Genomic DNA, 56,445 nt, shown 5'->3' on the forward strand with positions numbered 1-56,445 from the left:
ACTCAAAATCTATTACACTAACAATAACTTAATCGATTCATCATCCTAAGATCACAAACCAACATAAAGCGAATTGATGTGTTAGACGTTTCGCAAGACTTCAATTTTTTTGATCGCTTACAACCTACTCAGTAAACTAAGCAAACCGTGTCGATCTTCTGAAGCCTCTAGCGAGCGCCCACACAAATTATCTGATTATCTATTTTAAAGAGCGTGCTGACTGAATAATCAAACCAGACGTTAATCTAGTGAGTTGAACTTGGTCTTCGTTGCTCTGAAGCCTTGTCCGTGTCAGCGAGGGCGTATATTAAGGATCTACAGATTTAGTGCAAGCTCTTTTTAATATTTTTTCGAAATTCTTTAGTTTTAATCGTTGAGGAATATCTAATACAAAAAGAGGACTGCCGTTTTGGAGAGTAACTATGGCTCTCGTAGGTTGACAGCGATTTAAACATGTTGATGAATCGGCCACTTCAGACTCTGCACAATCTCAACGATTTACATTCATTATGAGCATGACATGCCCCCCTATGTACAGTTAAGAACATTGATAGGGACACACGCCACGACATCAACATAGCTCTACTAGAACTACCTGATTACTACCATTTTCGCTTTTATTAACGTAATTGCTTGAAGAAAATACCTAATATTCCCCAAAGGCCGTAAAGACAGAACATGCTCATCAGCAGTACGGCAGGTTCTAGTGCTACCAGAGCCAAAACCAATACAGCAATAAGTAACACAATAAAAGGAACACGCCCTTTTAAGTTTAAATCTTTAAAGCTTCGATATTTTACATTACTAACCATAAGCAAGCCGGTAATAGGTACTACTATGGTCATCAAGCTCGCTAAATCCTCCCCCGATACTCCTTTGTCATTAGCAGCCCAAATGATGCCTGCAACAATAGCCGCTGCAGCAGGACTTGGCAGACCGGTAAAGTAACGCTTTTCTTCGACACCAAGCATGGTATTAAAGCGCGCCAAACGAAGCGCGGCACCAACCGCGTAGATAAAGGCAGCAACCCAACCAACCTTACCGAATGGTGCCAACGACCAAGAAAACACAATCAACGCCGGCGCGATACCAAACGACACCATATCAGACAAGGAATCGTACTCGGCACCAAACGCACTTTGCGTATGAGTTAAACGTGCAACACGACCATCTAATCCATCCAGCACCATGGCAATAAAGACTGCCACGGCAGCGTGGGTAAAGTCTCCGTTCATTGCCGCAATAATAGAATAAAAACCCGAAAAAAGAGCCGCTGTAGTAAACAGATTAGGAAGCAAATAGACCCCTCTGTGTGGCTGTTTTTTCTCATCGCCTAAATCGACATCCTCAATTTCATCGACCGGAGACTTTTTTATATCTTCTATAGACATATCAAAGACCTTTTTATTACGTAGATGATTTATACAAGTTTGGCGAATGCTCGTTTCGCAGCCGCAATGGTATGATCAATGTCTTCATCCGTGTGTGCTTGTGAAATAAATCCAGCTTCGAATGCCGCCGGCGCAAGGTACACACCCTCCTCTAACATATGATGAAAAAAGGTCTGGAAAGACGCTAAATTACAACGCTGCACTTCTGCAAAAGTACTTACAACATCGGCGTTGGTGAAAAAGAAACCGAACATTCCACCTACATTTACCACACTAAAAGGCACACCAGCCTCATCCGCAGCTTTTTTCAAACCAGTAACAAGGCGATTGGCCTTTGCTCCCAAGGTTTGATGGAATCCTTCTTCGCTGATTTTATTCAACACCGCCAAACCAGCAACCATAGCAACAGGGTTCCCTGACAAGGTTCCCGCTTGATACACAGGCCCGAGAGGCGAAATACATTCCATAATGGCGCGTTTGCCACCAAATGCCCCTACTGGCATCCCCGCACCAATCACTTTTCCTAGCGTGGTTAAATCTGGCACTATACCAAAGTGCTCTTGCGCACCACCAAGGGCGACTCGAAAACCTGTCATGACTTCATCGAAAATCAACACAGCGCCGGATTCATCACACACCTTGCGCAACGCCTCAAGAAAACCTTTCACCGGCAAAATACAGTTCATGTTGCCAGCAACAGGCTCAACAATGATACAAGCGATTTGGTCGCCTATTTCTTCAAAACAACGCGTCACTTCTTCGATATCGTTATATTGCAGTGTGATGGTATGTTGCGCTAAATCGGCAGGAACACCTGGAGAATTAGGCACCCCCAAAGTCAGTGCGCCAGAGCCAGCTTTTACTAGTAACGAATCAGAATGACCGTGGTAACAGCCTTCAAATTTTACAATCTTATCGCGACCAGTATAACCACGGGCTAAACGAATTGCGCTCATGGTCGCTTCCGTACCAGAGTTCACCATTCTCACCATGTCCATAGAAGGCACCAACTCACAGACTTTTTCGGCCATGGTAATTTCAACTTCTGTTGGCGCACCAAAACTCAGGCCGAAATCCAACTGCTCTCGAACGGCGTCCAATACATCTGGGTGTGAATGCCCTAAAATCATTGGTCCCCAAGAACCAACATAGTCGATGTAACGCTTTTTGTCTTCGTCATAAACATAAGCACCTTCACCACGCTGGAAAAAAATCGGCGTGCCACCTACGCCATTAAATGCTCGAACCGGAGAATTTACGCCTCCAGGAATACGGTGTTGGGCACGTGCATATAGATCTTCTGAACGACTCATACTTTCTAAATCCTATAACTTAATGGTGTAAATCCGTACTGGATGAACTTTGATTCATTACGCTTTAACGCCTGCGCAAGATTAATCACTCTTTAATAAAAACTGATCGAGACGATGTCGAGACACCAAACGAAAAGACGAATTGGGCAGTGGCACAATCACTTCAGACAAGCCCGTCTTTTGAAACCAAGACAGCATATCTTCTAACGATGCCGGCTCTTCAATGACCGAGACAGGGGTTGAATCTGCGGCCCTTGATACATCCATTGCTACACCTTCTTCCAAGACAATAAGCCAAGGCTGTGGACCTGCATCTAATGTCTGAAGCGCATCTAATACGGCAAGTCGTCGCACTAAACGCCACTGACTGTCTTTTTCGTAAACCACATAGTCTATCATATTAGATGCCAAATCTTTTACTCGTTCTATCGGAGTAAAGGTTGGCAGTACCAAAACAGATTCCGCGACTGGCTTGATGGTATGGTGCTTTAAAAAGCGCTGAAAAGGACTCATGTTTGTCATCATTCCCATGAAATGCAAACGCTCAACAAAGACAGACTCCTGATGAAAAAACACCCTTATTAACAAACATGACAGAACGATCACAAACAAGGCAGGCACAATGGTGGCAGAAGAATGGGTCATTTCAATAATAGCGATCAACGCGGTTAGTGGTGCTTGAAAGCAGGTCGCCATCATCGCAGCCATTCCCAACAATGCAAACAAGGTCACATCCGTCATCCCTTCGCCAAACACAAGGCCTACCTGAACACCAGCCAAACCGCCGATAATAAACGTGGGACCTATCATGCCACCCGGAATTCCCATGCCAATCGTAAAAGCCGTTAGTACCGTTTTAACAACGATTAACAAAAACAAAGAATAAACAATCAGGTCCCCAGACAGTAAATGGCTTAAAGGTAAAAAACCACTACCAAGCGATTCAGGCAAATAGACAGCGGCTACGCAAGAGGCCAGCGCAACCAAAGCAAAACGCCACCACACAGACAAACCACTAAAGCGCCATAGTTGTTTTTGTGCCTGCAAAAACACTACCGACAACACTAAAATAAAAACAACCAAAGCAGAACAGGCGACAAATAAGTCCAAAGACAACACTAAAGAAGAAACTGCGTCTATGCTGATAATATCCAAAGGGCCAATAATATTGTGACTGACTAAGGTCGCTGTGACAGACGACAGCAATACTGGCAACACATAACGCTGTTGGTATTCCAAAAAAATCACTTCAAAAACAAACAATACACCGGCTAGTGGTGTTTGAAACACCGCTGAAATAGCGCCGGCTACACCACACGCTAACAGGGTTTCTACACCGTAACGAGGTAATTTTGCCTTCTGCGCTAACACGCTTCCAAGGGTGGCGCCAAGATGAACCGCCGGCCCCTCTTTACCAATAGACAAACCGCCAACCAAACCAATGGCGGCGGTAAAAAATTGCACCACGGCATTCCACACGGGCAAGTTACCATTATGATGGTTTAATCTTTCGACAACAAAGGGAACACCGACCTTATGCAGAGGCTTTGGCAACAAGGTGAAGACTAACGCCAACACAAAACACGCCCCTACCAACAACCCGACTCGCCATTCAACAGGCAACATCTCAAAGGCATCAAAATCCGTTCCCAAAAGGTATCGAGCAGGCAAATACACAACAGCATAAAACACCGCCATCAATAAACCACTAAACAAACCACAAACCGTACCTAACACAGCAAGAATTAACAGGTCATCGTATGTTTTGGCTTTTGAGGCCCATCTCTCTTTAAAATTTAGTCCTTTCAGATCATGGCTCCAATGACAAAAATGCATTCAAGAATGTACATACTGCTTTTATTTTGAGAGTAGTTTATCTCCTGTGAGAGCAAAAAACAGCTTTACCTATACACACTCATGACTTTAACAGATTGTTCTGTATATCAGTAGAATCAAAGAGTGTTCACCTTATTTAAACAATGAATGAATTTCCATTTGGCCTCATCAAAACAGCCAAACTTCCTGTACAATATTGGCCATTCATGTTCTCTATTGAAACACGATTAACAACGACTTTTATAAAAACAACGTCTACGACGTTGAACTCAGCAGGAGAGTTTTTATGCCATTATTAGACAGTTTCCGCGTCGATCACACCCGTATGGACGCCCCCGCCGTGCGTGTTGCAAAATCTATGGCGACACCAAAAGGTGACGACATTACGGTATTTGATTTGCGTTTTTGCGTGCCTAACGAAGAAATTCTTTCCGAACGCGGCATTCATACATTAGAGCATTTATTCGCTGGCTTTATGCGCGAACATTTGAATGGTGACGGTGTCGAGATCATCGACATTTCCCCTATGGGTTGCCGTACCGGTTTCTACATGAGCTTGATTGGTACGCCTTCAGAAGAGAAAGTGGCCGACTCTTGGAAAGCTGCTATGGCCGATGTACTCAACGTTAAGGCAAAATCGGATATTCCAGAATTAAACGAATATCAGTGTGGCACATACGAAATGCATTCTTTGGAAGAAGCGCAAGCTATTGCCAAAATGATCTTAGATCGCGATGTAAAAGTGAACAGCAATGAAGAACTTTACCTAAGCGAAGCTTTTTTGAAAGAGCACAGCTAAGCCTCTTCAAGTAAGGTTTAAAAAGTTCGTTCAAATAAAAGGTGACCCATGGTCACCTTTTTCTATTGTGTTGTTTGAGCATAAAAAAAACCGCGAATAATTCGCGGTTTCGTTTTGCTCATCCAGTCGAAAGAGGCTTATCTTATAAAGATAAGGTTTTCTCGCCACGGGCAATACCAGAAACACCTGTACGGACAACCTCAAGCAAATGAGCGCCGCCCAAAGCTTGCAAGAAACCATCAAGTTTATCTGACTCACCTACAATCTGAATCGTATAAATAGATGGCGTCATGTCCACGATGTTACCGCGGAAAATATCTACCGTACGTTTCACTTCGGCACGCTGTGCACCCGTTGCACGCACTTTAACCAACATCAACTCGCGCTCAATGTGCTGACCTTCGGTCAAATCCACCAACTTCACCACATCAATCAACTTATTCAGTTGCTTAGTGATTTGCTCGACCACTTGATCAGAACCGTATGTTGTCAGTGTAAGACGTGACAAAGTAGGATCGTCCGTGGCTGCTACGTTCAAAGATTCAATGTTGAAATTACGCTGAGAAAACAAACCCACCACTCGCGACAATGCACCTGGCTCATTTTCCATCAATACAGAAATAATGTGTCGCATATTAGGTTCGCTCCGTCTTACTCAAGAACATATCACGCATAGCACCACGAGGTACTTGCATTGGATACACATGCTCTTCTGGGTCCACATAACAGTTGATGAAAACCAACTGATCTGTCATGGCAAACGCTTCTTCCATTTTGGCGTCTAGCTCTTCTTTAGTACGAATTTCAACATACTTGTGACGGTAGGCATCCATAAGCACTTTAAAGTCAGGCAAAGAATCCATGTAGGAATTCGAGTAGCGGCCTTCGTAGTTCATATCTTGCCACTGACGAACCATACCTAAATAGCCGTTGTTAAGGCATAAAATTTTTACTGGTAGACCATATTGCAAACAGGTTGAAAGCTCTTGAATATTCATCTGAATACTGCCCTCGCCTGTCACACAGACAACAGTTTCTTCAGGGAAGCTCATTTTCACACCCATCGCCGCAGGCAAACCAAAGCCCATGGTGCCAAGGCCGCCAGAGTTCACCCAACGATTTGGCTTATCGAACTTGTAGTACTGCGCCGCAAACATCTGGTGCTGACCCACATCTGAAGCAACATAAGCGTCGCCTTTGGTCGCACGCCAACAAGCTTCAACGGCCGCTTGTGGTTTGATCTTATCGCTAGACGTATCGTAACGACCGCCGTGCACAAGGCGCCATTCGTTAATTTGCTTCCACCAACCGACAAGCGCTTCTGTATTAGAGCTTTGGCCTTCGATTAACGACAGCATTTCTTCTAACACTTGCCCGACCGGACCAACAATTGGCACGTCGGAACGAATGGTTTTAGAAATCGCAGCAGGATCGATATCGATGTGAATGATCTTCGCACCTGGACAGAATTTATCAGGGTCATTCGTTACACGGTCGTCAAAACGCGCACCCACTGCCAGAATAACGTCACTATGGTGCATGGTCATGTTGGCTTCATAAGCCCCATGCATTCCCAACATACCGACAAATTGTTTGTCGGTTCCTGGGTAGCCACCTAGCCCCATTAGAGTATTGGTCACTGGAACGTTTAGGTCTTTTGCCAATTTGATCAGAGCATCAGAAGCATTACCCATAATCACACCGCCACCGGCGTAAATAATAGGACGCTTAGCCGCCAACAAAAGCTCAACCGCTTTTTTAATTTGACCGCTGTGACCTTTCGTTGGTGGCGTATAAGAACGAATAGACACAGATTCTGGGTAGCTGTATTCGTATTTATCACCTGGCATGGTCATGTCTTTTGGCACATCAATCACCACAGGACCAGGACGACCTGTTGTGGCAATGTGATACGCTTTCTTCATGACCATTGGAATTTCAGAAGGATGCTTAATTGTGAAACTGTGCTTCACAATAGGGCGAGAGACCCCAACCATGTCGGTTTCTTGAAAGGCATCTTCACCAATTAGGTAGCTCATAACCTGGCCGCAAATAACAACCATTGGAATGGAATCCATATAAGCCGTTGCAATGCCTGTTACTGTGTTGGTTGCACCTGGGCCTGAAGTAACAAGCACTGTGCCTGCCTTGCCCGTCGCACGTGCATAACCATCAGCCATGTGCGTTGCCGCTTGTTCATGCCTAACCAGAATGTGTTTTACATCAGACTGACGATGCAACGCATCGTAAATGTGAAGGGCTGCACCACCTGGATAACCATAGATATACTCAACTCCCTCATCTTTGAGGAAGCGGGCGATCATTTCACCACCGGATAATAACTCCACCTTGTTACCCTCTATCGTATTTTCTGTCTTTTAATTTTAGTGCGACTATTGTAACCGCAGAAGACAAACAGATTAAAGTTGATCGAACGAAGTTTGCTTAACTAATCTGAGATAATTTCTAAAAAAGGAACACTCAAACGCAAGAAATCGCAGTGTTTACACTGCCCGCGTCTTTTCGCGAGAAGAAGCATAAAAAGACAATATTGCGTCGCATTATGCTTGTGTGTATCAGAACATATCTGATGAGATGAGCTAGTGGCTCATAAAAGGGCGTCATCGACAGGGTGTTGTCGAATTTTAGTGCGTTTTATTTTGTCTTCACACTCGGTTCATGTCAACACAAAGCGCGCAAACTGCGCATAAAAACTTGCTCTACAACACACTTCATGGTGTCATAGCGAGATAATTACACTAGGAGTTTTACCATGGCTAACGAGCTTAACCAACAACGTATTATTGATGAATTCACACGTTGTTTCCGCAAAATGTTGATGGACCCAGAACTTGCAGCTGAGTTGGTCCGTATTGCTAAAGAAAACATCAATCAGCCAAACGCTTACCAGCGCATTGCTGAAGAAGTGTCTAACCAGACCACGATTAAAATCCAAGAAGAACACACAGAAGCCGATCGTCGTTTTATTAAGCTACTTATGGACGTCGTAAAAGGCGACTCCCAGCTGTATTAATTTTGTTTCCACGCTAGGCAACACTACACTTGTCTAGCGTCTTACCTTTCGGTGTTCCCTTGCTCCCTTCGTTTTTATCTCATCCAGAACAGCTCGATCAACTTGCTTGCGACATTAAAGCGTGGGCACTCGATTTCGGTTTTGCTGAGGCTCGCATTGTTGATCCTGACTTAGCTCAATACAAAGATGAATACAACCAGTGGCTCGATCAAGACTATCACGCCGGCATGGATTACCTGGCGAACCACGGGGACATGCGCTTTTATCCGGAGCAGCTTCACCCTGGCACACGCCGAGTCATTTCCCTGCGCATGCATTATCTGCCCCAATCGGTTGAAACCGTCGAAAGGCTCAAAACGAAAAACAAGGCGTATATTGCTCGGTATGCGCTGGGGCGGGATTACCATAAACTCATTCGTAAGCGCTTGACTCAATTAGCAAAAAAAATTGAACAGGCCGTCGGTAACCATGGTTATCGTGCTTTTGTTGATAGCGCCCCCATACTAGAAAGACAAATCGCCGAACAAGCGGGCATGGGTTGGATCGGTAAAAACACCCTACTACTAACGCCCAAGGCGGGCAGCTGGTTTTTACTTGGAGAAATTTTCACCAACCTTCCTTTACCCGTTGATAAACCGACAGCCACTCGACACTGCGGCAGTTGCACCGCGTGCCTTACTCAATGCCCGACAGACGCCTTTGTCGAACCTTGGGTATTAGACGCAGGTAAGTGCATTTCCTACCTGACGATTGAGCACAAAGGGCCTATTCCTGTCGAACTTCGTAGCAAAATGGGCAATCGTATTTTTGGCTGTGACGATTGTCAGTTAGTATGCCCGTGGACTAAATTCGCCAAGCACACTAAAGAAGAAGACTTTCAACCTAGGCACAATTTAGACGCTGAAGACCTAATTACCCTATTTGAATGGGACGAAAGCACCTTTTTGAAGAACACCGAGGGGTCGCCGATTCGTCGAACTGGATTTGAAAACTGGCAACGCAATATTGCCGTCGCTCTAGGCAACGCTGCAAGTGATGAAGCGACACTTGCAGCACTAAAAAATGCGCTGCCTCACGCCTCTGAATTAGTCAAAGAACACATTGAATGGGCGTTGCAGCAGCACCTCAGTCACCCGATTTATGAGAAAAGCGCAATAACCCTTCCTGAGCCGTCGACGCCACCAGCTGACCCTGTTGATTGAATATCTGCCCTCGTGCAAACCCACGAGCCGCACTGGCGGAAGGGGAATCGGCCACATACAACAACCATTCATCTAATCGAAACGGACGATGAAACCAGATAGCGTGATCCAAACTGGCAATTTTAAGATAAGGATTGCCGATGGAAATACCATGGGGCATCAACGCGGTTTCAATAAAACCATAGTCCGTAGTGTAAGCCAGCATAGACTGATGGATCAGCGGATCATCAGGCAACGCCGCCACACTGCGAATCCACATATGGCGTTTGGCAATGCCTGGTCGTGGTCGAAAGGGGTTTTGATTTTCCACAATACGGTATTCAATCGGTCGATCTGACACAAACAGATCTCGCACTTTAGACGGAATTTCACTAGCGTGTTCCCGATACAAAGATAATTCAGATTTAAAGGATTCAGGCCCCGGCACATTGGGCATCGCATCTTGATGATCGAACCCTTCTTCCGTCACCTGAAAAGATACCGTCATCGACAAAATAGTCTTACCAAACTGCGACGCCAGTACTCGTCTTAGACTGAAACTGCGCCCATCGCGCACTTTTTCCACTTCATACTCAATAGGATGAGAGGAGTCTCCCGGACGCAAAAAATAGCAATGCAGCGAGTGAGGGAAACGCCCTTCTACCGTTTGCGTTGCTGCGCTTAATCCTTGACCGATCACTTGCCCACCAAAGACTTGTGGAAACCCAATATCTTGGCTTCCACCGATAAATTGAGTGTCTGACACTCGCTCTAACGTCAACAACCCAATCAAATGATTAACGACTGAATTCACCGTGGCTCTCCTTATCAAGTGTAAATGGCTTTATTATGCCGTTTTTTTAACTTAGGGTTTAAGATTTATTCCCAACAAACAAAAAATACCTCACAATTTTTTGCTATCACTTTGCTAAACAGGTGTTTTTTTGCTTTTATGGTGTCCTACGTTTTGAGGTACTTACTGCTTGGTTACGCCCGCATTAATTGATCCATTTGGTCGAAAAATTGATTATTTACGCATCTCTGTCACCGACCGATGTGATTTTCGCTGCACCTATTGCATGGACGAAGAAGTCACCTTTTTATCCAGAGAGCAAATATTGTCTTTGGAAGAAATTGTCTACGTTGCTAAAGCTTTTATCGCCATGGGCACCAAACGCATTCGTATCACCGGTGGTGAACCACTAGTACGCAAAAATATACTCTGGGCGATTGAACAAATCGCCAACACCCCAGGACTGGAAGAGCTCACCATCACCACTAATGGCTCTCAACTTTACAAGATGGCGCACAGCTTATTGGACGCCGGCGTGTCTCGCATCAACATCAGTTTAGACACCTTAAAAGCCGAACGCTTTCACGCCTTAACACGCCGAGATAAATTCCAACAGGTAATCAAGGGCATAGACGCGGTCAGTCAGCTGCCTTTTAAACGCTTAAAAATAAACAGCGTGATGCTCAAACAACACAACGATGACGAGCTATTCGATTTAGCCAAGTTCGCACTAGATCGTAAAATGGACATCAGCTTCATCGAAGAAATGCCGCTGGGCATTATTACTAACCACGATAGAGCAGCGACTTATCTGTCGAGTGACGAAGTCATCAGCACACTTAGCCAACATTACCAACTTACCCCCAGCAGCATGACCACCAGCGGCCCCACAACGTATTATCAAGTAGCAGGCCATGACCATAAAATTGGGGTCATTTCGCCTCACAGTCATAACTTTTGCGACACCTGTAATCGCGTACGCCTCACAGTGGAAGGACGCTTACTACTTTGTTTAGGTAACGAACACTCAAAAGATTTAAAAAGCGTTATTCGACAAACGTCAGGCGATAAAAAGCTCGACCAGACACAGCTGCAAAACGCTATTATCGATGCATTGGCACTCAAACCCCACAAGCATCACTTTGATCTCGATGACACCCCACAAATCTTGCGCTTTATGAGCGCAACCGGAGGCTAAATAAGAAACCCCATGGCTAAAATACCCACTCCTTTTCGTCCATTAAATATTAGCGTACTCACTGTTTCTGATACTCGATCCCTTGCCGAAGACACCTCTGGCGACGCCTTGATCGAATTACTGACTAGCGCGGGTCATCATTTAACAGAACGCACTCTTGTCAGAGACGATGTTTACCAAATGCGTGCGGTGGTTTCTAACTGGATCGCCAGCGACGCTACCCATGTTGTGCTCATTACTGGAGGCACAGGCTTTTATTCTCGCGACAGCACACCCGAAGCCATGACACCCTTATTTGATAAGACCATAGAAGGCTTTGGGGAGTTATTTAGACATATTTCCTATCAAGAGATTGGTACCTCAACCATTCAGTCTCGTGCCATTGCAGGGCTTGCTAATCAAACCTTGATCTTTTGTTTGCCCGGCTCAACTGGCGCATGCAAGACCGCTTGGCATGGTATTTTAAAAGAACAGCTTGATGCGTCTCATCGCCCTTGCAACTTCGTCAGTATGCTCATCGGGCCCTACGTTCCACCACTCAAAGAGGCCTAAAAAGCATGTCGACTTTACTCGCTTTTGAAGACGCGCTGCAGGATATTGCGGACAACGCCAGCATTCGCGTTACTGCTCATCATGTCCCTTTAGAGATAGCAGTTGGCCGTATTCTAGCCGAAGACATACTGGCTCAGATTGCGGTACCACCTCATGATAATAGTGCCATGGACGGTTACGCGCTGGCATTGGCCGACTGGCGAGAAGGTAAGGCGTTTCGTGTCAGCCAACGTATCGCAGCGGGACAGTCGCCTGTCGCACTTGAGCCAGGCACTTGTGCACGACTCTTCACCGGCGCCAATATTCCACCGGGCGCCGACACTGTCATCATGCAAGAGAATGCTCAGATCATTGGTGATACGCTGGCGTTTAACGACAAACCGACGTTGGGTAGTAACATTCGACCCAAAGGGCAGGATATGGATGTCGGTCAAACGGTCATGCGCGCAGGCGACACTATAACTCCTATCCACATGGGTCTGTTATCAAGCCTTGGTATCACCGAAGTAACTGTGTATCACACTTTGCGGGTGGGCATTCTTACCACCGGTGATGAGCTGGTACCAGCAGGAAAAGCGCTAAAAGAGGGGCAGATTTACAACTCAAACGGCCCCATGTTGAGCGCCTTAGTCACTCAAGCAGGTTATGAAGTGAGCCATTGTTTGCATGCCATGGACACTCCCGAAGCGACAGAGGCGGCGCTTAAAACGTTACTGGCATCCTCCGATGTTATCTTATCGTCGGGCGGGGTGTCCGTTGGGGAAGAAGACCATGTGAAAGGCGTGTTGGAAAAATTAGGCACGGTGCATTTATGGAAAATCGCTATAAAACCAGGCAAACCTCTGGTTCAAGCGTCTTTGAATGGCACGCCATTTTTAGGCTTGCCAGGCAACCCCAGTTCAACCCTAGTCACCTACCATTGGTTTGCTCGCCTATTGCTGTCGGTTTGTGCTGGCGCCACAGTACAAAGACCAAGAGCTTACCCAGTTGATGCGGGCTTTACGCGCAGCAAAACGATTCAAAGAGATGAATTTATCCGTGTATCAATTGGCAAAGATGGCCTTGCTTACGCTCATGCTCAGCAAAGTTCTGGAGCGCTTTTAGCGGCCTGCGAAAGCCAAGGCTATTTGCATATAAAGGCGAATACCCCTATCGAATATGGGCATTCTTATCCCTTCTACCCCTTCTCTGGGTTCTAAAACCGCTTAAACAAGCCTTTACACCTCGGTGTCGACAAAGGCTTGTTTAAGTAAACCACGGAACCAGATATGGGCTGCATCTTGTTGAAAGCGTTCGTGCCACATCATGGAATAATCAAAAGACCGGGTGATAAAAGGTAACTCATGAAAAGCAATATCCGCCACCGTTTCCGTCATGTCTTCTGCGAACAAACGCGGCACCGTGAGCAATAAATCACTGTCCATGACCACTCTAGCCGCTGGCACGAAGTTTGGTAAATGCATAGCAACTTGTCGCTTATGGCCCATTTTCTCAAGCTCACGGTCGACCGCGAAATACTCTCGACGCCCCAACACTACCTGAATATGACTAGCGGCTAAATAGCTTTCTAAAGTCAGTATCGGTACTGTATTGGGGTGATCTTTACGAGCTAAGCACACCATATGATCACTTTTCAGACGAGTCGCTCGAATACCAAGCGGTGGTTCTTTCGACAACACAGACACAGCAAGATCAATATCAAGCTGATCCATCTCCGTGACCATATCTTCGTGCCACGCTTTGACATCTAAAGTGGCGTTAGGAGCTTCTTGACGAAACTGATCAAGAATTTTCGGCAACACCGTCAAAGTACCAAAGTCTGTTGTCGACAAAATGAAACGCCGACGACTGGTCAAAGGATTAAATTCACTTGGCTGTATTAGGTTTTCCAGCCCGTTTAATGTCTCGGCTAATATGGGTGCTAAGCTTTGGGTTTTGACGGTAGCGGACAACCCATGAGACGTACGTAAAAACAAGGGATCATCAAACAAATCCCGTAGACGAGACAAAGACCGACTCACTGCAGGTTGAGATACATTAAGACGCGAAGCGGCCTTGGTGACGTTTTGCTCTTCTATTAATACATGAAAAACATACAGCAGGTTTAGATCAACATCAGACAATTTTATTTCTGACAAAACAGCACTCCGGCAAGCTTGTTATAATTAAGAATCATAACAAGCTTTTAAAAGTGACAATAGCTTTCTTATTAAGACCCTATGGCATTAATCTCATTAGTCGTCATACCTAACAGGTATAAAATACCGTTCAAACCGAGATTATTCATCGGACAAGGCGCTTGCTCTCTCACCAAAGGCTTAGCATGTAGGGCTACCCCTAGTGCGGCGTGATTCAACATAAGTAAATCATTTGCACCATCGCCACAGGCAATAGTTTGCGACCAATCCACCTGCTGAGCTTCAACGATCTGCGTGAGCAAATGCTTTTTGCGCGCGCCATCAACAATCTCACCTAAATGCTTGCCCGTTAAGACATTGTTTTGTATTTCCAACACGTTAGCGTGCACTTCCGTCATGCCATATTGCGCCTGTACTCGATCGGCGAAATAGGTAAAACCACCAGACAAAATAGCCGTATGCCAGCCAAAGTGATGTAACACTGGCATTAAGGTGGCAATACCGTCCATGTGCTGAATACGCTCATAGACACCGTCCATCACGGCGCTACTTAGTCCATTCAACAACGCCAAACGCTGCACAAAGCTGTCGACAAAATCAATTTCGCCGCGCATGGCGCTGGCAGTAACCGCAGCAATTTGCTCGCCGATGCCGGCTTCTACGGCTAGTTCGTCCATGACCTCGGCTTTAATTAACGTCGAATCCATATCAAACACAGCCACACCAGGGGTGCGAATATCCAACATGCTGGCCTGATAAATGTGGTCAATCCCCGTATGATTAGATAAAACTAATAGCTCTTTACGCACAGCTGTTTCGTCTAAAGCGCAATCATCTAGTAACAATTGCACGACCGCGACATCATCGTCTTGATTGGTAAGAACTCGCGACGATCCGGACAAACTGTGTTTTGCCAGCCAGTCATTAAATTGATCATGATAACCCGATGTAATTGAACCGATAAGAGTAATACTGGCAGACATAAACGCTCCTCATTCATTAGGGGAGCTACTATAACAAAAGGTTTTCTTTTCGCTAAGTCTCTGATCTGTTTTAAAGAAAACAGAAAATGGCCGTTATGATAGGTATACTTATTATTTTCACCTAAGCGTGACGCGTTACCCAAAGGAAGTGAATGAACATTCAATCGAAAAAGAAGGCAATAACGGCTTACTTACGCAGCAAAATTAGCGCGACGGTCGTCATGGTTGCCACCTTTATTTCTCTGATGATTCTAACCGTCTGCCTTTTTTGGTACACCATGACCCACGCATTGGGCAATTATCTCAATCAGCAAACCGAAGTACTCGGTAGCAGCCTCGCCACACAGGCGGCCTTCAACGCCACTCAATCCATTTTAAACAACGATTTACTCAGTCTAAATGTGCTGCTAAATCGCCTTGTGGTGGATGACAATATTTTAAGTGCTCGGGTTTACAACAAAAAAGACGAACTCTTAGCCGAGGCAGACAGCAGCCAATCTGGCGTTCGTACGGAGCAAAGTTATCGTCCAGACGACAAACGTCGTATTTACAGTTCAAGCATCAAATTTAGAGATGAGATCGTCGGCCATGTTCTCATTACCTTAGACAAAACCCCTGCTCAAGCAACACTGCAGCACTTAAATAATCTGCTGATTGGTCTGGCTATTTTTGTTTGTGCTCTGGCGCTGCTAATTATTATTTTGCTAACAAAGTGGTTATTTACCCCCATTAGTGACGCGACATCTGTGCTTGAAGCTTTTGGCAAAGGTAAATCAGCCTCTCTCTTTTCGCCTGCTCGCTACACAGAAGTAAAAAGCTTATTCAACGCTGTCGAAACCATACAGTCGCTTCCATTGCCCATAGACGAAAGCAAGGTTTCTGCCACGGAAGAAGCCTCTATCGCAGCCACAAAACCCCAGTTTGAAATCAACTTTGACGCTATTTTCGAAGAATCTCGACAACGCAGTTGCGTACTGTATTTTGATATTCTTAACGTTGAAGACTGGCACAAAGACATGACTCCTTTGCAGGTCTCTAATTTGTTGACACCCATCTATCGCGCCATGTTTCAAGCTTCTGAAATCTATTTAGGGCAGGTTCACCAATACAAAAACGACGCTGCTGTCGTATTGTTTAGCGCTCATCATTGCGATGACAATCTCTACCTTAACGCAGTCAGCACGGCACAACTATTTTTGGGTTTAATCGACAAGCTATTAGAAAACGAGCTGTATAAAGACGCGCCCACACTGAATTTTCACTTGGGACTTCATCAAGGCAATGCCCAAATAACCACTATGGTAAAAGAGGAGTATTTCAATGCCGACGAGATTACGCCTCTACTGAAGGAAATTGAACAACTCAGCCATTCTGAAAGTGTCAACAAACTGGTCATCACGGACGATATTTTCACTCTGCCACACATTCAAAACCGGGTTTTTACAGGACTACCAGAATTCATTGAAGACGGCGACAATGAAATTCTTGCTTATGAAGTGAAAGGCATGTCAGATAAATACAAACAACAAATCCATCGACATATCGTAGATATTATTCACCCTGAAGAAGAAGCCGACGCCCTTATATAAAAACACCCGCTTTTAGCGGGTGTTTCAAAGAATAATTTGGCTTAAGCTGGTCGTGATTGATATTGAATGTTACTCATCTAGCTGAATAACATCGTCCAACGACAGCCCTTCTTTGTCCATAATGAGGCGCAATTTTCGTAGCGCTTCCACCTGAATTTGACGAACTCGCTCCCTGGTTAAACCGATCTCGGCACCCACATGCTCCAATGTGCTGGCTTCGTGGCCCCGCAAGCCAAAGCGTCGTGTAATCACTTCGCACTGCTTTTCACTCAGCTCATTTAGCCACAGCTCGATACTTTGCAACACATCGCCTTCTTGGCGGTCGGCTTCTGGCCCTTGATGTAATGTATCCGCTAGAATTTCAACCAGACTCTTATCGTTGTTTTCGCCACCAAAAGTGGCATCAATCGAGCTGACTTTCTCATTGAGGCTGAGCATTTTTTGCACATCTTCCACGGGACAATCGAGCATGTCAGCAATTTCTTCGGCACTGGGCTCGTGATCAAGTTTTTGTGTCAATTCACGGGCAGCGCGCAAATACACATTCAATTCTTTCACCACATGGATAGGCAGGCGAATAGTACGAGTTTGATTCATTATGGCACGCTCAATGGTTTGACGTATCCACCATGTCGCGTAAGTTGAAAAACGAAAGCCACGTTCTGGATCAAATTTTTCGACCGCACGCATCAAGCCTAAATTCCCCTCTTCAATTAAATCAAGCAGGGATAAACCACGATTGAGATAACGTCGAGAAATCTTCACCACCAAACGCAAGTTGCTCTCTATCATGCGTTTACGAGCTTTTTCATCGCCTTTGAGCGCCAGCCGAGCAAAATATACTTCTTCCTCAGCGGTCAATAACGGGGTAAAACCTATTTCACTCAGATACATCTGAGTCACATCAAGGGTTCGTCCTGAGTCAGCTTCTGCATAACGAGCGTTCACAGCAGACTCAAAGGGATCGTCATCTACATCATCTAAGCCGTCATCAGACAACTCGCTGTCTAGGGGGTGATCTTTAGCAGCCTCCTCTTTTTGAGCTTCTATGCTGTCGTTATCCAATGTTCCTACATGAGCTTCGTTCGGTATTTTATTATTGCTATCTGTCAACTTCACGCCCTCCTTAAACTGCTAATTGTGTCTATTGCATTTTTGGTAAAACACTCAACGGATCAATGGGTTGACCATCTCGTCGCACCTCGAAATGCAACAATGGTCGTTCTTTCCCTTTGCCTCCAATCACCGCCAAAGAATCCCCCACCCGAACCATCTGCTTTTCTTTGACTAAAATATTATCGTTGTAAGCATAAGCGCTTAGATATACATCATTGTGCTTGACGATAACAAGGTTCCCATAGCCAATCAGACCATTTCCTGCATACACCACAATACCATCTGCAGCAGCTTTGACCAATTCACCTTCCCCTCCCTTTATGTCGATGCCTTTACTGCTTACTCCAGAATTTGAGAAGCTGCGCGTAACCTTGCCGTTAACTGGCCATGACCAGTCGCTGGTCATTTTATCACCCAGAACGATAGGCGCTGGCACCTTTTCGTTGGTATGCACAGGAATAGAGGCTTTTTCCGGCGCTTTGGTCGTTGTCGCTACCGGCGCGGTCGGCGCTTTAGGTCGAGTTGGTACAGGCGATGCGGCTGACGAAGTGTTTGCTGGCACGGCAGGCGTCTCTTTCACAATTAACGCCGGCGTGCTGGCCGTATTTGATCGAGACGGAGCTGCGCCTTTGAGACGGATTTTTTGATTAGGGTAAATCACATAAGGGGAAGCAATTCGGTTGGACTGAGCTAACTCACGATAATCTAACCCATAGCGGAAAGCGATAGAGAACAAGGTATCACCTTGCTTAACTCGATAAACGCCAGACGACGGCAGCGGTGCAACACGGGCACTGTTGCTCGAGTAGGACCCATTGTCCTTGTCAGAGTAATGCAAAATCTCATAAGAACATCCAGACAAAAACAGACACACTAACACCAAGCCACAAGCGGGCCGAGTCAAAAAAGTGAGTCCGTTTTCTAGTAAGGGACAGCGAAAAATAAACCTTACCCCGTTGTTCTTATTGAGTTAATGGTCAGCATGTACGTTCTTCTGTAGAAAAATACGAGAAATAAGAATAACACTCAAACTGCCAATCAACAGACACACCAAGGGAAAAAATAGATCATTTAGCCAATAAAAATTCACTTGCTGCCAAGGTAGAATCAAATGCTCTTCCAAAGGCAAAGTTTTGCTACCGACTTGGCTCCAGGTATCCGTTACCTTCCATGGCCACACCTTCACCAATGCACCAAGCATGACGCCCGTCAACAAGGCCAGTGTCATTGATCTTGCGTGAGTCAGCAAGTAATTCAGTAACTTGGAAAAACTCAGTAAACCAACCAAGGCACCAGCGGCAAAAATAGCAATAACCACCAGGTCCAACCCCTTCACCGCGGACAGTACAAAACCGTACATACCCATCATCAAGAGCAAAAAACTGCCTGATATGCCCGGTAAAATCATTGCACAGATGGCAATCATGCCCGCTAAAAACACCATAAGAGGCGATGTGTTCATCTGCGTTGGCACCAGCAAAGACAAGCTCGCACCAATAGCCGCTCCCAACAGCATAATCACAGCGTGACGCAACGCAAAGCCTCTGATTTCGGTGATCAAAAAATACGCCGAGGCCAAAATCAAGCCAAAAAAGAAACTCCACAAATAACTCGGGTAAGTTGCCAATAAGTGCGTAATCAACCCAGCAATCAGGAAAATACTGCTTAAAATTCCCGCTCCTAAAGGCAACAATAAGGCACCATCAAAATGACGCCATAAGCCTTTTATGTCGCCTTTAAAAAGCATCCCTAAACTGGTTTTATTCACACCACTAAGCGCGGCGATTAAACGGTCGTACACACCTAAAATAAAGGCGATGGTACCGCCCGATACGCCAGGCACCACATCGGCTACGCCCATTAAAGCGCCACTTAAATATATTTTTAGCCAATTAGGCATGTTCTATTCCTTCTAATAACGGCACAAAATTCGCCGCCTCTGTACCTAAACATTGCCAACTGTCACCTTTTTTACGCCAGCACCCGATATGGGCGCTAGGCTGGTCAATGGGCATAATTAAAATACCGCCTTGCTTTAGACAATCGGTTAAAGCCAAAGGGATTTTACTCGCCATTGCAGTAATGATCACCGCATCCATCTCTACTTTTTGGGGCCAGCCACTGTGTCCGTCACCAAAAAGATACTCCACATTATTGATTCCCATCGAAGACAAGCGCACCTTGGCTTTTTCGTAAAGGGGTTGTTGTCGCTCTATGGTGTGCACCTTATTAAAAAAATGCGCCAGAATTCGTGTTTGATACCCCGAACCAGTTCCCACCTCCAGCACCCGACCCAATCGAGCATGGGCCAACAACCATTGGGTCATTCTCGCGACAGTCAATGGCTGACTGATGGTTTGGCTCCGACCAATAGGCAAAGGCGTAGCCGAATAGGCCAAATGAGAGAACGCTGGTTCAACGAACTCGTGCCGAGGAATCGATGCCATCAGCGACAAAAGCCCTTCATGAGTGATGCCTTTGGCCCTAAGCTGACGCACCATTTCGGCGGCTTTCGGCTCAGTTCGAGTCAGGAGATGATTCAGATCGTTCGGGCTCATAAGCTCAGAGTGTCAGTCCATTTCTCAAGGGGGGGTTTGGCCTCATAACAGGTCATGTCGGTGTGAATAGGAGTGATGGACACATAGCCATTAGCGATAGCATGAAAATCCGTGCCTTCTGATCCATCGTTCGCCTCAGATAAGGCGCCAATCCAAAAACTCGGCAAACCTCTAGGGTGCTGAGCCGGAATCGGTGCTTGTGCCTGATGACGATGACCCAAATGCGTTACCTGAATGCCTTTTAGTTCGTCATAAGGCAAATCAGGCACATTCACATTAAGCAAAATTCCAGCCGGTAAATTCAAGGTGCTTGCCTCTTTGAGTAACTGCATAACAACCTTTGCGGCGGTATCAAAATGCTGTTTCCCCACCAAGGACACGGCCAACGCAGGGCGCCCCAAATGACGCGCCTCCATGGCGGCGGCCACCGTACCGGAATAAATCACATCGTCGCCCAAATTGGCGCCGTGATTGATACCAGAAACCACCAGATCCACATCCCCATCGATCATGCCAGCCAAGACCAAATTGACACAGTCACTGGGCGTGCCATCGACACGATATTGGTTTGCTGAGACTTGCACTGGTTGAATGGGTCGAGACAGGGTAAGCGCATTACTCGACGCGCTTTGATTTCTGTCTGGTGCCACGACTAAGGTATCGTATTCTTGCTGTAAAAAACGCGCCAAGGTTTGAATGCCCAATGCATCCAAACCATCATCATTGGCGATCAATATTCTCATGGTACATCTCTGCTGATTTGTCCGTAAAATCCACCATTTCGCGCAATAGGCTTGTCGCAAAACAGCCTTTTGGTAGGGAGAACTCCACAATTAATTGCGTATTGTTCGTGCTGTCTGTCTTGTTGGATAGCAATTCCCAGGCCATATTCATGGGCACAAGGCGCGCCAATCGGCTGTCTCGTGATAGATCAAAAGTAAGTAAACCCTCGATCAAATCGGTGCTCTGTGCCAAAGAGCTTTTGATCGCCGCTTCACGCTGAGCACCGGTTCCGGCTTCCCATCCCTCGCTGACCATAGGCAACACAGGACTGATCTCGCCTTGTAAGACTTTACGATGCATTAACGCACCCACTTCTTTGACGCGAAACTGTTCGTCGTGAGATTGGAATTGAGCAATATCGCCATCGCACAAACGCATCCACATGCCATTTTCCACCTGGTCACTGAGCGCTTCGTTAAAGCACCAAGAGCGAATAGCAGACAGCCAGAAAGACTCGGTTTTGGATAATTTGCGGCGACTTTGCCGCCCGTTAAGTACTAACTCCTTGCCGTTGTGCAAATTATTACCGTTTATACCAAACCGCTGAGGACCATAATAATTAGGCACACCTGCTTGTTTGATAAGCTGCAAGCGCGCTTCTAATTCTTCTAAATCGCCTTCAACCGAACGCAAGCGAATCACGAAACGATTGGCCAAATGTGTGCCCGTGCGCAATTTTTTTGAATGACGCAACTGGGCAATTACACGAACACTTTCTGGTGCACGAAACGCTTCTTGAATGCTAGACAAGTTAGGTTGCTTGTTTAACACATGCAGACAAAACCATTGTCGGGTGCAAGCATGACGATCTTTCACCCCGCTGTAAGTCACTTTATTGGCCGCAATCCCAGCCAATTGCGCCAAACGCTTAGCAAGAAAATCGGTGTTCACGCCTTCTTTTTCGATGAACACAAAGCAAAATTCGCCTTTGTCATCGGGTTCAAAACCCAACTGCTCTTCCACATAAAAATCTTGTACGTGGGTTTTCAAATCGGCGGTCACTGTCGGCTTTGACCAGGCATAGCGCCATTGTGTGTTCATAGTGTTCCTTGTTGATAAATCAGCGCCACTGCCTCAACAGCAATGCCCTCTTTGCGTCCGACAAAGCCCAGCTTTTCGGTCGTCGTGGCTTTGACGTTAACCGCCTCAATCGCAATAGACAAGTCAGCGGCAATGTTGGCGCGCATGGCGTCCACATGAGGGCGCATTTTAGGCGCTTCGGCGAGAATCGTCACGTCCACATTGCCAACCAAAAAACCAAGAGATTGCACTTCTTGATAGGCTCGACGCAACAAAAGACGACTGTCGGCCCCTGCAAACTCGGCGTCGGTGTCGGGAAAATGTTTACCTATGTCGCCCAAGGCCGCGGCGCCCAACAGTGCATCGGTCAAAGCATGTAAGGCCACATCGCCATCGGAGTGGGCAACTAAACCTTGAGAATAGGGAATGCTCACGCCACCTAATACAATGTGGTCGCCGTCGCCAAATTTGTGAACATCAAAACCGTGGCCAATACGAAATGGCAGCATTACGACTACTCCTACATTATGAATGGCACTCGCCAGTGTCAGAAAGGTGTTTCTTTAAAGGGTCACACGAAGAATAACGGTGACTGGATAAATATGACCAGAGGGCTTCTGCGATGAGCAGATCTTCTGGCAAGGTTACTTTAATATTACTGCTTTCGCCCATCACCAAGGCCGGTTGCCAACCTACAAATTCCATGGCCGAACACTCATCGGTAATAGCAACACCTTTTTCATGAGCTTGCTCTAACGCGCTCAACAAAGCCTGTGCAGGGAACTTTTGCGGCGTCTGCGCAAGCCATATTTCATTGCGGTCTAGGGTGGTTTTCACCGATGCACGCGCGCTCATTTGTTGTTTGACCGTGTCTTTTGCTGGCATGGCCAAAATGGCACCCTGTTCCGAGGAATAAGACATGATACGCTCAAGCGCTGCATGAGTTAATAAAGGTCGCGCCGCATCGTGAACCAAAACAGGCATAGTGGCCATATCGTCGATCAAAGTCGATAAATAGTGCAAGCCTAGTTGTACCGTATCGCTACGCTCTTTACCGCCGACAAAACGATGTACTTTAGGATGACTCGTCCATCGGGATTGAGCCCAATACCCATCTTCTGCGCTAATACCAACCAACACGCCTTTAACTAAAGGATGAGAAGCAAAAATACCAATAGTACGATCTAATATAGTCTCGCCGTCAAGTTGCAAATATTGCTTAGGACAAGCAGCCTGCATACGTTGGCCTATCCCAGCAGCGGGAATAATCACCCACATTGATGGCGTCATTTCTTGTTCACCATACGATAAAACACCTCACCCTCTTTGATATATTGCAGTTCGCTGCGAACTCGCTCTTCTACAGCTTCTTCACCCTGACGAAGGTCATCTACTTGCGCCCTCAATGCTTGATTGCGGTGTTTTAAACGTAAATTAATACGCTCCTGATAAGCAATTTGTTTCGCCAGCTCTTCTTGTCGCTTAATACCCTGATCACCGAAGTACAAGTGATACGATTGATAGCCAATGGCACAAACAAACACAACTAATAACAAGCGCGCCATAACACCCTCGATCATTTAATAAAAACCCAATATTGTCTAAAGGCTAGGGCTTTTATTATTAAAGAAATAGACTGAAAAAAACATAAAAAAAGGGAGAACTAAGTTCTCCCTTTTTCAGATCGAAGCAAGATTACGCCTGACCTTTGATCTCAGAAAGACCTTTGTAAGGGGCTTTACCACCCAATTGCTCTTCAATACGTAGCAATTGGTTGTATTTTGCCACACGGTCAGAGCGGCACAAAGAACCGGTCTTAATCTGACCTGCTGCTGTACCTACAGCTAAATCAGCAATGGTTGCGTCTTCTGTTTCACCAGAACGGTGAGAAATAACAACCGTGAAGCCAGCGTCTTTCGCCATTTTGATCGCTGCCAAGGTCTCGGTTAGAGAACCAATTTGGTTAAACTTGATCAAAATAGAGTTAGCGATGCCATTGTCGATACCGCGCTGAAGAATTTTAGTGTTGGTTACGAATAAATCGTCGCCCACTAACTGAACTTTATCGCCCATCAATTTCGTTTGATGCGCAAAACCTTCCCAGTCAGACTCGTCAAGACCATCTTCAATAGAAACAATTGGGTATTGCTTCGTAAGATCTTCTAAGAAAAAGTTAAATTCTTCTGAAGTGAATTTTTTACCTTCACCCTTAAGGTCGTAGATATTGGCTTCTTTGTCATAGAATTCAGACGCAGCACAATCCATCGCAAGAGTAATGTCTTTGCCTAGCTCATAGCCTGCCGCAGCGACAGCCTCTTTAATAACAGCCAAGGCTTCCGCATTAGAAGCCAAATCCGGTGCAAAGCCACCCTCATCACCTACTGCCGTGTTTAAACCACGACCATTCAATACTTTTTTCAGCGCATGGAAGATTTCCGCACCGTAGCGCAAAGCTTCACGGAAGTTTGGCGCACCAACGGGTTGAATCATAAACTCTTGTATATCAACGTTGTTGTCTGCGTGCTCGCCGCCATTGATGATGTTCATCATAGGAACTGGCATAGAGTAAACGCCTGGTGTGCCATTGATGTCGGCTATGTGTGCGTACAAAGGCACTTTCTTAGAAATCGCCGCCGCTTTCGCCGCCGCCAAAGACACCGCCAAAATAGCATTCGCACCAAAGGTAGATTTATTTTCAGTGCCGTCAAGGTCGATCATAATACGATCAAGCTCAGCTTGAGCAAGGGCATCTTTACCGATTAGGGCATCACGAATAGGACCGTTTACCGCTGCCACCGCTTTTAATACACCTTTGCCTAAATAACGACTTTTGTCGCCATCACGCAACTCTAAAGCTTCACGAGAACCGGTAGAGGCACCAGACGGTGCACACGCTGAACCTACAGAACCATCAGCCAATATAACGTCGGCTTCAACAGTTGGGTTACCACGAGAATCAAGAACTTCTCTGGCTTTGATATCAACGATCTGACTCATAACAAACCTCTTAATATAGATTAGACATCACAAACACTGTTGTTTGTGCTAATTATTTTTCTTTGCCTGCGTGCTTCAATGCAGCATGAACGAAAGCACTGAACAAGCCGTGACCATATCTAGGCGTAGAAGTAAACTCAGGATGGAACTGACAAGCCACAAACCAAGGGTGATCGGCAATTTCCACCATTTCAACCAATGAGTTATCTTCAGAACGACCAGAGATCGTTAGGCCTGCTTTTTCCAGTGCATCCAAGTAGAAATTGTTCACTTCATAACGATGACGATGACGCTCTGTAATAACCGCTTCACCATACGCTTCAAACGCTTTGGTTCCCGCCGTTAAGTTACAGTTTTGTGCGCCTAAACGCATAGTGCCACCTAGATCGGATTCCTCTGACCGGATTTCTTTGGAACCCTCTGTGTTTGTCCATTCAGTGATCAGACCAACAACCGGGTTCTCTGCTTTTAAATTAAATTCTGTACTGTGGGCACCAGACAAGTTGGCGACATTTCGCGCAAACTCGATCACGGCCACTTGCATGCCTAAACAAATACCCAAGTAAGGTACCTTGTTTTCGCGGGCATATCGCGCTGTGGTAATTTTACCTTCCACACCACGTTCACCAAAACCACCAGGAACCAGAATTGCATCCATTCCTTTGAGGATTTCAGTACCATTTTCTTCGATGCTTTCAGAGTCGATGTAATGCAGTTTCACCTTAGTGCGAGCATGAATGCCCGCATGGTCCATTGCTTCGATCAAAGATTTGTAAGCATCCAACAATTCCATGTACTTACCGACCATGGCAATGTTAATTTGTTTTTCAGGGTTCAGTTTCGCCTGGGTCACCTTGTTCCAAATGCTAAGATCTGGCATGTCACAATCAAGGTTAAAGCGCTCTACAATCAAACTGTCTAACCCTTGATCGTTCAACATTTGCGGAATACGATAAATCGTATCAGCATCTGGCAACGAAACAACGGCACGCTCTTCAACATTGGTAAACAAGGAAATTTTCTTACGCTCTGGTGCTTCAATAGTCACTTCTGAACGGCACACCAAGATATCCGGTTGAATACCGATAGAACGCAACTCTTTAACTGAGTGTTGGGTAGGTTTGGTCTTAGTTTCACCCGCCGTGCGAATGTAAGGGACCAAGGTCAAATGCATAAACAAAGCACGGTGAGAACCGACTTCTACTTTCATTTGACGAACCGCTTCTAAGAAAGGTTGAGACTCGATGTCACCGACAGTCCCGCCAATTTCAACCAAGGCCACATCGGCGCCTTGGGCACCGGCAATAACACGGCGCTTAATTTCGTCCGTTATGTGTGGGATAACCTGAACAGTGCCACCTAGGTATTCACCGCGACGCTCTTTTTTCAACACGTGCTGATAGATACGACCTGTGGTGAAGTTATTACGCTTGCCCATTTTCGTTGAAATGAAACGCTCGTAATGACCCAAATCAAGATCAGTTTCAGCGCCGTCTTCTGTAACAAACACTTCGCCGTGCTGGAAAGGACTCATGGTGCCAGGATCTACGTTGATGTAGGGATCCAATTTAAGCATGGTGACTTTCAATCCACGGGATTCAAGAATAGCGGCCAGCGATGCTGCTGCTAAGCCTTTACCAAGTGATGAAACCACGCCGCCTGTGACGAAAATATATCGTGTCGCCATGAGTGTTTAACCCGCCTTAAAATAGAAAAATATGAGATTTGATGACACAGAAAAATGCGCCTTCAGGACGGGGGGAAATAATAGCATCGCAGGCACTTTCACTCAATGTAAAACACAGTTGTTTTATATTGACCTGGCGAACCAAGCGACAACCTCACACTCCCCCAAAGTACGCGTAGAGCATTTACAATAGATCAGTGACCACCAGTACCATTCAATACATAATCAGGCAGGTCTTCTTCTTTTGGAATGGGCATCGGCGAGCCGTTGTCATCAATAGCAACAAACTTAAAGACACCCTGAGTGACTTTTTCACGCTGTCCGATTCGACCACGACGCACCCAAGCCTCTACCATGATGTTCATGGAAGTACGACCAACCGACTCCACACTGGTATAAACCCCTAATATATCACCGACTTTAACAGGGCGAATAAAGCTCATGCTGTCTAATGCCACGGTCACAACGCGTGATTGCGCTCGCTGTCCGGCACAAATACCTGCGGCGATGTCCATTTGAGACACCACCCAACCACCAAAAATATCGCCTGCGGGGTTAGTGTCTCCCGGCATAGCAACTGTTCTCGTAGTAAGTCGCCCTTTTGCCTGCTGTTCAGACCCTGACATAGTTCTCTCTCATTGATTGTGTTAGTTTTTTCTGAAAATACCTAGGCAGAAAATATTAACACAGGACAAGGAAAAGGCTCACCTTCTTATTGCTCAATATTGGCGTCGTAATGAATTGCTGTGCCTTTGGCTTGTGCTGTCGGAAATGAAAAGCTCGAACCAATACCTGCTCCTACGCCACTGTTGCTGCCAACGGAAACGCCAACACCGGTTCCTAAGCGACGAAATGATAATTGCGTTACATCGTCTACAATCATGCCATTTGCACCGATTTTAGCCGCTTGCTCCTTCATTTCACGCAGCGCTTTCTCTCTTCTTGTTTCTTCAGTAAAACCATTGTCACTCGAAGCACTGACCGTTCCGACAACCACATACTCAAAAGCCGGCGGCTCATTAAAGATTCTGACTTGATCCGCGTCGATTTCTGGCAAAACTTGCCCTGTCACCACATACGTCCCTGAGGAACAAGCGAGCAGGCACATTGATAAAGCCCCTATACACACAGATTGAAACATTGTCATTATTCATCCCTCCAAGTACAAAGACCGCATTAGACTGGTTACCACATTGATGACGCCTAAGACGTTTATGAAAACACCTTAGACGTTTTTATTACTTCTTGCCAAGCGCGAAGCAAAATAGAATAGCACTACTCATCGCAACAAAAACAAGGCTACAATACCTATATGAGAATAACACTTAGACAATTACAAATATTTGAAGCCGTTGTACACACGGGCTCAGTGACGGCCGCCGCCGAAATGGTGTCTATTAGTCAACCCGCTGCCAGTCAAGCATTGCGAGAACTCGAAGCCTTGCTAGGTCGACCCTTGTTTCGTCGTCATGGTAAGCGCTTACAGATCACCCCTCAAGCCAGACATCTTCTACCTCAAGCTCGCGCTGTCCTCAGTCAAATTGAGCAAATAGAAAGTATGGGCAGCGGGGACGAGTTAAGCGGTTCTTTGCACCTTGCTGCCAGCGTCAGTGTGGGAAATTACTTACTTCCAAAACAAATGTCTTTGTTTAAGCGCCAGCACCCAAACATTCGTTTTAATTTGGAAATTGGCAACACGCAAAGTGTTATTCAACAACTGCTTACCGGCAAAGCGGAAGTGGGTTTTATCGAAGGCTATTGCCAGCATGCCGAACTGATGACCCAAGTATGGCTAAAAGATGAACTGGTCGTGTTTGGCTCGGTGGAGGAAGACCGTAAGACGGAACTTTCTTGGGAAGATTTACAGGCTGCTAATTGGATTATGCGTGAAACAGGTTCAGGCACGCGAACTATTTTAGAGCAAGCCACCGCCGCGCACATATCTCAACTCAATGTTGTGCTGTCTCTTGCACACATGGAAGCCGTTAAACAAGCGGTTATTCATCAAATGGGCTTGGGTTGCTTATCTCGTATGGCGATTTCTCAAGAATTAAACGCGGGATTGATTCGTCTTTATCAGACTCCACTTGCGCTGAATCGAAACTTATTGATCGTCACCCCAAAAAATACGGCCTTAACGCAAAATGCTCAGCGGTTTATTGATCAATGCTGCCAGATTTCCGAATCAGAGGAAAATGAACAACCATCGAAATAAACAGCATCACATAACTTGCGTAAAAAGCGCTCTGTCCTTTAAATTATCATAATTTTACGGTTGCAGTTTATATCAGGCCCAATACAATGAATTCATACAACCTATAAACTGTGTGAAAAGCATAAAAAGCATGAATATAAATAAAATCGATCTCAATCTGCTTATTTATCTCGACGTATTACTCCGAGAGTGCAATGTCACGCGTTCGGCTAACAAACTTAATATCACCCAGCCCGCCATGTCTAACGGCTTAAAACGCTTAAGAGACCTGCTCAACGACCCATTGTTAGTGCGAACCAGTGAGGGAATGAAACCGACAGAAAAAGCTTTACGCCTGCAACCCATTGTTCGTAAGGTCTTATTAGAGTTAGAAGAAGCGCTTCAGCCAGAAGCCGATTTCAACGAAAGCACCAGTACTCGTATTTTTCGTATCATGGCCAGCGACTATGCCGCTTCTACTGTCATCCCTCGCTTGTTAACTCGTTTACGTGAATTTGCTCCCGGCATTACTTTAGACATTATGACGCCCAGCGATGTCACCTTTCACGACGTAGAAGCCGGTAAAATCGACATGGCAATTAATCGCTTTGAAGAATTGCCTCAATCATTTCACCAAAAGAGCGTATGGCTTGATACCTTTGTCTGCATGCTTAGCTCTAAGAACCCGATAAAAGACCATTTTGATATAGACGCCTACCTACAAGCGCAACATATCTGGGTCAGTAAAACTGGGTTTGGCGTGGGCGTAGGAATGGACCCTAACGATGTGCAAAAGCTGGGCTGGGTAGATGAATCTTTGCAATCACTCGGTCATAAGCGCAGTATTCGTGTGTTTACTCGAAGCTACCACACCGCAATGCACCTTGCATTGGAACAAGATCTTATTGCCACCTTGCCCAAAAAAGTCGCCATGGTAAACCGAAAGAACCCTGACTTAGTGATTCTTGATCCACCTTTTGACATCCCTAAGATCGAATTGAAAATGATTTGGAGCCCGTTACTGCACCATGATGCCAGCCATATTTGGTTTAGAAGACAAGTCATTGACGTGGCAAATGAACTAAAGGCCCAAGAAAAATAACCTTTCGATGCTCACAGACTGACAGACTGACAGACATAAAAAAACACCTTACTTTTCAGTAAGATGTTTTCTGTTTGTTTTACTTCTAAGCGAAAAACTTATTCTGCTGAAGACGCAACCGCTTCATCAATCAGCGTTTGAAGTTCACCATTTCCCGCCATTTCGACGATAATGTCACAACCACCAACAAGCTCGCCTTTAATCCACAATTGTGGGAATGTCGGCCAGTTCGCAAATTTAGGCAATTCTGCACGAATATCAGGATTGTCTAGAATGTTAACGAAAGCAAAACGCTCACCGCAAGACATCAGAGCCTGCACCGCTTGAGAAGAAAATCCGCACTGAGGCGCGCGAGGGTTGCCTTTCATATATAACAGGATATCGTTGCTATTAATCTGCTCTTTGATCGTTTCTATTGTGTTGCTCATGGTATTCACCTCGTTAGTGGGTTGCGGCTAAAAGTTTGCCAAATACACTTTGACAAGGCACAAAAAACGCAACCGCAGCATTCATTGAAAGTTGCATCAGTTTATTGGGTTTAATGCTCTATTTACAACCCCATAAAGCGGCTTTACTTAGCACTTTCTCTTGCGGATTACCCTTTACTCGTCTACCTGAGTGTATTAAATTGGTTGATTCTTTTTTCAAAAGACCATTAAGGAGCAATAGCGTGTCGCCAAGACATTTTCTTACTTTGAAGGATCTAACTTCTGATGAGTTTAAGCAATTATTACATCGAGCCTCTGAGCTTAAGAAAATTCATCGTGAAGGTACCTTATTTCAACCGCTAAAGGGTCGAGTTTTAGCGATGATATTTGAGAAATCCTCCACACGAACACGCGTTTCTTTTGAAGCGGGTATGGCACAACTTGGCGGACAAGCATTATTCCTTTCCTCACGCGACACTCAATTGGGTCGTGGCGAGCCGGTAGAAGACAGCGCACGGGTTATTTCTAGCATGGTCGATGCGGTGATGATTCGTACCTTTGATCACGCTACGGTGGAAACCTTTGCGCAATATTCCTCCGTGCCGGTGATCAACGCATTGACTGACGATTACCACCCCTGCCAGCTGTTGGCCGATATGCAAACCTACCAAGAACATCGTGGTGATATTAGGGGTAAAAAAGTCGTGTGGGTCGGCGATGGCAATAACATGTGCAACTCATACATTAACGCCGCTGCCTTGCTTGATTTCCAGTTGGTTGTCGCTTGCCCAGTTGGCTACGAACCCGATGCTGACCTTGTCGCAGAACACAATGATCGCGTTACTGTGCTACACGATGCCCGTCAAGCAGCCGAAGGTGCCGATCTTATTGTCACTGATGTGTTTGCTTCAATGGGCCAAGAAGACGAGCAGGAACAACGCCTTAAAGACTTTGATGGCTTCCAAGTGAACAGCGCTTTAATGGCAAAAGCCCATTCAGACGCGCTCTTTATGCATTGCTTACCAGCACACCGAGGAGAAGAAGTGACAGCCGAAGTCATTGATCATTCTGACAGTGTTGTGTGGGACGAAGCTGAAAACCGTTTGCACGCACAAAAAGCCTTGCTTGAATTTTTATTGTGCCGCTAGGCGCCGCTTTTACCCTAAAGCCCGTTTGAGTTTGACTCCACGGGCTTTTTTACACCTTATACACTGAGAAAAACTCACTCAAAGTGAATTATTATGAGTATTATTGAAGTAAGGCATCTTAAAACCCTGTCAGCATTAAGAGAAACCGGTAGCTTGGTCGAAGCCGCAGAGCGCGTGCATCTCACGCAATCAGCTTTGTCGCACCAGCTAAAAGACCTTGAAGAAAAACTCGGCTGCCCTCTCTTTATTCGCAAGACCAAACCCGTTCGCTTCACCAGTGCCGGTTTGCGTTTATTGCAACTTGCCGATGACGTGCTCTTATCGTTTCGTTCTGCACAGCGCGACATACAACGTTTCGCAGAAGGCGAAAGCGGACGCTTACACATCGCCATTGAATGCCACAGTTGTTACGAATGGTTGATGCCAACCATAGACCATTTTCGTGAACACTGGCCCGATGTGGAGCTGGATTTATCGACCGCTTTTGGTTTTATGCCGCTGCCGGCATTGGCGCGCGGCGACTTGGACTTGGTAGTGACCTCTGATCCACAGGACATTCCCAACATAGAATACATACCACTTTTCCAGTATGAATCTCAGGTGGCCTTGTCACGACACCACCCTTTGGCTAAAAAAGACTATTTAACCCCGGAAGACTTCGTCAAAGAAACCCTCATCACCTACCCAGTAGAAACCGAGCGCTTGGATATTTTCAAGCACTTTCTCAGCCCTGCCAGTGTCATGCCAGCCAAAATACGTCATAGCGAATTAACCTTAATGATGATGCAATTGGTGGCAAGTGGCCGCGGTGTGTGTTGCATTCCCAACTGGGCATTAACCGAATACACCAACCGACAGTACGTGATTACCAAGTCTTTGGGAGAGGAAGGCGTATGGTGCAAGCTTTATATTGCTATCCGTAAAGACCAACGGGACAACGCCTACATGGATGACTTGATTTCCACCGCGTCTAAGACTTGCTTTAAAAATCTAAAAGGCATTCTCGCACCGGAACTTTAGTGTTTCAGCATCAAGTCAGGCGACTCTGATGCTGATTTCGGGACCAAATAAAGCTGAACTTTGCCCCGCCAGATTCGCTTTCGTCGATCAACACCGCACCACCGTGCCAAAAAGCAATACGTTGTACAATGGCAAGCCCTAAACCATACCCCCCCGACGCTCGAGTTCGGCTGTTATCTAAGCGTTGAAAAGGGATAAACACCTTGTCTCTATCTTCAAACGGAATGCCAGGACCGTCGTCTTCAATATCCAACTGCCAGCGCTCAGTATCGGCTGAAAATGTCACGACGATTCGACTGCTGGCGTATTTGGCAGCGTTCAAAATCAGGTTTTGCAATGCTCGACTCAAATGATGCTCATCGGCTAACACCAAACTGTCTTCATCAATCTTAACGTCCACCGTTAAATGCTGCAGTAGCAGGTGATTGTGACGCAAAATATCATCGATTAACTGAAATACAGGGCATTCTTTAAAGCTCAGCTCTAACGACCCATCTTCTAATTTCCCGTAGGTGAGCACTTCGTCCACCAAAGTATTCAGCTCTTCCACATCCCCTTCAAGGGCTTCAATCGTCTTAATTGCACCGTCGTCTACCTCGTCTTTAACCATTTCAAGGCCAAATCTCAAGCGCGCAATAGGCGTTCTCAACTCATGAGAAATAGCATTAATCATTTCTCGTTGCACCTTGAGTAAGCGCTGAATATGAGACGACATAGAATCAAAAGAATAGGCCAACTCTTTTAACGTTCCGCTACTGTCTGGTATGCCTTTAGGCAAGCCACTGCGACCACGAGCAATTTGACGGGTAATACTTTCAAATGCCTTACGCTTTCCATCTAATGACTTAAGCTCGCGCCAAACCAAAATAATCATCAAGGCTATCCCCAAAGCCACTAAAACAACAAGGATCAATGTCTGAGAAAGCTTGGCGGACTGGGCATTAGATAACATGATTGGTGGCGATACACCGTCGTGCCACACAAACGCAAACTGAGCATTCATAGGCTGAATGGGAGTCACACCCAAAGGAAAAGTCAACTGAGAAGGCGTTACTTCTGTTATCGATAGATAAGTCATGGCGCTCAGTAAATCGCGTTTTTCAACACTGGAAAAAAGGCTGGTGTCGAACAGACGCGTTAACATAGCGGCCCAACGCCCTCCCAAGATATCTTGAGAGGCAGTCCCAACTAGGAACGGAGAATCTGCGGAGCCAAAACGCATTTGATGCGTATTTGATAACGAACTTAAGTGAGTTTCTTCGGCAAGCAAGGTGATTATTTGTGAAAACGCCAAAGGTTCAGGGCTCTTTAATGACCAGGAAAATTGTGACTCAGGAACGCTAGGCGCAACGTCAGACAACAACAAGATTGCACTGATTTGCCCATCTAAATACAAGAGTTGTTGCGTTTTCGCGGCATTAAGTTTGCCTTGCACCAGCGTCATCGCAAAATAACAAGAAACAATAATGGCAACGCCGCCGACCACAAGGTTGCGGTACAGGCGGCGCATTTCAATTTGCATGATGGCTATACTTCTTTTACAAACAAATAACCTTTACTGCGGATGGTTTTGATCCGGCGAGGATGAATCGGGTCATCACCGATTTTAGAGCGAATACGAGAAATTCTCACATCCACTGATCGATCCTGTCCATCGTATTCGATGCCACGTAATTCACTAAAAATCTCTTCTCGGCTTAAAATACGACCAGCACTGCTAGACAACAACCACAACAAATCAAACTCCGCACTGGTGAGCTCTACTTCCTCGTCAAGCAACCAAGCTTCACGGCGGGAATTATCGATCGTCAGTGGGCCAAACGTAAGGTTTTGCTCTGTTTTAACTTCTTCTTGAACCAGCTCGACATCTTGCGTACTGCGACGCAATAACGACTGCACACGCGCCAACAACACTCTAGGTTTGGCCGGTTTAGAAACATAATCATCGGCACCGATTTCTAACCCTAAAATCTGGTCAACATCATCACTGCGTGCCGTCAGCATCAGGATCGGCCCTTTATAATCATTACGGACACTTCGGCAAACCGTAAAACCATCAGCGCCAGGAAGCATAAGATCAAGCACAACAAGAGAAGGTTGCTCTTCAATAATACGCCCGATGGCTTTACGGCCATCGGCTTCAATGGCCACATTAAAGCCGTTTTTCTGTAAATACTCTTGAGTAAGGAGCGCCAAACGCTCGTCATCTTCTACAATTAAAATCGTTTTATTGTCGTCCACACTCATGCTTAATCCTCAATACATTGTCGTTACTTACGATGTCACTAATAGGGTAAAAATTAATTCGCTAACAAAGCTTGAATCTCAACCATTCTGGCACGGTTAACCCCCAGATCTGAATATCCAACACGAGATGCAGAACGAACATGCACAACACTATCTGCTTCGGGAAAGTAAAATTCCACATCATCAACGTAGCCAATTAAGCGACTAGTCACTTCAAAATGCACATAGCCTAACGACTGGGTCACAATTCGAGCATTATTTTTGCTCAACATGTAGGACTCTATCGCCAACTGGACGTCTTTTGCGTCGCCTTGGTAAATAATGGGTTCCATGTAGTGCTCCGCATCGTCTGGTGCGGCCTGTGTCGACACACAGTTCGGTGAAGGTGGGCACGCCTTTAGCAAGCCATCTGTCACTCCGAGCCCTTCTGGTAATTTGTTGTTTACATTGATGTAAATGAAAAACCCAATGACCAATACAACCAATAATGCCAGTACCCAACGAATCATCTTCTACTACTCCAAACCCATTTTTTAGCTTAACGAAATGATCTTTTACCTGGTTTTTTCGGTTTAAACTCAGGCTTGTCGTTACTTTGCCAATCGAAACCTTTAGGCGCACGACGCGCACCCCCTGCAGTCGCTTTGTTCTTATGACGTTTCAAATCGGCTTTTTGTTGCTGTGTTTTTGGTTTTAACTCGGATAATTTCAAATCCACCATAGAACACAAGGCATTCACTTCGGTTTCTTCCATCTCTACCCAGCGCCCTACTTTGGCTTTAGACGGCAGAAAAACTGGACCAAAACGCACGCGCTTCAGACGGTTTACTTTCACACCCTGAGATTCCCAAAGACGACGTACTTCACGGTTACGACCTTCCATTAGGCACACATAAAACCAACGGTTAATGCCTTCGCCACCACCATCAACGATATCGGTAAATTTCGCGACGCCATCGTCTAAAATAACGCCTTTCTTCAAGGTAGTTAGATTCTCGTCCGTCACTTCGCCCATCACTCGAACCAAGTACTCACGGTCAATTTCTGTTGACGGGTGCATCAAACGGTTAGCAAGTTCACCATCGGTGGTAAACAACAATAAACCAGAAGTATTAATGTCTAATCGCCCAACCGCAATCCAACGTTCACCGCGCAATTTAGGCAGTTTTTCAAACACAGTCGGACGACCTTCTGGGTCTTTACGAGTACACACCTCGCCTTCTGGTTTGTTATAAATAATGACGCGACGATTCTCACCCGCTTCTGTGGCAACAATCTCATAGCCATCTATGGTGATGGTGTCTTTTACACTCACACGATCGCCTAATGTGGCGACTTCGCCATTGACCAAAACACGTCCTTCGCGAATACGATTTTCCATTTCACGGCGTGAACCTTGGCCAGCTCTTGCTAATACTTTTTGTAACTTCTCGTCCATTACGAACCTCTTAGAAGGAATGCTTCTCAGCAACCCAGTTTTAATAATATTAAATGACTATTTTGCCGCATTATATGTCACACAGCAGGGACCTTGACAGCGCAATATCAAACAATTTACTCAAATGGCGACGGATCACCAGCACCCACTCGAATAACGTCGACACTGTCGGCGTCCATTTTGACCACAGTGGTCGGCTGCATGCCACAAAACCCACCGTCAATGACCAAATCCAACGCGTGCTCAAGAGTGTCACGAATGTCGTAAGGGTCTGTCATCGGATCGGTTTCCCCTGGCAAAATAAGCGACACGCTCATGATGGGTTCACCCAATTCTTCTAACAAAGCCGATACAATGTTGTTTTTAGGAATACGTATGCCGATGGTTTTTCTTTTCGGGTGCATTAATCGTCTTGGCACTTCCGATGTGGCACTAAAGATAAAGGTATAAGGCCCTGGTGTATTGTTTTTTAGCAAACGATATAGGCGATTATCGAAGCGAGCGTAAGTGGATATTTCCGATAGATCTCGGCATACCAAGGTGAAATTATGTTTATCATCCAAACGACGAATCGCACGTATACGGTCCTGTGCGTTTTTATCGCTTAAGCGACACCCTAACGAGTAGCCGCAGTCGGTTGGATACGCCACAACGCCGCCGCTGCGAATCACATCGGCCGCCTGTTTGATCAGTCGGGTTTGTGGGGTTTCTATGTGTATCTGAAAAAATTGGCTCAAGGTCTTCTCTCCCTTTCAATGAACATCACGATAACCGCGTTGCAAAACTGAGCTAAACCCAAGATCGCCACACCAGATCCACCTCACTTTCATGTATTTGTGTAAATTTACCTACCTGCATCCAAGGACCAAAAGGACCATGATAGTCGCTGCCAACAGATGCTTCTAACTCAAACTCTTGTGACAAACGCTCAAGCAAGCGCACATGATCAGGTCGCTCATTACCGGAGGCCACTTCTAAGCCCGTGCCGCCCCATTTTTTAAAATCACCCAGCAAGCGTTTTAATTTTGTCACTGTTAAAGGGTAACGCTTAGGATGCGCCAGCACCAGCGTCATACCTTGACCGGACAATGCCGTAAGCACGTCTTCAAGCTCTGGCCAGACGTCTCTAAGCTGGCCCAATTTTTTATTACCCAAATAACGGTCAAAGGCTTTATTGGTGTCTTTTACCAATCCTTTTACCACCAGCAAATGGGCAAAATGCGGTCGCCCCAGCTGGCTTTCTCCCGCCAAAGCCACGGCTTCGTCAAATAAATCGGGTAACCCTTGCTTGACCAATAAATCCGCAATGCGACGGGCACGATCCAAACGAATCGCTTGGTTCTGCTCAACTATGTTTCGAAGCGCAACGTTATCCATGGCAAAATTCAACGCCACCATGTGCAAAGGTATCCCCTGCCACTGGGTAGACAACTCCACCCCATTAATGAAATCCAAACCGTGGTGATCGGCTCTTTGGCGCGCTTCGGCCAAGCCATCAATGGTGTCGTGATCGGTTAACGCAAATAAGGTTACCTGCTGCTCTACGGCAAGATCCACAAGCTCGGTGGGGGAAAATCGACCATCGGAACGAATGGAGTGGGTATGTAAATCAACTTTTCGGTAACTCGCGGCTTCGGGCATAGATAGACTGTTCTTTAAAAGGAATGATGGTTATTATGGTATCAGCATACCTACATTGCTTTTTATATGTAAACACTATTCGAATTTCTTACCCTAGTTCAACCAGAAGGAATCACCATGCTTTATTCTATTATCGGTGAAGACGTTGCCGACAGCCTTAGCGGTCGTCAACAAGCTCGCCCTGCTCATTTGGCTCGCCTTGAAGCCCTACAAAACGAAGGTCGTTTGGTATTAGCCGGCCCCAATCCAGCCATCGATTCAGACAATCCAGGCGATGCTGGTTTTACAGGCAGTGTGGTAGTGGCAGAATTTACCAGCCTCGAAGCAGCACAAGCATGGGCAGACGCCGACCCGTATATTGACGCTGGCGTCTACAAACAAGTGACCGTTAAGCCCTTTAAACAGGTTTTCCCGAATTAAACGCCTCTCGATACTGATATCCGCTCTTAAAACGCCGTTGACCACAACGGCGTTTTTGTTTTCCAGTCTTACGCTGCGTCATTTTTCCACCTTCACGTCGGAATGTCCAAGGTCTCGCTCTGGATCAATCACATCACGCATGCGCTGTTTCAGCACCTTTGCTTCTGGAAAACCGTCTTCTTCTTTGCGACACCATATTTGCTCACCATTCACCCGAACTTTAAAAATCCCGCCTTGCGTTGGCAACAAGGTGACGCTTTTAATGTCTTCGTCAAAGGTCGTTAGCAGCTCCTGCGCTAGCCAAGCGGCACGCAACATCCAACGACATAAGGTACAATATTCGATTTCGACAATTGCCGTTCGCATTTGCTTTTTCTCCGGTAAAATAATGGCCATACTGTCAATATTATTCGCTATACACTAACAATAAGGAAGCTGCATTATGCGCAAACCTCTTCTCGCCAGCTTAGCTCTTTTGGCTTTTTGTACTCAACTGCAAGCCACCGAAGTCGATATCGTCACCAACCAAGGCACCATTCGAGTGGATTTAAACGATGAACAAGCCCCGCGCACCGTGGAAAACTTTTTACGTTACGCCGACGATGGCTTCTATGACAACACCATTTTCCATCGTGTTATTCGTGGATTTATGACCCAAGGTGGCGGATTTACCGAAGACTTAGAGCGTAAATCTACTCGCCGAGCAATTTCTTACGAAGGCGACAACGGGCTAGCCAATAATCGTGGCACCCTTGCTATGGCCAGAACACAAAACCCAGACAGCGCCACCTCACAGTTTTTTATCAATCAAGTTGATAATACTTTCTTGAACCATGGCGCTCGCGGCGGCGCAGGCTATACCGTATTTGGCAAAGTTATCTCTGGTATGGACGTTGTTGATAGCATTTCTGCCGTAGACACTCACACGGTAGGACCTTACCAAAACGTCCCAACAACACCAGTGATCATTGAGAGCGTGACGCGTGTTAACTAGCTATTGTGTCGACTCGCCAGAGTTGAGCTGGGCGGAAGACGGCGCGCCTCATTCCAGCCAGTTCGACGACGTGTATTTTGATAAAGAATCGGGGCTAGAAGAAACTCGCTTTGTGTTTATCCAACACAATCGGCTGATTGAACGCTGGAAGCAGATGGACAATACGGCTTTTGTGATTGCCGAAACGGGCTTTGGTACAGGACTAAACTTTCTTTGCACCTGGCAAGCCTTTGTCGAACAGGCGCCAAGCGACAAACAACTGCACTTTATCTCAGTTGAAAAGTACCCGCTCACCAAAGCCATGCTGGCTCAGGCCTTGCGCATGTGGCCTTCCCTTCAAGCGTTTAGCAAACCGCTGATCGACGCCTACCCAGAAGTGTGTCATGGCCTTCATCGAGTCGAACTGGAAAACGGACGCATTCAACTCACGCTGTGGTTTGGTGAGGCAGAAGCGGGCTTTGCAGCCTTAGATGCCGATGTGGACGCTTGGTTTTTGGATGGCTTCGCTCCTAGCAAAAACCCCGATATGTGGAGCGATTCGCTGTTTCACCACATTCGCAGATTAAGCCATGAAGGCACAACATGCTCAACGTTTACCGCGGCCGGCATCGTTCGTCGAGGCTTGCAGCAAGCAGGCTTCGAGGTAAAAAAGGTCAAAGGATTTGGCATCAAGCGAGACATGACTGTCGGCGTTCTCAATCAAAACGACCAACCTCTGACACAGCGCATGTCGCCCGGTCAGCCTTGGTTTAATCTTCGCCAAAATACACCGGCTAAAGTGAGCCATGTTTTAGTCGTAGGGGCTGGTTTAGCAGGCGCAAACACCGCCTATGAGCTAGCGCGTCAAGGAATCAAGGTTACTGTCTGGGACAAGGGTGATCACATTGCCTGTGGCGCTTCGGGCAACCCGCAAGGCATGCTGTACCCTAAGCTCGCGTCACAAGACACGCCAGTCAATCGCTTTTATCTTGCAGCGTATTTATACGCGACGCGTTTGTACGCCAAGCTCGATGACCAAGGCAAGTTTTGGGACCAATGTGGTTTGATTCAGATACCTAAAAATCCTAAAGAAACCGAACGTTTCCAAGTACTGCTAAACAAAAAACTCTACCCAGACACCATTTTACAAGCCTCTACAGACAAACCGGGCAGCTTATTTTTACCCCTGTCAGGGTGGTTAGTTTTGACTACTTTGTGCGAAACTTTGCTCGCCCACGACAACATCACTGTGTGTTTAAACACCGAGCTAGCATCTTTAACACCGATCGAACAAGGCGGCAGTACCGTCGGCTGGACAGCGCGTGCTCATAATCAAGACTCGGCGTTTTCTCACGTAGTGTTATGCACAGCAAACGACACACAACAAATTGAAGCCGCCCCAGACACACCGGCTTACCCAATTCGCGGGCAAGTCTCTTTTATCGATACGGAGCAAGCCAAAGCGTCTTGTGAAGCGGTAAAAGCCTCTGTTGATACGATCGATTTTGATAAAGTATTGTGCGAATTTGGCTATGTATCTCCTTCTATTGATCAGCTGTTGCACTTCGGCTCAACTTACGATCTAAACGACACAGACGATCAAGTCCGAGAGGAAGGCCACAAGCGCAATTTGGCCATATTGGAAAGTTTACTGGAATTGCCAGAACAGACTTTTTCACCCCAAGACTGCGGTGGTAGAGTGTCGTTTCGCTGCGCCGTGCCAGATTACACGCCCATCGTCGGTCCCGTTCAATCGGATACAGAATACCGAGACGCTTATGCGATGCTCAGCAAAAACGCAAAATGGCAATCCGACAAACTCGCCGAGCCGATCAAACAGCTTTACCTCAACATAGGTCATGGCTCAAGAGGCTTAATTTCAACGCCATTGAGCGCCAGCTTTATCGCCAGCTTGATCCTAGGAACCCCTTCGTCTCTGGAACAGGACATCAGCCATAAACTGCACCCAAGTCGCTTTGTGATTCGAGAACTCAAACGCGCTCAAGCTTCTAAATAAAAATAAAAAGCCCAGTGTGATGCTATTGTATTAATGGCGTCGCACTGGGCTTTTTGTATTCTTTGTTGGCTACGATGTGTTATCGCTTATAACTCAAATAACTCGCAGGCATTGGGAATCAATTCAGCCAAACGTATGGAAGTTTGAGGACGATAAACGCAGTCGTGCAACTCTGGCAGTAACGCGCGCAATTTATCACTCAATTGCAACAAGCTTGGATTAATGGGTTCGTAGGGATAAACATGATCTTGCAAACTCAATTTGTGTAGTTCATCCAATTCATCTTGCAAGATGCTTTTCATCGCAAAAAAGCGGTCTTTTTGATTGATACTATTGGTTTCCCAGTAGGCATCGCAAAAAGCCGCGTTCAATTCGTAAAAGATGTGTAGTGCATCAGCAACATTTTTTTTAGACATGGTATCTCCAACTTTTTGAGCAATCTTCGCATTGCCCCTTGTAATGTTTAACCCTAACCTTATAACCTACATTCTAAACGTGAATCAATATAGGTGAATACCCCTTGAGTACAACAATACTAGGTGCCGTGACCTCCGACAATTTATGGCAATCTTTACAGGCCGAAGCCAGTAAACTTGCGCAAGATGAGCCCATCCTTGCGAGTCTGTTCAATACAACTATATTGCGTCACGAAACATTGTGTTCTGCACTCAGCTTTTTATTGGCCAGTAAACTAGACAGCATTTCGATTCCCGCGATGGTCTTGCGAGAAGTATTCGAAGAAGCCATGGCCGACCCTCACTCTGGCATTGTCCGCTGCATCGAGCAAGACATTTTGGCCATAAAAGAACGTGATGCGGCCTGCGATACACTCACTACGCCACTGTTGTTTTTCAAAGGCTTCCATGCGTTGCAAACCTATCGTGTGGCTAACTGGTTATGGAAAAACGACCGCAAAAGCTTGGCTTTATACTTACAAGGTCAAATGTCCATGGTGTTCAGCATCGACATTCACCCCGCCGCGACCATAGGATCAGGCATCATGCTTGACCATGCAACCGGGTTAGTTGTGGGTGAAACCTGCGTGATCGAAGACAATGTGTCTATTTTGCAGTCAGTCACACTTGGCGGAACCGGCAAAGAGCACGGCGATCGTCACCCGAAAATTCGCTCTGGCGTCTTGATTGGCGCAGGGGCGAAAATATTGGGTAACATCGAGGTGGGCGAAGGGTCAAAAGTGGGCGCGGGCAGTGTTGTGCTCGAAGCTGTGGCACCACACACCACGGTGGCAGGTGTGCCGGCCAAAGTGGTTGGACGCAATACTGAACGCGAACCCGCTTTGGGCATGGATCACAACATCAATAACTGCCTACGCGACGAAGGCTAATTCGTCTCTTAACCTGTTCTGTATTACGACCTCACATGAGGTCGTAATGGGTTAACGCTTCTTTTAGCACCATCTTGATGGTTTCGCTTTCGGTATCAAACAACAACACAGCGTCGCCTGTTTTAAGGTAACGCAACGCTTGTTCGCGCTTTTGTACCATTGATAAATCATAGTCGCCATAGTCTGTGCCATCACGGGACACTATGTCGTCTAAAATGGCATTTAATGTGTCTGCCGCCAAAGAATCGTAAGGTATTAGGGTATCCATTAAATGACTCCGTGTTCTGTTAATAGAGCAATCACGCCCGCTTCGTCTATCACAGGCACGTTCAATGATTGTGCCTTGGTCAATTTAGAGCCGGCCTTTTCGCCCGCGACTAAGCAATCTGTTTTGGCTGACACAGAACCACTTACTTTAGCACCCAAGGCTTGTAACTTATCTTTGACCTGATCTCGACTAAACTGACTAAGCGAACCGGTTACCACATAAGTTTTTCCAAACAGAGGCAAATCATCTGCCGATACGGCGGCTTTTTTCTCCCACGCCACCCCTGCGTTCAATAAGCCTTGAATGGTGTCGCGGTTAACGTCTTGATCAAAAAACAGCTTAACGTGCTGAGCCACTATTGGCCCCACGTCTTCTACTTCTACTAAGGCCTCTTGATCAGCCGACATCAGGGCGTCAAGCTCAACAAAGTAACCGGTAAGCGCTCGCGCCGTGGCTTCACCTACTTCACGAATGCCCAACGCATAAATGAAACGGTTAAACTGCGTCGATTTGGCTTGTTCGATGGACGAGAGTAATTTCTCCACGGATTTTTGCCCCATACGCTCCATCGACAACAAGGTGTCTTTTTTCTCATGCAGGGTAAAAATATCCACCGGCGTTTTCACCAATTGCTGATCCACCAGCTGCTCGATCAATTTGTCCCCAAGGCCGTCAATGTCCATCGCTTTGCGGGAAACAAAGTGCTTCAACGACTCTTTCAGCTGTGCACCGCATACCAAACCGCCGGTACAACGAATAATCGCCTCGCCTTCTACCTGCTCTAGATCCGAACTACACACGGGGCAAGCCTCAGGAAAAACCACTTCGGTGGCATTGTCTGGACGCTTTTCAACGACCACTTGCACCACTTTGGGAATCACATCGCCTGCTCGGTGCACAATAACATAATCGTTCACCATGACGCCTAAACGCGCAATTTCATCTTTGTTGTGCAAGGTCGCATTAGATACGGTCACGCCGCCAACAAACACTGGTTCTAACCGCGCTACTGGCGTAATGGCACCGGTACGGCCGACTTGAAAGTCCACGCCCACAATACGTGTCATCTCTTCTTGTGCAGGGAATTTTCGGGCAATCGCCCAACGAGGCGCTCGAGCAATAAAACCTAGCTGATTTTGCAACGCGATGTCGTCGACCTTATACACTATGCCATCGATGTCGTAAGACAAGCCCGCCCGTCGTTCATTGAGCATTTCGTAGTAATCAATGCAGCCTTGAGCTCCTTGGGTCTGGGTCATCAGATCGTTAATACGAAAGCCCCACTCGCTCAATTGCTTTAAACCCTCGTAATGACTCGTAGGTTGCGTCCACCCTTCCACATAACCAATGGAATAAGCACACATCACCAAAGATCGAGTGGCGGTGATTTTAGGGTCGAGTTGACGCAGGCTACCGGCCGCCGCATTACGCGGATTTACGAAGGCTTTTTCGCCTTTTTCTTGCGCCAAGGCGTTTAATTTCTCAAAGCCTTCTTTTGGCATGTAGATTTCGCCACGAACTTCTAACACCGCAGGCGGCATGTCGGTACGCAAGGCCAAAGGCACGGAATATAAAGTCTTAATGTTCGAAGTGATATCTTCACCAGACAATCCATCGCCACGGGTGACACCGCGCACCAATCGCCCTTGCTCGTAGCGCAAACTGATCGCGAGGCCATCCAGCTTGGGTTCACAGCAATAGGTGATTGGCTCGGCGCTGTCTGCGTTGAGCAATTTTTGAATGCGCTGATCAAAGTCCGATAAGGATTCGTTGTCAAAAGCGTTATCCAAAGACAGCATAGGCACTGTGTGGGCCACATTCGCAAAGCCGCTGTCGGGCTTTTCGCCGACTCTTTGTGTGGGCGAGTCGGCTTGAATCCAATCTGGATGCTGAGCCTCAATGGCTTGCAAGCGCTGATAATCACGGTCATAGACGGCGTCTGGCACAATAGGAGCGTCTTTCACGTGATAGGCGTAACTGTAGTCGTTCAACTGTTGGATAAGATCCAGCATGTGCTGATGAGTTGGTGGCGTGTCTTGGGTCATATCTTGCTCAAAGTAGTCACGGAGAATGGTCATGGAAACAATCAAGGCCCCTTAGGGCCTTGGTATTTTCTTGATACAGTGCGCTTTATTGCTTGTTGCGCATTAACCGTCGGCGCTCAAAGTCGCGTATTCGCTGACGACAATGGGCAATGGTTTGCTCGCTCATTGGTTCACGGCGTTCGTCACGAAGTTCGCCGCCCAAATTACGCACTAGAGTTTGTGCCGTTTCTAGCATGAAGTCGAAAGCTTTCATGCTGTTTTTCGGCCCAGGTAAGCCCATGAAGAAGCTAACACCAGGGCAATCGGTTTCGCCCATGGTTTCTAGATCAAACGTACCCGGCTCGATGGCATTGGCCATACTGAACTGAACTCGACCACGATCAAAGCCGTCTTCGTGACGATGGAAGATGTCCATATCGCCGTAGCGCATACCGCAGTTTAGAATCAACTGAAGCAGCTCGATGCCAGAGAAGTTTTGTTCTTCTGGGGCAAAGATATTAATCACGATGACCTCTTCAATTTCAGCGTTGCTGTCATCGTTTTCTATCTCATCATCAAGGCTGCTGTTTGAGCTGACTTGATCAATGTCTATAGCAGAATAATGACGCTCGTAGTCTTCTTCCATTCCATCATTAGAAAAGTGTTCTTGAGTAAAATGCTCTTGAGTAAAACCGCCGACATCTGCCCCTAGGTCTTCAGGCTCATAGAAACCATCGTCTGAGTAGTTTTGCTCCGAAATCGCCGAGTCACCAAAATCACGCTCTGGCACCAAGGTGGCCAGTTCGTCTAAATGCATTTCTTTGCCACGATCCAATGTCGGGCCAGAATCTACCTTATGGGGCACATCGGCCAACGGCGATTTTGCGGTTTTACGAGCATTTTCAAATGCACTCACTGCGGGTTCTTTCGGGACGACACGCTTTGCCGAGGGCGCTTTAGCTTGGCTGACCGGAACGGCTCGACCCACTAGCGCATCATCTTCAAAGTCATCTAGATCTGTGTAGTCATCTTCTGACTGGGCAAATTTCTGCCCTTTTTTGTATCGACGAAATCCATCTATGAGGATTACGACAATAATGACGACCCCAATCAAGATTAGCCACTCACGTAAGCTGAATTCCATTACATATTCCGAATAGCATCAATTAATGTTGACCGTATTATCAAACGAAGCGCCTTAGGATTCAATTATAAGGCCACCTTGATTGTATAAATCTCGTTACGATTTGGTAATACTGCTGTTTTTTTGCCGATAACCCGACCTTTTGTCAGATCATTGTCATTGATATTGGCCAATTTCACCATCACATCCACTTGGTTGGTTTCGGCTAGCGTCATGGTTGGCATAAGCGAATCCAAGTTAGTCAGTAAAATAATTCGCCCAAAATCCTCTGGATACAATCGTTGAATGGCCACCGGCATGGTTTGCCCTGCCACCAAAGCATACACCAAGAGCACGTCGTCCGGTTGCCAAGTCACTTGTGAATCGTCCCACTCAAGATTCACTGCCAGCTGGTCGGTAATGATCGGAGCAACGGCTTGAGAATCGATATTGCCTCTCTGACGAGCTTTGTCGATGGCTGACATTAACGCCAACCGCTCACTGGATCGCGCACTGTAGCGAATCGCCTCTTGCCACGCCAGAATCGCCCCTAAGTAGTTTTGTTGCGTAAATTCCGCCACGCCTTTTAAATCTAAGGCCGTAGCTTGGGTGGGATCCGCCGTTAAAATAGTCTCGACGATTTGCAGCATTTTCGCGGAACTCTGATTGTCATTAGCATAAAAAACCGCTTGGGCGTATTCCACCAATAAGTTCACTCGGCCATCGGCGTTTTGCGCCAAGGTGTCCAAGGCTTTTTCGTAGGCTAATACCGCTTCCTGGTAGCGATTGCTGTTCATGTGATCGCTTGCTAAGTAATACCAGTCTTCTGCTCGATCAAAACGCGCACTGCGATATTGCAAAAAGTCGGTGATTTTTTCAGGCGTTAATCGTTGCTTTTGCAAATCTTCTGTAAAAGCCACGTCTTTGGCGTAACCCATCCACTGATACAAGCTCACACTGCCGATAATAGTCACGGTCGCCGCGCCCAACATCGCCCAACCCGCTAAGGGAAGCTCGTTCGCCTGAGCGACAAAAGATCGCTGAATGGAGGTATTTGCTTCGTGATTCACGTCCAACAGTAACTGGGCCGATTCTTTTTTCGTCAATCGACCGGCGTTTTCTTCCTCGGCGATTTCCAGTCGTCTTATCTGCAAAAAAGACGCACGTTTGCTCTTTGCAGACCGTTTAGCCTCTCGGCCAATCGCCCCATAAAACAGCACAAGGCTGATCACCAATATTCCAGCCATGATCAAATAGGCAAGCATCATTGCGGTGTTCTCCGTCGTTTTCGGTTAGACACTATGATCAACACAAAAGCCAATACTCCTACAGCGAGCAAAATGAAGGGCCCATACCAAAGTAAGAAAGTCGCTGAAGAATGCTCTGGTCGATACAACACAAAGGCGCCGTATCGAGCTACCATGTAATCGATGATTTCTTGATCGGTTTTACCCTGCTCTATCATCTCGAAGACCAAACGTCGTAAATCCAAGGCAATGCTGGACTCCGAATCGGCCACATTTTGGTTTTGGCATTTAGGACAACGCAACTCGGTCACCAAGGCTTGATAACGGGTTTGATTCAACTCAGAGCTGAACACTATTTGCTCTTGTGCCGATACAGGCCAAGCTAAAACAGCCATCAACAGCAGCACACTATGAATGATTGGTTTCATTGCAAGTACTCTTTCATCGTCGGCCAGTTTTGCTCGTTAATTTCTCCTTGATGGCGATACGCCACTACACCGTTGCTGTCCACCACAAAGGTTTCTGGGGCGCCTGTGATGCCCATATCCAGACCAAAATGACCTATTTCATCCATTAAAACCTGCTGATAAGGGTTACCTTTTTCTTCTAGCCATTGCAGTGCCAAAGCTTGTTGATCTTTATGATCGATACCAATAATGGTGATACCAGACTGAGCTAAACGATTCAAAAAGGGGTGCTCTATGTGACAGGCCGGGCACCAGGTTCCCCAAAAGTTGATCAAATATGGCGTGCTCGGCAGATCGGCATTGGTGACTAACTCATCATCAAACAGCGATACCAGAGTAAAGTCAGGCACACTTTTTCCAACCAAGGCCGATGGCATGTAATTCACGTCTTTTCCCAACTGAGAATAAAACACGCCCCCCAAGGCTAAGAACATAACGAGCGGTAAAAATAGCAGTATCTTTCGCATCTTATGCCCCCGCTCGTTTACGATATCGTTTATCTAACGCCGCCAATAGACCGCCCGCCATCATCAATAAACCACCTAGCCAGATCCAGCGCACAAAAGATTTTACATAAATGCGCACGCCCCACGCAGACTCGTCTATTTGCTCACCCAATGAAACATATAAATCGCGCGTAAGACCAGCGTCTAACGCCGCCTCGGTCATCACTTGTTGACGTGTGGTAAAAAAACGCTTTTCGGGAAACAAGGTCGCCACGACTCGGCCATTTTGGTAGGCGGTAAATTGCCCCTTGCTAGAGACGTAGTTTGGCCCTGTCACCCGTGTCATTTGATCAAACTGAAACTCATAGCCGGCAATGTGTGCTGTATCGCCAGGCGACAACCGCAACATGGATTCTTCGCTGTTCACACTCACCAGCACTATGCCCACCAGTGTCGCAGCGATGCCGAGGTGCGCCAACAACATGCCGTAATAATTGCGTGGTAACTGACGAGCTCTTGGAATAATGCCTTTGGTGCCAGCGGAAACCTTGCTAAACCAATCGGAGAAGGATAACACCACCACCCAGAACACCACCGCTAAGCTGATAAACGCCAACCCGCCAAACTCATAACAATAAACAACCACGGCCGACAAACCAAAAGAGAACATCGCCGCTAAACCACAAGGCTTGAGCAAAAGACGCGTCGGTGTTTGGTGCCATTTCGACAAGGGCCCCACCGCCATGAGCACAATCAGTAAAAGAGCAATCGGCGTAAACACACTGTTGAAATACGGCGCGCCGACAGAGATTTTCCCCAGCCCTAATGTATCGAACAACAAAGGGTACAAGGTCCCCAGCAAAACCGTCAGGGTTAACACCGTAAGTAAAATGTTATTCATCAACAACCAGGCTTCTCGGCCAGTCAGCCCAAGAGACACCGTCGAGCGCACCTGAGCCGCACGAATGGCGTACAAGAGCAAACTGCCGCCCACTAAGACAATCAACAAGCCCAAAATAAACACCCCGCGAGTTGGATCGGCCGCAAAGGAATGCACCGACGTCAGCACGCCAGAGCGCACTAAAAATGCCCCCAGTAACGACAAGCTAAAGGTGAAAATCGCCAACAACACGGTCCAGCTCTTAAACACACCACGTTTTTCAGTGACAGCAAGAGAATGCAACAACGCCGTACCCGCCAGCCAAGGCATAAAAGAGGCATTTTCGACTGGGTCCCAAAACCACCAGCCGCCCCAGCCCAATTCGTAGTAAGCCCACCAGCTGCCCAACGTAATACCCAAGGTCAAAAATGCCCACGAGGCCGCGGTCCAAGGTCTTGCCCAACGCGCCCACGCGGCGTTTAAATTCCCCGTGATTAGGGCCGTGACCGCAAAAGCAAATGCCACAGCAAAACCAACGTAACCCATATAAAGCAATGGCGGATGCACTATCAGGCCAAAATCTTGCAAGAGTGGGTTTAAATCACCACCGTCCGCTGGCACATCGGGCAAAATACGCACAAAAGGCGACGAGGTAAACAGTAAAAAAGACAAGAAACCTACGCACACTGTGCCTAACACAGCCAATACAACAGGGCCTATTTCTAAAGGTAAGGTGCGAATTTTAAGCGCCACGGCGGTACACCAACCGCATAAGATCAGCACCCACAACAATAAAGAACCTTCATGGCTGCCCCACAAGGCACTGAATTTGTACCAAATAGGCAACTGACTGTTTGAGTTTTGCGCCACATACAATACCGAGAAATCGTCCGTCAAAAAGGCCGAACTCAAGGCCACAAAACTCACCAACACCAATAAAGACATGATTAAGGTAAGCGGTTGCGCCATACTCAGCAGCAAACGATTGCCTTTCCAATAGCCAAGTAAAGGCAATATCGATAAGAGTAAGGCAAAAAACAACGATAAGATCAGGGAAAATTGACCCACTTCAGGAAACATAAACAACCTAGGCTAATCGCTCTTTGATTAAAGTGACTGCAGTAAAAAGCACTTTACTCAAAAAAGCATTAATAAAAATTTTTACTAAAAAGACGCAGCGGAACCTGCTCCCGTCACTTTTTTGCTTTCTGCTTTTTTCAGCGCATCAGACACTTCTGGCGCCATGTATTCTTCATCGTGTTTGGCAAGCACTTGACTTGCTTTAAACACACCGTCGATCATCATTTCCCCTTGCGCCACTATGCCTTGCCCTTCGCGAAATAGGTCGGGCAAGATACCTAGGTATTCAATGGTCATGCTGTACTCGTAATCGGTCACATCAAACGACACCGCCAGTGTCTCAGGGTCACGCTTAACACTGCCATCCACCACCACGCCACCGGCTCGAATGGTGGTATTTTGCGGCGCTTCGCCTTGGGCAATTTGTGTGGGAGAAAAAAATAAATTGATGTTTTGCTGCAAGGAATACATCACCAAGCCAACCACTGCGCCAAGGATCAGCACAATGGCGACCACCCACAACAAACGCTTTTGTCTAACGGGATGCATCGACGCCTCCCGCTTGACGCCCTGTTGGATGAACCGTTTTATTGCTACTCTCATCACGGTAAAAACGTTTTTGTAATCGTGTATAGGTTTTACGTCGAGCCGATAGGGTCTGCCAAACAAGCCACATCAACACCAAAAGACTGATGCCATAAGCCGACCAAACATAGAAGCCGTGCTTGCCCATCAGCAAAAAATCCATTGTGCTAGTAAACGCCATGTTTCGTTACCTCTTGTTTTACCCAGCTTGTTCTACGCTCACGCCATAAAATATCAGACTGCATACGCCATAAAACCAACCCTACCACCAAAACATAAAAACCAATCACTGCAACGAGCAAAGGCAACCACATGGACGCCGGCATCGCAGGCTTGTCGGTTAAGGTAAAAGTGGCCCCTTGATGCAAGGTATTCCACCATACCACCGAATACTTAATGATAGGCAAATTGATCAAACCGACGAGGCTAATCACCGCCGCGCTTTTATCTGCTAAAGCCACTTCTTCTAAACTGTTTTGTAGGGCAATAATGCCCATGTACAATAAAAACAACACCAGCATAGAAGTAAGACGAGCGTCCCACACCCACCAAGCGCCCCAGGCGGTTTTACCCCAAATAGCACCAGTCACCAGAGCAATAAAGGCCATCACGGCACCAATAGGCGCCATGGCGTTAATAAAAATAGCGGCGGTCTTGATGCGCCACACCAGCCCTACCAGACCTGCTATTCCCAACGCCAAATAACAAGACTGCGCCAACATGGCGGCAGGTACATGCAAATAAATAATGCGCACACTGTTGCCTTGTTGATAATCTTCAGGGGCGAACGCCAGCCCCCAAATTAGCCCCACTACCAAAACAAGCAAGCCCGACACAAATAAGGGGCGCGCCCAGGCGTAAGACCAATAAAAAAACCATTTTGGCGATCCAAACTTATGCAACCATGCCCAGCTCATTAGTTCACACTCGCTTTTATCGCAATCGCCGACAGGAAAGGCGATACCACTAGAGACAACAAAGACATCGCTAACAACATGGCCAAAAATCCACTGTAAGGTAACCCCGCCTGAGCCGCCTGTAAGCCTGACGTGGCAAAAATGATCACCGGCACATAAAACGGCAGTATTAACAACATCACCAACATGGCACCTTGTTTCAACGACACCGTTAAGGCCGCCCCTAACGCGCCCATTAAGAAAATACTTGGCGTTCCCAGTAACAAAGTGAGCATCAAGACCCCAAGGTCATCATTGGGCAAAAACAACATTTGCCCTAATAAAGGCGTCATCACCAAAAGAGGCAAGACAACCGCCCCCCATTGCAACATGACCTTAATCAGCACCAAAAGCGACAAAGACAAACCACTGACCACCCACTGCTCCATTGAACCGTCACGATAGTCTTCTTTGAACACCCCTTCTATCGCCATTAATAAAGCCAACACGGTCGCACACCAAACAATACCCCCTGCGGCTGGCGTCAGAAACGCTGGAGAAGGGTCGATGCCCAGAGGAAATAAGGTCACCACGATGACAAAGAACAGCAAAGCATTCAGTACGTCTTGTTTACTTCGCCAAAGCACCGCATATTGCGCGCGCATAAAAGAGGTATACGTCATGGCACTAACGCCAGTTCACGGACACTAAGAGAGCAAGGCGCTTGATGGGTCGTCAATAACACCATGCCGCCTCGCGATAGATGTTGCTGAATATGCGCTTCTAACATAGCAACGCCGCTGGCATCCAGAGCCGCAAAGGGTTCATCGAGCAACCATAAAGAAGCGTTGGTGAACCATAAACGCGCCAGAGCCACACGTCGGGCTTGCCCCGCCGACAGGCTTTTTACCAGAACGTCCTGAAGATGAAAAAGGCCAAGCTGTCTCAACGCTTGATCGACCTGATCTAGAGGCGCATGGGGCGAATAAAAGGCGATATTTTCCGCCACACTTAATCGCTCTTTTAGCCCCGTTGAATGGCCGATGTAGATCATCGTTTGCTGTAGCAACCTTCGATCTAAGGTGACATCTTGATCGGCGAAAAAGATCTGTCCCTCTTGCACTGACATAACACCTGCAACCACTTTAAGTAGAGAACTTTTCCCTGCGCCATTTTCCCCAAGAATCCGTATTGCCTCTCCTGCTTGTACGGAAAAGGACAAATCTCGACACAGATCTCGATCTGATCGCTCGATTCCTAATCCGGAAATAGTCAAAGAAACAGAAAAATGCAAAAGATTTACTCATCTGGGCCGATAAAATCACAGTGACTCATTAATGCCACCAAAAGTAACGCCCAGCTATTATATGAGAATTCTTCTTAAATGCGAATAGGAAGGCAGATTCAATGCTCTCTGATATTTCATCCAAACTGAACCAAACTTCGACCCATAAAAACACTCAGTCCAGTTCATCACCGGCGACGAGTCAAGCCGGTGTTTTGGGAAAATTGAGCAGCGAAATACAACTCATTGATTCACTCAAAATGATTAAATTGCAAGGCAGTGAGCCCTTAAGCTTTCAAGGCAAACCCGCTCAGCTTTTACACGCCACCAGTGCAGGTCGCCCTATTAGCTTAATCAATACCGGTTCGCCCATCGATGTTCACAACGCCAAACCCGCTCAGCTCAACAACCTGACGCTGGCGTCTCGCGTTGTGAATCTCACTGTGACTTCGGTAGCCGACAACTCAAGCGCTTCAGTCAACTCACCAAAAGCGGTCACTGTGACCGATGGCCAGTCGTCCTTTACAGTGATAAGCCAGCAAGCTCTTAAAAAAGGCGATCAGCTTCGCGTTTTCGTGGATGCCAATCAAAAAATGCAAGCGCTTCCCGCGCAGGCGAACTCTGCTCTGTCCTCGACTCAGCTAGACGCCTTAAAACAGAGCCTACCTAAGCAACTGTCGATAAGTGAGATGAACCAGCTGATCAAGCAGCTACAAGCACTTAATGCCAATGCCGATAACCTACCGCCGAAGACCCAAGCCGCATTGAAACAGCTAGTACAACACCTTCCTAATTTAGCCGCCCTGACCCAGTCACCCGACGCCATGAAGCAAGCTATACAAAACAGCGGTGTGTTTTCCGAGTCATTACTTCTTAATCAAAAAGATCAATCCATTCCCGCTGACTTAAAACTGAATCTGGCAAGGCTCAAAGAGACCCAAGAGCAACCTACGGGATTAAAGCCTCAAAGCCTTCCGACCGACAGCATCGCCAACGCTATAGAACGCATAACCACCAACCAGTTACGACACTTTTCTGACCCATCACAGCTGTCAGCACAGGCCTTCCCTCTGCAGGTTGAATTTCCTGTGCAACAAGGCAAAGACTCTCATCTTGTGCAAGTAGAAATAGATCAAGACGCCAGCTCGGAAGAGCAGGACCCAAAAGATCGGCGCTGGTTAGTGAAGTTAAAATTTGATTTTGAAGAAACAGGACGCTTCGATGCAAGAGCCAGTATCCAAAACAATACGGTGGGCGTTCTGTTTGCCGCCGAAGAAAAAGACACCGTACAAAAATTGCAAAAATCCATCCCCGAACTTAGACAACAGCTAGAAGCAAAAGATATAGAAATAAACAGGTTAGATGCGTTTCAAAGTAAATTAGAACGCCAAGAAACCCCGTTAAACCAAACGCACTCTTTGATCGATGTGAGAACCTAATGCAGAAAGCCATCGCATTAAGATACGACTACAGCTCAGCACCAACCGTTACTGCCAAAGGCAGCGGGAAAATAGCCGAGAAAATAATGGCCGTGGCAAAGGAAAACGATGTATTGCTGCATCAAAGCCCTGAACTTGTAGAAATGCTCAGTAGCTTGGAGTTAGGAGAGGAAATACCGGAAGCTTTGTACTTGGCCGTGGCCGAAATTATTGCCTTCGCCCATAACCTTAAAAAGCATCAGTGGTAGTCTGAATTTCGTTTGGACTCTTGTTTTAGTAAGCTGATCAACTCAGCTTCTGCACGAATCAACCCGCATTTTGATACCAGATCGTCAATGGTCGCACCCATTTCCAATAATTCCATGGCACGATTGTAAGACACGCCACCTTCTTTCGATAAAATTTCAGACTGTTTTTCAACCGCCAAATTAAGCTTCTTCTCAATCGCGACCAAACGTCGCCCCATACCAATAGAACCCGACGCCAGCACTTGAACATGCTTCTTTTGGCTCGCCTCTACCTCAGTATGGTGGCGCTTCATCTGTGCCACACGCTTCGATAACCGGAAAGCCCAAATAGACACGGCAATCAGCATGACGAACTGAAGCACCAAGAGTAAATTAAATATCCACTGGGATTCCATCGCGTATCGTTGCCTTATCGCTTACATTGAGCCTATTTCAGACCATTCATCTTTCGACAATAACTTGTCGAGGTCCACAAGAATCAACAGAATATCATTTTTATGGCAAACACCTTGAATAAACTTCGATGAATCGTCGTTGCCCACATTCGGAGAAGGTTCTATCTCAGACTGACGCAAATACACCACTTCTGATACCGCATCCACCAAAATACCGATCACGTGACCTTCTACTTCTAAAATCATGATGCGCGTGGCGTCTGTGATTTCACCGGAAGGTAAGTCAAAACGCTGGCAAGTATCGATCACTGTCACCACTGTGCCGCGTAGATGAATAATACCCAATACAAACGAAGGTGCACCAGGCACAGGGGCAATTTCGGTATAACGTAAAACTTCTTTCACCTGCATAACATTAACGCCATAAATTTCATTTTCTAGGCGAAAAGTTACCCATTGCAACATGGGATCTTCAGCTTGATTTGCGCTTTTTAACGCGATACTCGTAGACATTATTCTTCTCCCACCAACTCAAAACGATTATTTTTTAAGGGGTTGTTTGAACCCATTACTGGGATCTTCTAAAATTTCGATAAAACCTTGTACATCTAGTATGGCACACATGTGGTCAATCACAGTACCGGCCAACCAAGGCCTTTTGCTCCGATCTGTACGCCATTTTACCTGCGAGGGCTCTAACGTAATGGCTTCGGCAACTCGCTCACAAGCGACACTCCAATCTGATCGATCAAGTTGAATCACAAACTTAAAGTTGTCTTTCATACTGCCTTTATAATGATTGGGCATGACCCAAAGCGCCGTGTCTACGGTTCGCAGATTAAATTCACCCACATTCGCGACCCCCATAAACCAGTCTGGTTGACCAAAAATGTTGGTTAGTTTGTCCGCTCCGCTTTGAAAAATACCACCTAATTCCACTAGCGGCACCGCCATTTTCAGACCACCCACATAAAAGAGTAAACACTCAAAACGACCGGTCGCCCAAGGCAAAGGCTCTGTTTTCGCCACACGAGATATTTTAGCTGGCTCTGGCTCTGGCTCTGGCTCTGGCTCTGGCTCTGGCTCTGGCTCTGGCTCTGGCTCTGGCTCTGGCTCTGGCT

The 56,445-nt window shown here is 46.6% G+C and carries 62 protein-coding genes; 17 read left to right on the forward strand and 45 right to left on the reverse strand.

Annotated features, from left to right (window positions below; genetic code table 11):
- Positions 1 to 620 precede the first annotated feature (620 nt).
- The 3 genes from pssA to J9B83_RS06615 all read right to left on the reverse strand — a co-directional run bounded on the left by pssA (position 621) and on the right by J9B83_RS06615 (position 4,540).
- Positions 621 to 1,391, reverse strand: coding sequence for a CDP-diacylglycerol--serine O-phosphatidyltransferase (pssA, locus tag J9B83_RS06605; RefSeq protein WP_211535959.1), 771 nt, complete (start codon positions 1,389 to 1,391; stop codon positions 621 to 623).
- Between the two features lie 29 nt (positions 1,392 to 1,420).
- Positions 1,421 to 2,704 (reverse strand): glutamate-1-semialdehyde 2,1-aminomutase, encoded by a 1,284-nt coding sequence (hemL, locus tag J9B83_RS06610; protein WP_211535960.1) that lies wholly within the window; start codon positions 2,702 to 2,704, stop codon positions 1,421 to 1,423.
- 81 nt (positions 2,705 to 2,785) lie between these two features.
- Positions 2,786 to 4,540 carry a chloride channel protein gene (locus tag J9B83_RS06615; protein ID WP_211535961.1) on the reverse strand — a complete coding sequence of 585 codons (1,755 nt, stop codon included), beginning with the start codon at positions 4,538 to 4,540 and terminating at the stop codon, positions 2,786 to 2,788.
- A 286-nt stretch (positions 4,541 to 4,826) separates the two neighbouring features.
- Between J9B83_RS06615 and luxS the strand changes: the two genes are divergently transcribed.
- On the forward strand, positions 4,827 to 5,339 hold the full coding sequence (gene luxS, locus J9B83_RS06620) for an S-ribosylhomocysteine lyase (RefSeq protein WP_211535962.1): 513 nt from the start codon (positions 4,827 to 4,829) through the stop codon (positions 5,337 to 5,339).
- A 142-nt stretch (positions 5,340 to 5,481) separates the two neighbouring features.
- On the opposite strand, the gene ilvN is transcribed toward luxS, so the two are convergent.
- The gene (gene ilvN, locus J9B83_RS06625; protein WP_211535963.1) at positions 5,482 to 5,973 is read right to left on the reverse strand and encodes an acetolactate synthase small subunit; all 492 of its coding nucleotides are present in this window, start codon (positions 5,971 to 5,973) and stop codon (positions 5,482 to 5,484) included.
- A gap of 1 nt (position 5,974) precedes the next feature.
- The gene (locus J9B83_RS06630; RefSeq protein ID WP_211535964.1) at positions 5,975 to 7,687 is read right to left on the reverse strand and encodes an acetolactate synthase 3 large subunit; all 1,713 of its coding nucleotides are present in this window, start codon (positions 7,685 to 7,687) and stop codon (positions 5,975 to 5,977) included.
- 425 nt (positions 7,688 to 8,112) lie between these two features.
- Between J9B83_RS06630 and J9B83_RS06635 the strand changes: the two genes are divergently transcribed.
- Together J9B83_RS06635 and queG are read left to right on the forward strand one after the other, a co-directional pair.
- Positions 8,113 to 8,373, forward strand: coding sequence for a hypothetical protein (locus J9B83_RS06635; RefSeq protein WP_211535965.1), 261 nt, complete (start codon positions 8,113 to 8,115; stop codon positions 8,371 to 8,373).
- A 59-nt stretch (positions 8,374 to 8,432) separates the two neighbouring features.
- Positions 8,433 to 9,575 (forward strand): tRNA epoxyqueuosine(34) reductase QueG, encoded by a 1,143-nt coding sequence (gene queG, locus J9B83_RS06640; protein ID WP_211536110.1) that lies wholly within the window; start codon positions 8,433 to 8,435, stop codon positions 9,573 to 9,575.
- Here the strand turns inward: queG and J9B83_RS06645 are convergent.
- On the reverse strand, positions 9,499 to 10,368 hold the full coding sequence (locus J9B83_RS06645) for an acyl-CoA thioesterase (protein WP_211535966.1): 870 nt from the start codon (positions 10,366 to 10,368) through the stop codon (positions 9,499 to 9,501). The genes queG and J9B83_RS06645 overlap by 77 nt on opposite strands.
- Positions 10,369 to 10,537: 169 nt before the next feature.
- Here J9B83_RS06645 and moaA point away from each other — a divergent pair, with 169 nt between their 5' ends.
- The 3 genes from moaA to J9B83_RS06660 are packed head-to-tail and all read left to right on the forward strand — an operon-like array spanning position 10,538 to position 13,296.
- On the forward strand, positions 10,538 to 11,545 hold the full coding sequence (moaA, locus tag J9B83_RS06650; protein ID WP_211535967.1) for a GTP 3',8-cyclase MoaA: 1,008 nt from the start codon (positions 10,538 to 10,540) through the stop codon (positions 11,543 to 11,545).
- A 12-nt stretch (positions 11,546 to 11,557) separates the two neighbouring features.
- Positions 11,558 to 12,097 carry a molybdenum cofactor biosynthesis protein B gene (moaB, locus tag J9B83_RS06655; protein ID WP_211535968.1) on the forward strand — a complete coding sequence of 180 codons (540 nt, stop codon included), beginning with the start codon at positions 11,558 to 11,560 and terminating at the stop codon, positions 12,095 to 12,097.
- A 5-nt stretch (positions 12,098 to 12,102) separates the two neighbouring features.
- Positions 12,103 to 13,296 (forward strand): molybdopterin molybdotransferase MoeA, encoded by a 1,194-nt coding sequence (locus J9B83_RS06660; RefSeq protein ID WP_211535969.1) that lies wholly within the window; start codon positions 12,103 to 12,105, stop codon positions 13,294 to 13,296.
- 18 nt (positions 13,297 to 13,314) lie between these two features.
- On the opposite strand, the gene J9B83_RS06665 is transcribed toward J9B83_RS06660, so the two are convergent.
- Both J9B83_RS06665 and serB read right to left on the reverse strand, forming a co-directional pair.
- Complete coding sequence (locus J9B83_RS06665; protein ID WP_211535970.1) at positions 13,315 to 14,235, reverse strand: LysR family transcriptional regulator; 921 nt, start codon at positions 14,233 to 14,235, stop codon at positions 13,315 to 13,317.
- A gap of 71 nt (positions 14,236 to 14,306) precedes the next feature.
- Positions 14,307 to 15,218: a phosphoserine phosphatase SerB gene (serB, locus tag J9B83_RS06670; RefSeq protein ID WP_211535971.1), complete on the reverse strand. Its 912-nt coding sequence runs from the start codon at positions 15,216 to 15,218 to the stop codon at positions 14,307 to 14,309.
- A 152-nt stretch (positions 15,219 to 15,370) separates the two neighbouring features.
- Between serB and J9B83_RS06675 the strand changes: the two genes are divergently transcribed.
- Positions 15,371 to 16,807 carry an AhpA/YtjB family protein gene (locus J9B83_RS06675; protein WP_211535972.1) on the forward strand — a complete coding sequence of 479 codons (1,437 nt, stop codon included), beginning with the start codon at positions 15,371 to 15,373 and terminating at the stop codon, positions 16,805 to 16,807.
- A gap of 69 nt (positions 16,808 to 16,876) precedes the next feature.
- Here J9B83_RS06675 and rpoS read toward each other — a convergent pair whose 3' ends face one another.
- From rpoS to J9B83_RS06740, 13 genes are all read right to left on the reverse strand, one after another.
- On the reverse strand, positions 16,877 to 17,872 hold the full coding sequence (gene rpoS / locus J9B83_RS06680) for an RNA polymerase sigma factor RpoS (RefSeq protein WP_268927861.1): 996 nt from the start codon (positions 17,870 to 17,872) through the stop codon (positions 16,877 to 16,879).
- Between the two features lie 79 nt (positions 17,873 to 17,951).
- A complete protein-coding gene (locus J9B83_RS06685) occupies positions 17,952 to 18,827 on the reverse strand; it encodes a peptidoglycan DD-metalloendopeptidase family protein (RefSeq protein WP_211535973.1) in 876 nt (291 codons plus the stop codon).
- A 66-nt stretch (positions 18,828 to 18,893) separates the two neighbouring features.
- Positions 18,894 to 19,823 carry a DUF368 domain-containing protein gene (locus J9B83_RS06690; protein ID WP_211535974.1) on the reverse strand — a complete coding sequence of 310 codons (930 nt, stop codon included), beginning with the start codon at positions 19,821 to 19,823 and terminating at the stop codon, positions 18,894 to 18,896.
- On the reverse strand, positions 19,816 to 20,481 hold the full coding sequence (locus tag J9B83_RS06695; protein ID WP_211535975.1) for a protein-L-isoaspartate(D-aspartate) O-methyltransferase: 666 nt from the start codon (positions 20,479 to 20,481) through the stop codon (positions 19,816 to 19,818). Before J9B83_RS06695 ends, J9B83_RS06690 begins: the two co-directional genes overlap by 8 nt.
- On the reverse strand, positions 20,478 to 21,224 hold the full coding sequence (gene surE, locus J9B83_RS06700) for a 5'/3'-nucleotidase SurE (RefSeq protein WP_211535976.1): 747 nt from the start codon (positions 21,222 to 21,224) through the stop codon (positions 20,478 to 20,480). The genes J9B83_RS06695 and surE overlap by 4 nt, the downstream gene beginning before the upstream one ends.
- Complete coding sequence (gene truD, locus J9B83_RS06705; protein WP_211535977.1) at positions 21,202 to 22,305, reverse strand: tRNA pseudouridine(13) synthase TruD; 1,104 nt, start codon at positions 22,303 to 22,305, stop codon at positions 21,202 to 21,204. The genes surE and truD overlap by 23 nt, the downstream gene beginning before the upstream one ends.
- Positions 22,302 to 22,793 (reverse strand): 2-C-methyl-D-erythritol 2,4-cyclodiphosphate synthase, encoded by a 492-nt coding sequence (gene ispF / locus J9B83_RS06710; protein ID WP_211535978.1) that lies wholly within the window; start codon positions 22,791 to 22,793, stop codon positions 22,302 to 22,304. The genes truD and ispF overlap by 4 nt, the downstream gene beginning before the upstream one ends.
- Positions 22,794 to 22,809: 16 nt before the next feature.
- A complete protein-coding gene (ispD, locus tag J9B83_RS06715; protein ID WP_211535979.1) occupies positions 22,810 to 23,574 on the reverse strand; it encodes a 2-C-methyl-D-erythritol 4-phosphate cytidylyltransferase in 765 nt (254 codons plus the stop codon).
- On the reverse strand, positions 23,571 to 23,864 hold the full coding sequence (locus tag J9B83_RS06720) for a septum formation initiator family protein (RefSeq protein WP_236037155.1): 294 nt from the start codon (positions 23,862 to 23,864) through the stop codon (positions 23,571 to 23,573). The genes ispD and J9B83_RS06720 overlap by 4 nt, the downstream gene beginning before the upstream one ends.
- A 115-nt stretch (positions 23,865 to 23,979) precedes the next feature.
- A complete protein-coding gene (gene eno, locus J9B83_RS06725) occupies positions 23,980 to 25,281 on the reverse strand; it encodes a phosphopyruvate hydratase (protein WP_211535980.1) in 1,302 nt (433 codons plus the stop codon).
- A 52-nt stretch (positions 25,282 to 25,333) separates the two neighbouring features.
- Positions 25,334 to 26,968, reverse strand: coding sequence for a CTP synthase (locus J9B83_RS06730; RefSeq protein WP_211535981.1), 1,635 nt, complete (start codon positions 26,966 to 26,968; stop codon positions 25,334 to 25,336).
- Between the two features lie 194 nt (positions 26,969 to 27,162).
- Positions 27,163 to 27,594 (reverse strand): acyl-CoA thioesterase, encoded by a 432-nt coding sequence (locus J9B83_RS06735; protein WP_211535982.1) that lies wholly within the window; start codon positions 27,592 to 27,594, stop codon positions 27,163 to 27,165.
- 86 nt (positions 27,595 to 27,680) lie between these two features.
- Positions 27,681 to 28,115: a hypothetical protein gene (locus tag J9B83_RS06740; protein WP_211535983.1), complete on the reverse strand. Its 435-nt coding sequence runs from the start codon at positions 28,113 to 28,115 to the stop codon at positions 27,681 to 27,683.
- Positions 28,116 to 28,280: 165 nt separating this feature from the next.
- Between J9B83_RS06740 and J9B83_RS06745 the strand changes: the two genes are divergently transcribed.
- The gene (locus J9B83_RS06745; protein WP_211535984.1) at positions 28,281 to 29,183 is read left to right on the forward strand and encodes a LysR substrate-binding domain-containing protein; all 903 of its coding nucleotides are present in this window, start codon (positions 28,281 to 28,283) and stop codon (positions 29,181 to 29,183) included.
- Between the two features lie 130 nt (positions 29,184 to 29,313).
- Complete coding sequence (locus tag J9B83_RS06750; RefSeq protein WP_211535985.1) at positions 29,314 to 30,264, forward strand: LysR family transcriptional regulator; 951 nt, start codon at positions 29,314 to 29,316, stop codon at positions 30,262 to 30,264.
- Between the two features lie 98 nt (positions 30,265 to 30,362).
- Here the strand turns inward: J9B83_RS06750 and grxD are convergent, their stop codons facing one another.
- Positions 30,363 to 30,692 carry a Grx4 family monothiol glutaredoxin gene (gene grxD / locus J9B83_RS06755; RefSeq protein WP_211535986.1) on the reverse strand — a complete coding sequence of 110 codons (330 nt, stop codon included), beginning with the start codon at positions 30,690 to 30,692 and terminating at the stop codon, positions 30,363 to 30,365.
- Between the two features lie 242 nt (positions 30,693 to 30,934).
- Between grxD and argF the strand changes: the two genes are divergently transcribed.
- Together argF and J9B83_RS06765 are read left to right on the forward strand one after the other, a co-directional pair.
- Positions 30,935 to 31,840 carry an ornithine carbamoyltransferase gene (gene argF, locus J9B83_RS06760; protein WP_211535987.1) on the forward strand — a complete coding sequence of 302 codons (906 nt, stop codon included), beginning with the start codon at positions 30,935 to 30,937 and terminating at the stop codon, positions 31,838 to 31,840.
- A gap of 93 nt (positions 31,841 to 31,933) precedes the next feature.
- Positions 31,934 to 32,860: a LysR family transcriptional regulator gene (locus tag J9B83_RS06765; protein ID WP_236037157.1), complete on the forward strand. Its 927-nt coding sequence runs from the start codon at positions 31,934 to 31,936 to the stop codon at positions 32,858 to 32,860.
- A 10-nt stretch (positions 32,861 to 32,870) separates the two neighbouring features.
- Here the strand turns inward: J9B83_RS06765 and J9B83_RS06770 are convergent, their stop codons facing one another.
- From J9B83_RS06770 to J9B83_RS06795, 6 genes are all read right to left on the reverse strand, one after another.
- The gene (locus tag J9B83_RS06770) at positions 32,871 to 34,382 is read right to left on the reverse strand and encodes an ATP-binding protein (protein ID WP_211535988.1); all 1,512 of its coding nucleotides are present in this window, start codon (positions 34,380 to 34,382) and stop codon (positions 32,871 to 32,873) included.
- A 5-nt stretch (positions 34,383 to 34,387) separates the two neighbouring features.
- Positions 34,388 to 35,107, reverse strand: a complete 720-nt coding sequence (locus J9B83_RS06775) for a response regulator (protein ID WP_211535989.1) — start codon at positions 35,105 to 35,107, stop codon at positions 34,388 to 34,390.
- A gap of 53 nt (positions 35,108 to 35,160) precedes the next feature.
- Entirely contained in the window at positions 35,161 to 35,616 is a 456-nt protein-coding gene (locus tag J9B83_RS06780) for a DUF1499 domain-containing protein (RefSeq protein WP_211535990.1), read from the reverse strand.
- Between the two features lie 29 nt (positions 35,617 to 35,645).
- A complete protein-coding gene (gene rluB / locus J9B83_RS06785; protein ID WP_211535991.1) occupies positions 35,646 to 36,545 on the reverse strand; it encodes a 23S rRNA pseudouridine(2605) synthase RluB in 900 nt (299 codons plus the stop codon).
- A 116-nt stretch (positions 36,546 to 36,661) separates the two neighbouring features.
- The gene (locus J9B83_RS06790; protein ID WP_211535992.1) at positions 36,662 to 37,282 is read right to left on the reverse strand and encodes an L-threonylcarbamoyladenylate synthase; all 621 of its coding nucleotides are present in this window, start codon (positions 37,280 to 37,282) and stop codon (positions 36,662 to 36,664) included.
- Positions 37,283 to 37,334: 52 nt separating this feature from the next.
- Complete coding sequence (locus J9B83_RS06795) at positions 37,335 to 38,186, reverse strand: PHP domain-containing protein (protein WP_211535993.1); 852 nt, start codon at positions 38,184 to 38,186, stop codon at positions 37,335 to 37,337.
- A 117-nt stretch (positions 38,187 to 38,303) separates the two neighbouring features.
- Here J9B83_RS06795 and J9B83_RS06800 point away from each other — a divergent pair, with 117 nt between their 5' ends.
- A complete protein-coding gene (locus J9B83_RS06800) occupies positions 38,304 to 38,606 on the forward strand; it encodes a YciI family protein (RefSeq protein ID WP_211535994.1) in 303 nt (100 codons plus the stop codon).
- A gap of 78 nt (positions 38,607 to 38,684) precedes the next feature.
- Here J9B83_RS06800 and J9B83_RS06805 read toward each other — a convergent pair whose 3' ends face one another.
- Positions 38,685 to 38,972, reverse strand: a complete 288-nt coding sequence (locus J9B83_RS06805; protein ID WP_211535995.1) for a SelT/SelW/SelH family protein — start codon at positions 38,970 to 38,972, stop codon at positions 38,685 to 38,687.
- Between the two features lie 76 nt (positions 38,973 to 39,048).
- Between J9B83_RS06805 and J9B83_RS06810 the strand changes: the two genes are divergently transcribed.
- On the forward strand, positions 39,049 to 39,600 hold the full coding sequence (locus J9B83_RS06810; protein WP_236037158.1) for a peptidylprolyl isomerase: 552 nt from the start codon (positions 39,049 to 39,051) through the stop codon (positions 39,598 to 39,600).
- Positions 39,590 to 41,596, forward strand: coding sequence for a bifunctional tRNA (5-methylaminomethyl-2-thiouridine)(34)-methyltransferase MnmD/FAD-dependent 5-carboxymethylaminomethyl-2-thiouridine(34) oxidoreductase MnmC (gene mnmC, locus J9B83_RS06815; RefSeq protein ID WP_211535996.1), 2,007 nt, complete (start codon positions 39,590 to 39,592; stop codon positions 41,594 to 41,596). Before J9B83_RS06810 ends, mnmC begins: the two co-directional genes overlap by 11 nt.
- 86 nt (positions 41,597 to 41,682) lie before the next feature.
- Here the strand turns inward: mnmC and J9B83_RS06820 are convergent, their stop codons facing one another.
- On the reverse strand, positions 41,683 to 42,012 hold the full coding sequence (locus J9B83_RS06820) for a hypothetical protein (protein ID WP_211535997.1): 330 nt from the start codon (positions 42,010 to 42,012) through the stop codon (positions 41,683 to 41,685).
- 116 nt (positions 42,013 to 42,128) lie between these two features.
- On the opposite strand from J9B83_RS06820, the gene cysE reads away from it, so the two are divergent.
- Positions 42,129 to 42,941 (forward strand): serine O-acetyltransferase, encoded by an 813-nt coding sequence (gene cysE / locus J9B83_RS06825; protein WP_211536115.1) that lies wholly within the window; start codon positions 42,129 to 42,131, stop codon positions 42,939 to 42,941.
- A 31-nt stretch (positions 42,942 to 42,972) separates the two neighbouring features.
- On the opposite strand, the gene J9B83_RS06830 is transcribed toward cysE, so the two are convergent.
- The 12 genes from J9B83_RS06830 to ccmA all read right to left on the reverse strand — a co-directional run bounded on the left by J9B83_RS06830 (position 42,973) and on the right by ccmA (position 53,251).
- The gene (locus tag J9B83_RS06830) at positions 42,973 to 43,209 is read right to left on the reverse strand and encodes a YheU family protein (protein ID WP_211535998.1); all 237 of its coding nucleotides are present in this window, start codon (positions 43,207 to 43,209) and stop codon (positions 42,973 to 42,975) included.
- On the reverse strand, positions 43,209 to 45,254 hold the full coding sequence (ligA, locus tag J9B83_RS06835; RefSeq protein ID WP_211536116.1) for an NAD-dependent DNA ligase LigA: 2,046 nt from the start codon (positions 45,252 to 45,254) through the stop codon (positions 43,209 to 43,211). The genes J9B83_RS06830 and ligA overlap by 1 nt, the downstream gene beginning before the upstream one ends.
- A gap of 85 nt (positions 45,255 to 45,339) precedes the next feature.
- Positions 45,340 to 46,377 carry a cell division protein ZipA gene (gene zipA, locus J9B83_RS06840; RefSeq protein ID WP_211535999.1) on the reverse strand — a complete coding sequence of 346 codons (1,038 nt, stop codon included), beginning with the start codon at positions 46,375 to 46,377 and terminating at the stop codon, positions 45,340 to 45,342.
- 65 nt (positions 46,378 to 46,442) lie between these two features.
- Complete coding sequence (locus tag J9B83_RS06845; RefSeq protein ID WP_236037160.1) at positions 46,443 to 47,624, reverse strand: tetratricopeptide repeat protein; 1,182 nt, start codon at positions 47,622 to 47,624, stop codon at positions 46,443 to 46,445.
- Complete coding sequence (locus J9B83_RS06850; protein ID WP_211536000.1) at positions 47,621 to 48,031, reverse strand: cytochrome c-type biogenesis protein; 411 nt, start codon at positions 48,029 to 48,031, stop codon at positions 47,621 to 47,623. Before J9B83_RS06850 ends, J9B83_RS06845 begins: the two co-directional genes overlap by 4 nt.
- A complete protein-coding gene (locus J9B83_RS06855) occupies positions 48,028 to 48,537 on the reverse strand; it encodes a DsbE family thiol:disulfide interchange protein (RefSeq protein ID WP_211536001.1) in 510 nt (169 codons plus the stop codon). Before J9B83_RS06855 ends, J9B83_RS06850 begins: the two co-directional genes overlap by 4 nt.
- Position 48,538: 1 nt before the next feature.
- Positions 48,539 to 50,476, reverse strand: a complete 1,938-nt coding sequence (locus tag J9B83_RS06860; protein ID WP_211536002.1) for a heme lyase CcmF/NrfE family subunit — start codon at positions 50,474 to 50,476, stop codon at positions 48,539 to 48,541.
- Between the two features lie 84 nt (positions 50,477 to 50,560).
- Positions 50,561 to 51,025 (reverse strand): cytochrome c maturation protein CcmE, encoded by a 465-nt coding sequence (gene ccmE, locus J9B83_RS06865; protein ID WP_211536003.1) that lies wholly within the window; start codon positions 51,023 to 51,025, stop codon positions 50,561 to 50,563.
- The gene (gene ccmD, locus J9B83_RS06870) at positions 51,012 to 51,242 is read right to left on the reverse strand and encodes a heme exporter protein CcmD (RefSeq protein WP_211536004.1); all 231 of its coding nucleotides are present in this window, start codon (positions 51,240 to 51,242) and stop codon (positions 51,012 to 51,014) included. Before ccmD ends, ccmE begins: the two co-directional genes overlap by 14 nt.
- The gene (locus J9B83_RS06875) at positions 51,229 to 51,978 is read right to left on the reverse strand and encodes a heme ABC transporter permease (RefSeq protein WP_211536005.1); all 750 of its coding nucleotides are present in this window, start codon (positions 51,976 to 51,978) and stop codon (positions 51,229 to 51,231) included. The genes ccmD and J9B83_RS06875 overlap by 14 nt, the downstream gene beginning before the upstream one ends.
- Complete coding sequence (gene ccmB, locus J9B83_RS06880; protein WP_211536006.1) at positions 51,978 to 52,640, reverse strand: heme exporter protein CcmB; 663 nt, start codon at positions 52,638 to 52,640, stop codon at positions 51,978 to 51,980. The genes J9B83_RS06875 and ccmB overlap by 1 nt, the downstream gene beginning before the upstream one ends.
- Positions 52,637 to 53,251: a cytochrome c biogenesis heme-transporting ATPase CcmA gene (gene ccmA, locus J9B83_RS06885; RefSeq protein WP_211536007.1), complete on the reverse strand. Its 615-nt coding sequence runs from the start codon at positions 53,249 to 53,251 to the stop codon at positions 52,637 to 52,639. Before ccmA ends, ccmB begins: the two co-directional genes overlap by 4 nt.
- 113 nt (positions 53,252 to 53,364) lie before the next feature.
- Between ccmA and J9B83_RS06890 the strand changes: the two genes are divergently transcribed.
- A complete protein-coding gene (locus tag J9B83_RS06890; RefSeq protein WP_211536008.1) occupies positions 53,365 to 54,681 on the forward strand; it encodes a flagellar hook-length control protein FliK in 1,317 nt (438 codons plus the stop codon).
- Positions 54,681 to 54,929 carry an EscU/YscU/HrcU family type III secretion system export apparatus switch protein gene (locus J9B83_RS06895; RefSeq protein ID WP_211536009.1) on the forward strand — a complete coding sequence of 83 codons (249 nt, stop codon included), beginning with the start codon at positions 54,681 to 54,683 and terminating at the stop codon, positions 54,927 to 54,929. Before J9B83_RS06890 ends, J9B83_RS06895 begins: the two co-directional genes overlap by 1 nt.
- Here J9B83_RS06895 and J9B83_RS06900 read toward each other — a convergent pair.
- The 3 genes from J9B83_RS06900 to J9B83_RS15735 form a co-directional block, all read right to left on the reverse strand.
- Complete coding sequence (locus J9B83_RS06900; RefSeq protein ID WP_211536010.1) at positions 54,920 to 55,324, reverse strand: DUF2802 domain-containing protein; 405 nt, start codon at positions 55,322 to 55,324, stop codon at positions 54,920 to 54,922. The genes J9B83_RS06895 and J9B83_RS06900 overlap by 10 nt on opposite strands.
- Before the next feature lie 21 nt (positions 55,325 to 55,345).
- Positions 55,346 to 55,837, reverse strand: coding sequence for a chemotaxis protein CheW (locus tag J9B83_RS06905; RefSeq protein WP_211536011.1), 492 nt, complete (start codon positions 55,835 to 55,837; stop codon positions 55,346 to 55,348).
- Positions 55,838 to 55,864: 27 nt separating this feature from the next.
- Positions 55,865 to 56,445 (reverse strand): chemotaxis protein CheW (locus tag J9B83_RS15735; RefSeq protein ID WP_236037161.1); only part of this gene is annotated, 581 nt, incomplete at its 5' end.

It is taken from the genome of Marinomonas vulgaris, assembly GCF_018145875.1.
Taxonomy (GTDB): Bacteria; Pseudomonadota; Gammaproteobacteria; order Pseudomonadales; family Marinomonadaceae; genus Marinomonas; species Marinomonas vulgaris.

Coding starts and splice junctions, on each gene's coding strand:
- pssA (WP_211535959.1), bottom strand. CDS start 1,391: ATGTCTATAGAAGATATAAAAAAGTCTCCGGTCGATGAAATTGAGGAT.
- hemL (WP_211535960.1), bottom strand. CDS start 2,704: ATGAGTCGTTCAGAAGATCTATATGCACGTGCCCAACACCGTATTCCT.
- J9B83_RS06615 (WP_211535961.1), bottom strand. CDS start 4,540: ATGCATTTTTGTCATTGGAGCCATGATCTGAAAGGACTAAATTTTAAA.
- luxS (WP_211535962.1), top strand. CDS start 4,827: ATGCCATTATTAGACAGTTTCCGCGTCGATCACACCCGTATGGACGCC.
- ilvN (WP_211535963.1), bottom strand. CDS start 5,973: ATGCGACACATTATTTCTGTATTGATGGAAAATGAGCCAGGTGCATTG.
- J9B83_RS06635 (WP_211535965.1), top strand. CDS start 8,113: ATGGCTAACGAGCTTAACCAACAACGTATTATTGATGAATTCACACGT.
- moaB (WP_211535968.1), top strand. CDS start 11,558: ATGGCTAAAATACCCACTCCTTTTCGTCCATTAAATATTAGCGTACTC.
- J9B83_RS06660 (WP_211535969.1), top strand. CDS start 12,103: ATGTCGACTTTACTCGCTTTTGAAGACGCGCTGCAGGATATTGCGGAC.
- serB (WP_211535971.1), bottom strand. CDS start 15,218: ATGTCTGCCAGTATTACTCTTATCGGTTCAATTACATCGGGTTATCAT.
- J9B83_RS06675 (WP_211535972.1), top strand. CDS start 15,371: ATGAACATTCAATCGAAAAAGAAGGCAATAACGGCTTACTTACGCAGC.
- J9B83_RS06690 (WP_211535974.1), bottom strand. CDS start 19,823: ATGCCTAATTGGCTAAAAATATATTTAAGTGGCGCTTTAATGGGCGTA.
- J9B83_RS06695 (WP_211535975.1), bottom strand. CDS start 20,481: ATGAGCCCGAACGATCTGAATCATCTCCTGACTCGAACTGAGCCGAAA.
- surE (WP_211535976.1), bottom strand. CDS start 21,224: ATGAGAATATTGATCGCCAATGATGATGGTTTGGATGCATTGGGCATT.
- truD (WP_211535977.1), bottom strand. CDS start 22,305: ATGAACACACAATGGCGCTATGCCTGGTCAAAGCCGACAGTGACCGCC.
- ispF (WP_211535978.1), bottom strand. CDS start 22,793: ATGCTGCCATTTCGTATTGGCCACGGTTTTGATGTTCACAAATTTGGC.
- ispD (WP_211535979.1), bottom strand. CDS start 23,574: ATGACGCCATCAATGTGGGTGATTATTCCCGCTGCTGGGATAGGCCAA.
- J9B83_RS06720 (WP_236037155.1), bottom strand. CDS start 23,864: ATGATCGAGGGTGTTATGGCGCGCTTGTTATTAGTTGTGTTTGTTTGT.
- eno (WP_211535980.1), bottom strand. CDS start 25,281: ATGAGTCAGATCGTTGATATCAAAGCCAGAGAAGTTCTTGATTCTCGT.
- J9B83_RS06730 (WP_211535981.1), bottom strand. CDS start 26,968: ATGGCGACACGATATATTTTCGTCACAGGCGGCGTGGTTTCATCACTT.
- J9B83_RS06735 (WP_211535982.1), bottom strand. CDS start 27,594: ATGTCAGGGTCTGAACAGCAGGCAAAAGGGCGACTTACTACGAGAACA.
- J9B83_RS06740 (WP_211535983.1), bottom strand. CDS start 28,115: ATGACAATGTTTCAATCTGTGTGTATAGGGGCTTTATCAATGTGCCTG.
- J9B83_RS06745 (WP_211535984.1), top strand. CDS start 28,281: ATGAGAATAACACTTAGACAATTACAAATATTTGAAGCCGTTGTACAC.
- J9B83_RS06750 (WP_211535985.1), top strand. CDS start 29,314: ATGAATATAAATAAAATCGATCTCAATCTGCTTATTTATCTCGACGTA.
- grxD (WP_211535986.1), bottom strand. CDS start 30,692: ATGAGCAACACAATAGAAACGATCAAAGAGCAGATTAATAGCAACGAT.
- J9B83_RS06765 (WP_236037157.1), top strand. CDS start 31,934: ATGAGTATTATTGAAGTAAGGCATCTTAAAACCCTGTCAGCATTAAGA.
- J9B83_RS06770 (WP_211535988.1), bottom strand. CDS start 34,382: ATGCAAATTGAAATGCGCCGCCTGTACCGCAACCTTGTGGTCGGCGGC.
- J9B83_RS06775 (WP_211535989.1), bottom strand. CDS start 35,107: ATGAGTGTGGACGACAATAAAACGATTTTAATTGTAGAAGATGACGAG.
- J9B83_RS06780 (WP_211535990.1), bottom strand. CDS start 35,616: ATGATTCGTTGGGTACTGGCATTATTGGTTGTATTGGTCATTGGGTTT.
- rluB (WP_211535991.1), bottom strand. CDS start 36,545: ATGGACGAGAAGTTACAAAAAGTATTAGCAAGAGCTGGCCAAGGTTCA.
- J9B83_RS06795 (WP_211535993.1), bottom strand. CDS start 38,186: ATGCCCGAAGCCGCGAGTTACCGAAAAGTTGATTTACATACCCACTCC.
- J9B83_RS06800 (WP_211535994.1), top strand. CDS start 38,304: ATGCTTTATTCTATTATCGGTGAAGACGTTGCCGACAGCCTTAGCGGT.
- J9B83_RS06805 (WP_211535995.1), bottom strand. CDS start 38,972: ATGCGAACGGCAATTGTCGAAATCGAATATTGTACCTTATGTCGTTGG.
- J9B83_RS06810 (WP_236037158.1), top strand. CDS start 39,049: ATGCGCAAACCTCTTCTCGCCAGCTTAGCTCTTTTGGCTTTTTGTACT.
- J9B83_RS06820 (WP_211535997.1), bottom strand. CDS start 42,012: ATGTCTAAAAAAAATGTTGCTGATGCACTACACATCTTTTACGAATTG.
- J9B83_RS06830 (WP_211535998.1), bottom strand. CDS start 43,209: ATGGATACCCTAATACCTTACGATTCTTTGGCGGCAGACACATTAAAT.
- ligA (WP_211536116.1), bottom strand. CDS start 45,254: ATGACCCAAGACACGCCACCAACTCATCAGCACATGCTGGATCTTATC.
- zipA (WP_211535999.1), bottom strand. CDS start 46,377: ATGGAATTCAGCTTACGTGAGTGGCTAATCTTGATTGGGGTCGTCATT.
- J9B83_RS06845 (WP_236037160.1), bottom strand. CDS start 47,624: ATGATGCTTGCCTATTTGATCATGGCTGGAATATTGGTGATCAGCCTT.
- J9B83_RS06850 (WP_211536000.1), bottom strand. CDS start 48,031: ATGAAACCAATCATTCATAGTGTGCTGCTGTTGATGGCTGTTTTAGCT.
- J9B83_RS06855 (WP_211536001.1), bottom strand. CDS start 48,537: ATGCGAAAGATACTGCTATTTTTACCGCTCGTTATGTTCTTAGCCTTG.
- J9B83_RS06860 (WP_211536002.1), bottom strand. CDS start 50,476: ATGTTTCCTGAAGTGGGTCAATTTTCCCTGATCTTATCGTTGTTTTTT.
- ccmE (WP_211536003.1), bottom strand. CDS start 51,025: ATGCATCCCGTTAGACAAAAGCGTTTGTTGTGGGTGGTCGCCATTGTG.
- ccmD (WP_211536004.1), bottom strand. CDS start 51,242: ATGGCGTTTACTAGCACAATGGATTTTTTGCTGATGGGCAAGCACGGC.
- J9B83_RS06875 (WP_211536005.1), bottom strand. CDS start 51,978: ATGAGCTGGGCATGGTTGCATAAGTTTGGATCGCCAAAATGGTTTTTT.
- ccmB (WP_211536006.1), bottom strand. CDS start 52,640: ATGACGTATACCTCTTTTATGCGCGCGCAATATGCGGTGCTTTGGCGA.
- J9B83_RS06890 (WP_211536008.1), top strand. CDS start 53,365: ATGCTCTCTGATATTTCATCCAAACTGAACCAAACTTCGACCCATAAA.
- J9B83_RS06895 (WP_211536009.1), top strand. CDS start 54,681: ATGCAGAAAGCCATCGCATTAAGATACGACTACAGCTCAGCACCAACC.
- J9B83_RS06900 (WP_211536010.1), bottom strand. CDS start 55,324: ATGGAATCCCAGTGGATATTTAATTTACTCTTGGTGCTTCAGTTCGTC.
- J9B83_RS06905 (WP_211536011.1), bottom strand. CDS start 55,837: ATGTCTACGAGTATCGCGTTAAAAAGCGCAAATCAAGCTGAAGATCCC.